The organism is Nocardiopsis listeri NBRC 13360 (assembly GCF_001570765.1).
GTDB classification, from domain to species: Bacteria; Actinomycetota; Actinomycetes; order Streptosporangiales; family Streptosporangiaceae; genus Nocardiopsis; species Nocardiopsis listeri.
This window is the reverse complement of record NZ_BCSH01000045.1, coordinates 1-57,671: the sequence shown is the minus strand read 5'-3', so window position 1 is coordinate 57,671 and position 57,671 is coordinate 1. Positions and strand designations below refer to the sequence as shown.

Sequence of the window (57,671 nt, the reverse complement as noted above, 5' to 3'; positions counted from 1 at the left end):
GACGTCGAGGAGTTGACCGAGCACGGTCTGCTCTTCCATCCCGACTTTCCGGCCCTGTCGCGCCTCGACCACCGAAGACTCCTGGAGCCGGGCAGCACGTTGTTGATGTTCACCGACGGGCTGGTCGAGCATCGTGGCCTGGAGATGGACGTTTTCATCGCCCGCACCAAACGCGTACTCGCGGCCGGGGGCGACAGCCCGCTGCCGGAACTGTTGCGACGGATCGTGGAGGAGAACGTCGTCGGGACCGGTGAGGACGACATCGCGTTGCTGGCGGTACGGCTGGCGGGGCCGGGTGCCCCTGAGGGCTGACTCCTGCCATGGAACGACCCGGGAACACGGGGCCGCTCTCGGGTGGGACGCCGAGGCCCTGAGGTTGATCGATGCTCTTCCCGGCACGGCCGCGCCGGTACGACGGGTGGAGGTCGAAGCGCGGGTCGGGCCTTGAGCCCCTTCCCGGGGTGGGGAGATGGCGCCCCTTCTCCCGACCTGCCCGGAGACCCCGGACAAGCCTCAAGGCGGTCCCGGACACGTCCGGGACCGCCTTGAGGCTTGTCCGGGCTGAGCGAGAGGACGGAGCCTCAGCCGTTCTCCTTCTGGATCCGAGCCATGAGCATCTGCTTGCCCTGGTCACCGGCCTTCTGGTTGTTCTCCTGGATTCGACGGAACCAGCGGACGAGCTCCTCGTCACCTTGGCTCTCCGCGTCCTTGATGTATCCCTCCAGACGCCAGACGTTCTCCAGCGACTGGTGAAGGGCCCAGATGAGGTTGTAGTTCTTGTCCTTGAGCGGGCTCGACGGCTCGGCCACCATGACCTCCTCGTTGGGGCGTTCTCCCTTGCAGGCACCCGACTGCCCGAACTCGTCGGTCGGTATACATCATCTGGTCGACGAATCTCGACCCTTGTCCGCGCTTGGTGTGATCACTGGTCACGGTTGACGTGGTGTGTCGACAAGGGACGCGCAGGTGAAGTGCTTCGGCGGAAACCGGACTCGCTCGTTCGGGTTTTCATGCTGTTCCGAAACGATCGTGGCCGGGTGTCGGGCCGGCGTGGTGTGGGCTGCGACCTGCGGGTGGTCGGCTTTCGGTTCGAAGAGAATCAGTGTTCAGTGGTCGCCGAATAAGGCCTATCAGAGTCTGTTCGGTTTTCTGGTGGTGGTAATTATGGTTTAGGTCGGTATTTATATATCCGGGGTTTGTGGGTGGCTGTGCGGATTTGGTAACTTCCTTGTTGTTGGAACGGGGTGAAAAACCCCGCTCTGATTCTTTTTCGGACATAAATGGAATGTGTAGGCACCGCCCGTAATGCGTCGTTCCCTGGCCCGTGCGACGGCGGCTTGTGCGGCCCATGCCCTGGCCTTGGTGTTGGGGACGTCGGTCGCTCCGGCCACAGTCGACGAGAAGCCCCCCGCCGAAGCCGGTGACACGGCGTCGGTCGGCGCGGGATCCGGTCGGGTCGAACCCGATGACGTGTTCGCCGCCGCGCATTCCGGCACCGGTCGGGTCGAGGTCGAGAGCGCCTCGTGGACCTACGTGGATCGTGCCTTCCCCGACCGGGCCTACGACGGTGCCCGGACCCGAAGCGTGGGCATCGGGCACCTCGAATGGGACCGTGCCTACACCCGCAGGGTCCTGTTCCGATTCCCGGTCGAGTCCGCGCCCGGCAGCGTCGTGGAGTCCGCCGTGCTGCGCGCCGAAGTGGTGTGGTCCTACGACTGCGTCGGAGATTCCCTCCTACAGGCGCATAGCGTCGACCCCTTCCACACCGGGTCCACCTGGAACGACCAGCCGACGGCCCGCGCCCTTCTCGACACCCGAAGTGTCACGGGCGGGCAGGCCTCCTGCCCGGTGAACGGCGGCGTGGAGTTCGACGTGACCGAGGCCTACCGGTGGGCCGTGCGGCGGGGCGAATCCCACGTCCACCTGCTGCTTCGTGAGCGCGACGAGTCCCAGAGCGCGGCCTGGCGTCGTCTCGACGTCCAGGACGCTCCGCCGGTACTGATGGTCGACCACGGCGAGCCGCGGGCTCGGGCCAAGGCCGTCGCCCATGACGGGCGTGCCTTGGAGCCGGTGCCCTCCCGAACCACGGAAGGCCTCGCGCCTTCCGACGACCTCTCCCCACGGGCGGGGGAGAGCGATGAAGTCCGTGTCCACGAACCGCCCCTGGGCGGTCCACGCTGGAGCGGCGGTGAGCCGGCCCGTTTCCGTCGGGGGGAACGCGCCGGGCGGCCGGCCGCTTCGGGGGATCGCGGCGGGCAGGTCGAGGACACGATCCCCACGGCCCGGGGACCGCCGAGGAGCACCCCGAAAGAAGACGACGGCTTCTCTCCCGACGTGGCGCCCATTGGGGCGGAAGGGACACGTCGGTGGCGGTCCGAGGGAGCAGGACGGACCGTTCCCGGAGCCCCGCGGTGGGGCGGGATCCGGTGGTGGTCAAGGAAGTCGTGCCATCGTCGCGCAGGTCACGGAGCAGGGTGGCCGATCGTGGCGGGGGCGCGCTCCACGCCGATGAGAGGAGCGTTCGTCCCGAGATCGGACGTGTCCGAGGCAGAGTCTGGCGGGGCTCTGCGTCGGGAGGTCGAGGCGGCTCGGAACCGCCTGTGCGCGTGGGCACCGCACGGGAGGGTTCCGGGCCGCCGTCGGTGTGCCGGGAGCCTCGGCCCCGAGGGCCCGCCCGTCCCCCGCCCCACATCGTGCGCTGACCGGCCGGTCAGCCCGCCCAGGTTTCAGTGGGCGTTGCCGGCGACGGCCGGGGTCGGAGCCACCACCCGGCCGTCCACCCGACTCAGCAGGTTCCGATCTCCTGCCAGGGACCCCACTCGGAACTCTCCGACGGTGAGACGTGGCCGGTCCACCAGATCGCCTCGTACTCGCGTCCCTCGTGGATGACCCGAGACCCCTCGGAGTAGTCGCCGCCCTCCGACCAGGGCTCGGAGGTGCACGTCGTGGGCTCGGGCGGGTCCGTCTCGGTCGGCTCTTCCCCCGGTTCCCGGTGGTCCCGGTCCGGGCCGTCGTCGCCACGGTCGTGTCGCTCGTTCTCCCGTTCCGAGGAGTCGTCCTGTGGTTGCTCGTCCAGGGTCTGGGCCTCGTCGTCCTCCGGGCCGGGCGAGACCGTCAGGACCACGGTGGAGGCGGGCTCGACGATCGCTCCGGCGGTCGGGGACTGGGAGACGACCTCTCCTTCGGGGCTCTCCGACTCCTCGGACACCACCACCTCCGCGGTCAGGCCCAGGGATCCGAGGGCCGCGAGGGCCTCCTCTTCGCTGCTTTCGACCAGGTCGGGCAGGGTGACGCCCTCGCTGACGGTGAGGGTCACGGGTGTGTCGTAGGCCACCGTCTCCTCCGCCTCGGGGTCGGTCTCCAGCACGGTTCCCGAGGGCACGGAGTCGGAGGCCTCTTGAGTGACCGTCACGTCCGTGAACCCGAGGTCGGCCAAGGTCTGACGGGCTTCCGCTTCGTGCTCGTCCACCAGATCGGGCATGGGCAGGCGCTCGGGGCCGATCGCCACCACGATGGTCACCGGGTCGTTGTCGGCGAGGGAGGCGCCTGGTTCGGGGATGGTGGCGGCGACCAGACCCGCGTTCACCTCGTCGTCGTGGATCTGGTCGTAGGAGACTTCGGGGGAGACGGCGAGTCCGTCGATGTGTTCGGTGGCGTCCTCGGGGCTGATACCGACCAGGTCGGGCATGGTGGCCACGACCGGGGCGGCTTCGGTTCCCCCGCCCGAGGAGGTGAGGTTCCAGGTCAACAGCGCGGCCACGAGGAGGAACAGGGCGACGCATGCGGCCGCGACGAAGAGGGATCGGCGGTGCTTCGCCTTCCGGGGGGTCGGGCCGTGCGCGGAACCGTTCGGCTCGTCGAAGGAGTCCGTGGGGTTGTCTGTGGCGGGGGCCGACGACGCGCCGGACGCGCCGGACACGACCGACGCGGCGTGTCGGCCGGGGGCGGCAGGGAGGCGTTCCCGCACTCGGCGAACCAGGGCCCGGTAGCGGCCCGCGTCGCGTGGCCGGTGGTCGGGATCGGCCGCGGTGGCCTTGTCCACCAGGAGGGCGAACTCGTCACCGGCCTCGGAGATCGCTCCGTCGACCTCCAGGGTGCCCAGACCGGCGATCATGACGCGCAGCAGCTCTCCCACGGCTCGGACGTCCTCGCCGGGGTCCGTCACCGTCCGGGCGGGAGTGGTCACCAACGGCAGGAGGCGCACCGAACCGTCGTCGGCCAGGAACACGGTGTGGGGACCGACCGCGCCGTGCACCAGCCCCTGGTCGTGGAACTCCTCCAACAGCGACAGGAGGGTGTCGATCACGTCCAGAGCCTCGCGCCTGGAGACGCGTTCGCCGAACCGGCCGCCGACGATGTCCTTGAGCGGCTCGCCCGCGGGTACGTCGCAGACCACCCACGCCCGGCCCGCTTCGACTCCGTGGTCGCGGATCCTCGGCAGGACGGGATGGTCGATCCCGCGCAATCGTCCCCAACGCGCGGCGGGCTCGTCCGAGTGCTCGGTCTCGGTCTCGTCGAGCAGGACGAGGACCGGCGTGTTCGCCACGATGTCCCGAGCCTCGAACAGCAGCGTGTGGTCGTCCACGCGGATGCCGACGGCGCACCGGTAGCGGCCGGCCAGGGGCGTCGGGGGGACCGAGGGAGGGTACGCCGAGGAAGCGTGGGCGGAGGTCTCCATGAGGGGAATTCTATGGAGTCTGAAAGGTCTGATCTCCCACCTTTAGGGTGGAAACAGGTGATTCGGCGGACGGGCCCGCATGGTGGCAGGTGGCGGCCGTGCCGTGGCCGAAAATCCTTCGACAACGCGGGTCGCTCTTGCCAGGCTTGCCGGCATGGGAGATTTCGGTAGGGCCGAACTACGGCTGATGCAGGATCTGTCCCAGCGGGTGTCGGCGCGGAGACCGGAACTGGTCAACGGCGACGCGACCGTGGGTGAACTGGCCTGGGTCTGGGGCATGGCCCAGGACACCTTCGGGTCGTACTGGCGTCGTCGACTGTGGTTCGACGATGACCGGCCGGTCGCCTGGGGGTGGGCGCGCCTGCCGTACCGGATCCAGCGCGACGACGGGACGTTTCGCCAGACGAAGTCGGCCGAGCTGGTCTGGCAGACGGATCCGGACCGGCCGGAGCTGATCGACGAGGTCCTGGACTGGTACGACGAGGTGGCCGGCGACGTCGACCGGACGGTGACCGTGCAGATCGCCGATGCCCGGGCACGTGGGCGGGTCGAGGCGCACGGGTTCGTGTTCGACGTCGAGGACGGGGGCGATGACGGGCACTGGATCCAGACCAACGAACGCGACCTGGTCGATGTGCCGGAACCGGTGCTGCCCGAGGGGTTCCGGTTCGTGACGGCCGAGGAGGTGTCGCCGGCCGGGGCGGTGAAGGCGCATCGGGACGCCTGGCCGAACTCCCGGTTCACCGAGGCGGGGCTGGAGCGGGTCCGGGGCACCTGGCCCTACCGGGGCGACCTGCACGTGCTGGTGGAGGCGCCGGGCGGGACGCTCGCCGCGTCCGCGATCATCTGGCTGGACGAGGTCACGCGTTCCGCGGAGTTCGAGCCGGTCGGCACCCACGTCGACTTCCGACGCCGGGGACTGGGTTCGGCGTTGCAGTTGCACGGTATGCACCGGGCCAGGGCGGCGGGGGCGGAGCGCATGGTGGTCGCCTGCCTGGGCGCACCGGCGCACCCGTCCGCGCGGGGGTTGTACTACGGCGTGGGCTTTCGGGAGTTCACCCGTGACGTGCCCTACGTCAAGACCGTGGGGTGAGACGGGGTGCCGGGCCGTGGAAGTGTGCTCCGGGCCGGTGCGCCGTCGTTTCCCCTGGATGGGCTCGGGGTAGGGGCGCGAACACATAGTTCGCAAAAGGTGCAAATCAGACTTTCGGTTTGATTTCCGGTGCCTGGCGTCGGTCATGTCGACGCGCACCCACCCCACCGCTCGGAAGGGGGCGGAGGAAATGCAGCAGGATGATCACGGAACCGGTGGTTCCACGCGTCGTCGTACCCGCCACGGGGGCCGCAAGAGGCACAAGGGGCCCGGGCTGCGGCCCGAACGAGAGCTTGAAGCGCAGGTCGCGGAAGCGGAGGCCGAAGGAACGAGGACCCGCCCCGTGGAGCGACCCGGCACGGAAGGTGCGGGGAGGAAGGTGCCGCGGTCACGTGAGGAACGATCCGCCCGCGCCTCCACCACGAACGATCCCGACGTGTACCTCGACATCCCGGTCGTGAAGGTCGACGAGATCGAACTCGACGTCGAGGACCTCGCGGCGTCCGTCTCCTTGGAGGCCGACGTGCTGGACCTGCTCAGACTGAAGGTGGGAGTGGACGTCGAACTCGGCCATGTCGGACTCACCATCAAGGGGGTCGAGGCACAGGCGCTGCTCAAGGTCCAGCTCGACAACGTGCGAGAGATCATCGCCCGGGTCCTCAAGACCATCGACTCCAATCCACAGATCATCGAACACGTGGTCCGGGGGGTGGGCAGGTCGCTCGAAGAGGTGTCGGAGGGCACCGGCGAGGCCGTCGCGGGCGCCGGTCGGGGAGCCGGTGAAGCCGTCGCCGAGGCAGGGCAGGGCGCCGGAAGGGCACTGGAGGAGACGGCGGGCGCCGTCGGCGACGTGGTGGGGGACTTCGACGAGGAGGACGACGGATGAGGCGTCGCCGCGAGGACGACGTGGGCGAAGTGGACGACGTGGACGACGTCTACGACGTGGAGATCCGTGCGTCGGCGTCGGCGGAGGAATTGCTCTTCCACGAGGAACCGGACGTCCGGACCCGGGCACGAGGAACCCCCGAACGCGAGAGCCTCTCGGTCCGTGAACGCGACGGACTGCCTTGGCGGGTGCGTGCGGGAGGGGTGTATCGCAACGTCCACGTCGACTACCGGCTCGCCGCTGCCGTGAGGGAGCCCGACCCCGAACCCGAACCCGGGCAGGGGGATGACGGCCGGGGGAGCGGACCACCGGCGAGCGGGTGAAACGACCGACACCGTCCGCGCGCCCCGAGACCGGTCGGGAGTGCGCGCCCCGCGCCCTCCCGACCGGCCGTCCCCTCGGTTCACACCGTCGACGGGGTCTTGGGTTCCTCCGTCTCGGCCGGACTCCGGGACGAACGCACCCGCGCCACCACGACGATGCCCACGGCCGACAGGATGACGGCGTAGATGCCCAGGGTGATGGGACCGGTGAACATGACGCCCACGTCCCCCTGACCGATCGCCAGCCCGCGCCGCAGCTCACTCTCCGCCAAGGGGCCGAGGATGACGGCGATGAGCACCGGCGCCACGGGGATCGCGTAGCGGCGCATCATGAAGCCCAACAGTCCGAGCAGGATGAGCAGCCAGAGGTCGGTGATCGCGTAGGAGGAGGCGTAGACACCGAGCGCCGCGAAACCGGTGATCCCCGCGTACAGGTACCTCTTGGGGATGAGCAGCAGTTTGGCCCACAGCGGTGCGAACGGCAGGTTCAGGATCAGCAGCATCACACTGCCGATGAACAGGCTCGCCAGGAGCGCCCACACGAGGTCGGCGTTCCGTTCGAACAACAACGGTCCGGGCTGCATGCCGTACTGCTGGAAGGCGGCGAGCATGATGGCCGCGGTGGCCGACGTCGGTAGGCCGAGTCCGAGGAGGGCGCCCATGGCCGTGCCCGCGGTCGCGCTGGCGGCCGCTTCCGGTGCCGCCACCCCCTCGATGGCGCCCTTGCCGAATTCGTCGGGGCGCTTGCCCCGGCGGGCCCTGAGCTGGGACAACTTCCTTTCGGTTCCGTAGGCGAGGAACGTCGGGATCTCCGAGCCCCCGGCCGGGATGGTGCCGAAGGGAAGCCCGAAGCCCAGACCACGCAGCCAGGCCGGGATGGCGCGGCGCAGGTCGCCGCGTCCGAGCCAGAGCGTCCCTCCCGTCTTGACCGGTCGGGCGTCGGGCCCCTGCCGGTGGATGCGGGAGGCGACGTGGAGCACCTCTCCCAGGGCGAGCAGGCCGACGGTCACGGTGACGATGCCGATGCCCTCGAAGAGGGAGGGCACGCCCAAAGTGAACCGGGCGGCGCCGCTCTGCGCGTCGATGCCGACCATGGCGATGCCCAATCCCAGGGTCAGCGCGATGAGACCGCGCACCATGGACTGGGCGACGACCGCGGACGTGGCCACGAAGGCGAACACCGCCAGCGCGAAGTACTCGGCCGGACCGAATCGCAGGGCGATGTCGATGATGACGCCGGAGAAGAACGCGACCACCGCAGTGGAGACCACCGCACCGATGAACGCGCCGATCGCCGAGGTGGCCAGGGCCTGGGAGGCCTTGCCGCGCCTGGCCATCTTGTGGCCTTCGATCGCGGTGGCGATGGCCGAGCTGTTGCCCGGGGTGTTCATCAGGATCGACGTGGTGGAGTCACCGAACAGACCGCCGTAGTAGACGGCGGTGAACATGATGAACGCGCCGGTGGGATCGAGTTTGAAGGTGACCGGGAGCAGCAGGGCCACGGCCATGGCCGATCCCAGTCCGGGAAGCACGCCCACCGCGGTGCCGAGCACCACGCCGACGAACGCCCAGAGCAGGTTCTCGGGGGTCAGGGCGGAGGCGAAACCGCCGCCCAGGAGCATGAGGGTGTCCATGTCAGAGAAGCCCTCCCAGGATCCCCGAGGGCAGGTTCAGACCCAGCCCCGCGACGAAGGCGAGTTGGACGACGGCGGAGTAGACCAGGGCGACGGCCGCCTCGAACAGGGGCCGTTTCCCACCGAAGGCCCAACTCACACCGAAGAACAGCAGGGCCCCGGACAGCAACCAGCCCAGGGGTTGCAGCAGCAGCGTGAAGGCGACGACCGCCGCCAGGACCATGCCGACCGTACGCCAGTCGCTGTGGGAACCGGTGTGTTCGGATCCCCCGCGCACCTCGGCGGGGGCGGTCGCGGAGGTGTCTTCGGAGCCTTCGACGGACCCATCGACCACGTCGGCGCTCTCGGATCCTTCCTCCTGCGGCGCCGTCGTCGGTCGACGGACGACCTGGAGCACCAGGAGCGCGCCGAGCACCACCATCAGCCCGGACACCAGCCCGGGGAAGAGCCGGGGGCCGGGGCCGGTGGAGGTGTCGGGAACGTGCATGGTCAGGGTCTGGGAGGCGAGGAAGGCGCCGATGCCGATGACGAGCACACCGACGAAGAGCTCGCTGCGACCCCTCCACCAGGAATCTGGTGTGTGGCCGGTCGCGTCGCCCGACGAAACGGGCGGCGCGGATTCTCTGAGTGGGTTCAAGACAATCCCAGGTCCTCGGTGACGGCGGTGATACGGGTGATCTCTTCGCGCAGGAACGCCTCGAACTCGGGGCCGGACTGGAAGGTGTCGTCCCACTTGTTGCGTTGGAGGGTGTCCCGCCACTCGGGGGTGGCGACCATCTCCTCCACGATGGCCGTGAGCTCCGCGCGTTCGGCGTCGGTGATCCCCGGTGGCGCCATGAAGCCGCGCCAGTTGGGGAGCACGGCCTCCACGCCCTGTTCGGGGAGCGTGGGGTGCTCCTCCAATCCGGTGACCCGCTCGTGCGCGGAGACACCCAGGACACGGAGGGCGCCCGTCTCCACCTGGTCGCTGAACTCGTTGTAGCCGGAGACGCCCACGTCGATGCTGCCCGAGAGCAGTGAGGTGAGGGCCTGGGCTCCACCCGCGAAGGGGATGTAGTTGACGTCCGAGGGGGCGATGTCCTGGGAGCGGGCCGCGAGTCCGGCCAGGAGGTGGTCCGTGCCGCCGAGCGATCCGCCACCGACGGCCACCGCGCCCGGGTCGTCCTTCCAGGCCTCGATCAGGTCGCCCATGTCCTGGAGGGGGGAGTCGTCGCGCACCACGAAGACCTCGTAGTCGTCCGCCACCCGGGCGATGGGGACCACGTCCTCCAGCGTCTGGGCGGAGTCGTTGACGATGATGCCGCCGATCATGACGGTCCCCGTGGTCATCAGTGTCGTGGCGCCGCCCTCCCGCCGCACGGTCTGGGCGAGACCGATCGTGCCCCCTGCTCCGGGCAGGTTGAGGACCTGGGTGTTGGCCACGATGTCGTTCAGCCGCATCGAGTGCTGCGCCTCTCGCGCGACCAGGTCCCAACCGCCGCCCGGGTCGGCGGGCACCACGATGTCCACTCTCGCCCGGGCCTGGGACTCGTGCGTCTGCGAGAGCGCGGCGTTCACCCCGGCGGCACCCACGACGAGCGCCGCGCACACGGCCCCCACCGCACGCAGGGTCCGCTGCTTGTCCATCTTCACTCCCTCTCGACCTCCTGGTCCACTAGGTGGACCGAATAGGCCGCTGATTGGTTCAGAGAATGATGCAAATCACTCGGTGTGGTGTCAATGCGTCCCGAGGATCTTTCCCTAACGAAGTCGTCACGCCGTTCGGCCCACCTCCTCTTCTGGGTGGGGCGTGGGGGGAGGGCCAGGTGGCCCACGGCCACTGGTGGATGGCGCTCCCTTGGGTTAACCTGTCTCGTATCGAACCATCTAGCAGTCCAATGGGTCCGTCAGGTGGACCAGGGTGGGAGGGTGATGGCCGGGGAAGCCGAAGGGGGAGTGCGCAGTGTGGTGCGCGCCCTCGACCTGCTGGACCTCTACGACGAGAGGAACCAGCGCTACACCACGCGAGAACTGGTGGGACTGACCGGACTGGCCAAGACCACCGTCCTGCGTCTGGTCGGGACCCTCGAACAGCGCGGCCTGTTGTGGACGGGACCGGACGGTCGCGTCGGAGCCGGCCCGGGGCTACTGCGCTGGGCGCGTCTGGCCCACGCGATCTGGCAGGTACCGGAGACCATTCGCGCGATCATGCGAGAACTCACGGTCGAGACGTCCGAGACGGTCAACCTGTACGTACGAGCGGACACCGTTCGCGTCTGCGTCGCCCAGGAAGAGGGGCCCCAACGCCTCCGCCACGTCGTCAACACCGGTGAGGAGATGCCGCTCTGGGGCGGCGCCGCCAGCAAGGTCCTCCTGGTCGGGGCCCCCACGTCGGTGGTACGGCGGGTCGCCGCCGCGTCTCCCCAGGGGCCGAGGTACGCCGACCGGCTGCTCACCGAGATCGCCGATGCCCGGACCCGGGGCTTCGCGGTCAGCCATGGTGAGCGCGAACACGGTGCCTCCGGTGTGGCCGCACCCGTGTACGGAGCCCAAGGAGGGCCCACCCCCGTTGCCGCGCTCGCCGTCGGCGGGCCCACCGCCCGTTTCACCGAGGCCGCGGTCCGCGTCTTCGGCGGCGCCGTGAGCGAGGCCGCAGAGCGCATCGGTCGGATCGGATTCGACCCGGCCTCGGGGAACACGGACTCCCACGAGAAGGAGAAGAGATGAGCGCCTCGACGGCGGCCAAGGACGACCTCCCCCTGGCGGGGATCCGGGTCCTGGACCTGACCAACGTCCTGGCCGGACCCTTCGCGGGATACCAACTCGCGCTGATGGGGGCGGACGTGGTCAAGGTGGAGGTCCCTGGGGCGGGTGACCTCGCACGACAACTCGGGGCCTCGCCGGAACTGAACCGGGAACGCCTGGGCGCCTCCTTCCTCGCCCAGAACGCGGGCAAGAGGTCACTGACCCTGAACCTGAAGTCCGCCGAGGGACGGCAGGTGATGAAACGCCTGATCGGCGACGCGGACGTGCTGGTGGAGAACTTCCGTCCAGGGGTCATGGACCGCCTGGGGTTCGGCTGGGACGAACTACGCGACACCAATCCGGGGCTGGTGTACTGCGCCGTCTCCGGTTTCGGGGCCGACGGTCCGCTGAGCGACCGACCCGCCTACGACCAGATCATCCAAGGGCTATCCGGCATGATGGACGCCACCGGAACCCAGGAGAGCGGCCCCCTGCGCGCGGGCTTCCCCATCGCCGACGTCATGGGCGGAGTCGCCGCGGCGTTCGCCATCGGCAGCGCCCTCGTCCGACGCGAGCGCACCGGTCGGGGCTCCCACCTCGACGTCTCCATGCTGGAGACCGCCATCACCGCTCTGGGTTGGGGTGCCTCCAACCACCTCTCGGCCGGCGTGGAACCCACCAGGATCGGAAACGAGAACGCCACCGCGGCGCCCTCCGGCACCTTCTCCACCGCCCAGGGCATGCTCAACATCGCGGCCAACAAACAGGAACAGTACGAGATCCTGTGCCACCGGATCGGCTCCCCCGAACTCCTCGACGACCCCCGCTTCGCCACACGTGAGAGCCGCAAGGCCAACCGCGTCGAGTTGCGCGAGGTGATCGAGGAACACCTGGCGAAGCGGACCGCGGCCGACTGGGAGGAGACCCTCTCCGCGGCCGGGGTCCCCGCGGCCCGGGTCCTCAGCGTTCGCGACGCCCTCGAACTCGAACAGATCGACCACCGTGGCCTCGTGCGCACGCTCCCCTTCCCCGGGGACGAGGCCCGCGAACTGCGCGTTCTCGGGACCGGTGTACACGTGGACGGAGCGTCCCTGGGCCCGGACCGGTCACCGCCCCTGCTGGGCGAACACACCGACCAGATCCTCCAAGAGGCCGGATTCGAACAGGCCGACATCGACGCGCTCAGAGAGGCCGGTGCGCTGTGACCGCTCCGAACGAGCAGGTGATGACCCACCAGGAGATCGGAGACTGGTGGTCGAACTCCCTGACGCGGATCGCGCCGGGTGAGATCGAACTGCGCGGCTACCCGGTACAGGACGTCATCGGCCGCTACGGGTTCGTCCAGGTGGTCTGGCTCATGCTCCGGGGGGAACTTCCCGAGCCGGCCCAGGCCCGCATGCTGGAGTCGGCGATGGTGGCCGGCGTCGACCACGGCCCACAGGCGCCCTCCATCGCCGCCGCCCGCATGGCCGCCACGTGCGGACTGGGGCTCAACAACGCGGTCGCCACGGGCGTCAACCTCCTGGGCGACGTGCACGGAGGTGCCGGCCAGCAGTGCGTCGCGCTCCTGAACCGGATGGTGGACCAGCGCTCCGACGGCACCGACGCGGACGAGGTCGCCGAGGCGATCGTCGACGAGTACCGGGAGAAGGGTGCCTACATGCCCGGCTTCGGGCACCGCTTCCACCCACGGGACCCCCGTCGGGATCCGCTCCTGGCCATGGTGGAGGAGGCGGTCGAGGACGGGACCGTCGACGCCGGGCCCCTCGAATCCGCGCTGGCCCTGGAACGGGCCTTGGCGCAGCGCAGGGGGCGACCCGTCCCCATGAACATCGACGGAGCCACGGCCACCGTCTACGCCTCCCTGGGCTTGGACGCGGAACTGGCCAGGGGGCTCTTCGTGCTCTCCCGTTCGGTCGGCATCCTCGCGCACGCCTGGGAGGAGAGCAACAGCGGGGCCCGGATCAAGGGACCCCTCCCGCGCTCGGTGCTCGCCGGTTACACGGGACCCGAGACCCGTGTGCCGGGCGAGCGGAGCGATGACTGATCCTCGCTGAGGGCCATGGGTCCTCCACCGAGTCCGTGATCCGTTTCCGGGCCGGTCGGATCCATCGAACAGGACACTGTCCGTCGTCACCGAGATCGGTGGCGGCGGGCACGTCGACGCATCCGGTGCGGCCACCGCGACCGAGAGGGCGGGTGTCCTTCCGATCAGCCCGTCCGGTCAGCCCAGGGCGACGAACATGACGACGTTCGCCGCCACGTAGAGCACGGTCGCGACCACCAGGCCGAGGAGCATCACCCGGACCGCGGGCCTTTTCTTGACCAGGCGCACGATCGCCCAGACGGTGACGACCAGCCAGATCACCCACGGCGAGAAGATCATCAGTGGCAGGGCCACCTCGACTGCGGCGCCGCAGTCGCTCCCGCAGCTCGCGGTCGCCATGACCGAGAAGAAGCCCCAAAGACTCGCCAGGAGACAGACCGGCGGCGCCAGACAGATGAGGACGAGCGTGATCACCCTGTCCGCGGTCGACCCCTGCCCGTGTCGAGACACGGTGCTCGGTGGATGACCGGGCCGGTGGGTGTTCGGGGGGACCCCGAAAGGGGACGTCGGATGCATGAGCGCCATCCTGACACGCGCACGGGTCGCCGGCCAGAGTGATCCCCTTCCGGTTTCACCGCCGTTCAACTCCGTCGGGGGAGCGGTGAGGAGGAGGCCGATATCCCGGCCGCGCGGCGACACCCTTTGGAGGCGGCCCCGCCGGCACCAGAACCTCCCCCGGGAAAGGTACGTGTTTCGAGCAGGCGCTGGAACCGGTGATCGAACTCGATGATCCGGTCCAGGCGGGGGCCCTTGCAGCGGGCCGAAGCACCGGTCCTCCTGGCGGCGGCCCACCGACGGACCGGTGAACCGCCCGATGCCGGATGGCCGAGCCCGCCGAAGGAACGTCCGGCTACTGCTGGTGGGGATTCTGGTCCCAGGGACCATGCCGCGGAGGCTGGGGATGCCGGCCGTGGTCCTGGGGCGGGTGCTGCTGAGGGTACTGCCGGGTCGGGTAGGGGCCCGGGTACCGCTGCCGGGGGTGGTGGCTCGCCTCGTGCTGCCGCAGATACTCCAGGTTGGCGGCCCGGTTGTGGACCGCGAAGAACCACTTGGACATGGGGTGGTGCAGTTGGACCAGCGCGGTGATGGCCGCCGGGAGCAGGAAGAGCGCCCAGAGGAAACCGGTTCCACTGATCAACATCAGCGACTGTAGAACGATCTGAATGATCAGGACCACCTTGGCCATGGTGCGTGCCCAAGAACGGCCACGGACCAGGGGGATCGCGGTCAAGGCCAGAAGGGTTGCCATGAAGGTCCACGGCAGGGAGTAGCCGAACGCGTAGCCGGGCTCCACTCCGGCAAAGGGCACGGTGGCCATGTTGAGGGCGAAGATGACCAACGCGAGGGCCACGGTGAGCCAGATCATCACGGCCACGGTCTTCACCTGGCCGGGAACGGGCACCTGCTCCGGGGAGGGGAGCGGGCCGGGGTATGGATGCCGGGGGTACATGGGGGGCCTTCGTCATGAGGAGGATGGTGGGGCGCCGCAGGTGGCTTCTACCGTGACCGGTAGGCGGAACCCCGAGGGGAGAGAACCGTCGAAGCGGAACCAGTGCATAGTTTAGTGGTCGTTTCGACACGTTTCGTGGCGGGGCGTTCGGACGGATCCAGACCTCACGTTTTCGCTGTACCGAGCGACTTCCCCCTGTAGGAAGGGAGCCGGCACGACCACCGCACACCGGCTCCCCGGATACACGGACTCTCACCTCCGCAGCCCGTGTGATGCCCTCGACGGCCGAAGTGAGTGGAGCGGGTCACTGTGTGATGGCGCCGGTGGACGCGGAGTGGACGAGTTTCGCGTACTTGCCGAGGACGCCTTCCGGGAACCTGTTGGGCAGAGGCCGCCAGTGTTCTCGGCGCGCCCGGAGTTCTTCCGGGTCGACGTGGAGAGCGATGGTGCGCTCGGCGATGTCGACGGTGACGCGGTCCCCCTCGTGGATGAGCGCGATGGGTCCGCCCTCGACCGCCTCCGGGGCGATGTGACCCACGCACAGGCCCGTGGTGCCGCCGGAGAAACGTCCGTCGGTCAGTAGCAGGACGTCGCGGCCCAGCCCCGCGCCCTTGATGGCGGCGGTGATGGCCAGCATCTCCCGCATCCCGGGACCGCCCTTGGGGCCCTCGTAGCGGATCACCACGACGTCCCCCTCGCGGAGCTCACCGGCGCTCAACGCCTCCAACGCCGCCTGCTCGCGTTCGAACACCCGCGCGGGGCCGGTGAAGACCGCGGTGTCGAAACCCGCGGTCTTCACGACCGCCCCCTGCGGTGCGAGCGATCCGCGCAGGACCGTGATGCCACCGGTGGGGTGGAGGGGATCGTCGAGGTGGCGAAGGACGGTTCCGTCGATCGGGTCCGGTGCGAGTTCCTGGAGGTTCTCCGCGACGGTCCCGCCCGTGACGGTGAGTGCGTCACCGTGCAGCAGCCCCGCGTCCAGGAGCGACTTCATCAGAACGGGGATGCCGCCGACACGGTCGACGTCGTTCATGACGTACCTGCCGAACGGCTTGAGATCGCCGATGTGGGGGACGCGGTCGCAGATCCGGTTGAAGTCGTCGAGTTCGAGATCGACCTTCGCCTCGTGGGCGATGGCGAGCAGGTGCAGGACGGCGTTGGTGGATCCGCCGAGCGCCATGACCACGGTGATGGCGTTCTCGAACGCCTGCTTCGTCATGATGTCGCGCGCGGTGATCCCCTGTTCGAGCATGGCGACCACCGCCTCACCGGACCGGTGCGCGTGATGGTCGCGGCGTCGGTCGGCGGACGGGGGAGCGGTGGAACCGGGCAGGCTCATACCCATCGCCTCGGCGATCGCCGCCATGGTGTTGGCCGTGAACATGCCACCGCAGGCGCCCTCGCCGGGGCAGATGGCGCGTTCGATCCGGTCGAGGTCATCGACGCCCATCCGCCCGGCCTTGCAGGCTCCGACGCCTTCGAAGGCGTCGATGAGCGTCACGTCCTTCTCGGTGCCGTCGGCCAGCTTCACCCATCCGGGCGCGATGGTGCCCGCGTACATGAAGACGGAGGCCAGGTCCAGGCGCGCGGCCGCCATGAGCATGCCGGGCAGTGACTTGTCGCAGCCCGCCAGCAGGACCGATCCGTCCAGGCGCTCCGCCTGCATGACCGTCTCGACCGAGTCGGCGATCACCTCACGTGAGACGAGGGAGAAGTGCATGCCCTCGTGGCCCATGGAGATGCCGTCGGAGACGGAGATCGTGCCGAATTCCAGGGGGTAGCCGCCACCGGCGTGTACGCCACCCTTCGCGGCGCGCGCGAGACGGTCCAGGGAGAGGTTGCAGGGGGTGATCTCGTTCCACGAGCCGGCGACGCCGATGAGCGGTTTGTCCCAGTCGCCGTCGCCCATACCGAGTGCCCGGAGCATGCCACGGCTGGGGGCGGCCTCGATGCCGTCGGTGACGGTGCGGCTGCGCGGTTTCGGATCGATGCCCATATCGGTTCCTCGCACGGAGTCGTCAGTGGACCGGTCCACGGATTCCCTCCCCGTGGACCCGGTGTGCTCCGTGCCTTTCCTGTTCGGGGGCCTGTCAACCCTGTCGGGGCGGTACCGGAGAACGGAATTCGCCAGGGCGGGGCCGGGTGGTGTTCGCCCTCGACCAGGGCGAGCCGGCGGGGTACGGGTTCCATGAGGTGGCCGCGGTCGGGACGGTAACGATCCCCCGGCTCGCTCGAAGGATCGCTCAAGGGGACCGTGCACGTCGTGAGGGGGCCACGCTCTACCTGGAGAACGGCGAGGTCGTCGCGTAACGGGTTATCGGTGGCTGTGCAGGGTGGTCTCGACGAAGGCGTTCCACTCCGCGCGGGTGGAGGTCAGGTGGCCCGGCCCTCTGTTCTGGGTGTCTCGCACGTCGGCCCCGGCCTGGTGCTCGTACAGGGCGTCGGCCCCGTGGGTGCGCTCGGCGATCTCGTGCAGCCAGGCGCGGCGGCCGGATCCGGTGAGTTCCTCCCAGAGACGTTCCAGTCGTCCGCCGCCTTGCAGGATCTCGTCGAAGGCCCGGCGCAGCCACGGCCGTGGCCCGGCCTTGCCCTTCTCGACGTCGGACACATGAGAGTTGCTGATCGCGGTGCCGCGCCGGCTGATCCGGCGCGCGACGGCCTCCTACGTCAGTTCGGCTTCGGTTCGTAGCCGGAGTTCGATGACCTGGCCGCCGCGGTACGCACCTGGTCGGGTCCGGCGACCTGAACCGGCCCTGGGAACGACGAAGGGCCCCGATCTTTCCAGATCGGGGCCCTTCGCCTCTGGGGTGAGTGACGGGACTTGAACCCGCGACTTCTTGGACCACAACCAAGTGCTCTACCGACTGAGCTACACCCACCATGTCCGCCGGGCCTCTCGGCCCTGCGTACGTATGTAATCCTAGCGGACTCCGGGGAGTGCTTCGATCACTTTTCGGGGGAGGGTTGGGCGAGAGCCGCGTCACGCGCCTTGAAGCCCGTGCCGCCCTCGACGGTCTCGGTGGCGATGGCGCGGGCCGTCGCGGAGTCCGGGCCGGGGTCGGCGACGAAGGCGGCGGCGCGGAAGTAGCGCAGCTCCCTGATGCTCTCGGTGATGTCGGCCAGCGCCCGGTGGCCGCCGTTCTTCTCCGGGCTCGCGTAGTACACGCGCGGGTACCAGCGGCGCAGCAGCTCCTTGATGGAGGACACGTCGACCATCCGGTAGTGCAGGAACTCGTCGATGCGCTTCATGTCGCGGGCCAGGAAGGTGCGGTCGGTGGCGATGGAGTTGCCGCACAGGGGCGCCTTTCCCGGCTCGGACACGTACCGGCGGATGTGCTCCAGGACGCGGTCCTCGGCCTCCTTCAGCGTCACGCCCTTGTCGAGCTCCTCCAGCAGGCCCGAGGTGGTGTGCATGTTCCGGACGAAGTCGCCCATCCGGTCCAGCGTCGACTGCGGGGGTTTGATGACGATGTCGACACCCTCGTCGAGGATGTTGAGTTCGCTGTCGGTGATGAGACAGGCCACCTCGATCAACGCGTCGTTCTCGAAGTCGAGGCCGGTCATCTCGCAGTCGATCCACACCAAGCTGTCGTTCATACCGGTCAGCTTAGGGGTTTCGGGCCGTGAATCGGACGACGGGCGGGGTGCCGGGTCCCGTGACCCGACACCCCGCGCACGTTTCATCCAAAGCCGTTCGCTCCGGTCAGTCCCAGACGAACGGGTCGGACATCCCCGGAGGGTTGCCGAGGTCGAAGATGGCGTACATCCAGTCCCACACGTCCCAGAACTGCAGGTAGCCCAGAACCACGACGACCAGGATGATCAGTGCCAGGAAGAAGCAGCCGCACCCGCAGCAGCTCTTCTTCTTTTTCTGCTGCGGCGGTCGGCCGTACGGGTTGCCGTGCGGACCGGGCGGAGGGTTGTGACCCCACTGCGGACCACTCGGGGGAGGCCCACCGTGGCCGGGAGGCCGCCCCGGGCCACCTGGGGCGCCGCCCATCGGGGGCTGACCGGGAGGCGGACCGTAACCTTGTGGGGGACGACCGTGCTGTGGCATCGGGGGCTGTCCGGGAGGCGGACCGAAATGCTGGGGCGGCCGGCCGTACTGCTGGTGAGGGGGCGGTCCCTGGGGCGGATATCCCGGAGGCGGGAAACCTGGAGGGGGGTTGTTGGGTCCCGACGGGGGGCGGTGGGGGATCTGCTGAGCACCCGAGGGGGCCTGCTGGGCGCCGGACGGCGGCTGCTGACCGGGGAAGACGCCGGGTGGCGGGGCGGCGGGGGCGTGTCCCGGCTGGGGTCCCGAAGGCGGCTGTTGGGCGCCGGGCCGGGGCTGACCCGGGTTCTGTGGGGTCCACTCCGCGGGCGGAGTCCCCGCGGGCGCGCCCGGGGTTCCGGGAGTTCCGGGGTGGCCGGGGGTTTCGGCCTCACCAGGGGCGCCGGGGGTGCCGGGCGGTGTGCCCGGGGGAACGGGGGGAGCGTTCTTGGCGGCCTCTTCGGCGCGCTCACGCTCCTCCTCGGCCCGCTGTCGAGCCTCCTCGGCCTGCTTCTGGGCCTCGGCCTCCTTGCGGACCCGCTCCTCCTCGCGCTTCTTGGCGGCCTCTTCCTCGGCCTGGCGGCGCTGTTCCTTGCGCTCCTCGGAAAGGTCGGCCCAGCCTTCCTTGAGGTTGCCGAGGAACTTGTTGAACTTGCCGCCCTTGTCGTCCTCGGATTCGCCGGAACCCTGTTCGACGCCGCCGGAGAACATCGGGTCGTTGGGGTCGAAGACGGCGGTACCGCCGGGGGCAGGCGCTCCGGCCCCGGGGTCGAACACCGCGGTGCGCGGTGCCTCGCCGGCCTCGTCCGGGTTGAAGACGGCCGTGCGGGGAGCGTCGCCGGCCCCGCCGGTGCCGATCTCGTCGGGGTCGAACACGGCGGTGCGCGGTGCCTCGCCGACGCCACCACCGCTCCCGAGGTCGGCCGTGGGCGTCTCGTCGCCGGTCAGGTCCGCGGTGGGAAGCCCGTCCTCACCGGTTCGGGGCAGGTCGGAAGGGTCGACCCGGATGGTCGCGCCGGTGTCACCACCCGGGGCGTCGACCGGTGCGCCGTCTCTGAGGTCTCGGGCGGCGCCACCGAGGTCCGCGGTGGCCTCGTCGTCCTCGTCCCGACTCCAGGACGGGTCGATCCGCATGGTGCTCGGTTCGTCACCGACGGTCGGGGGCGGCGTGGGGGTGGCGGCCGACTCCTGCCAGGAGGGGTCGATCCGGACGGTGCCCTGGTCGTCGTCGGACCCGGCGGGGGGCCCGGGTGTGGGGGAGGCCTGCCGAGCCCATGAGGGATCGATCCGCATGGTGCTCGGTTCGTCTTCGATCGGAGCGGGCGACGGCGCCGGCGAACCCAGCCGGACCGTGCCCGCCTCTTCGTCATCCGTGGGAGCGGTGCCCCCGTCCTGTCCGCCCAGGTAGGTGGTGGCGGGTTCCCCGTCGGAGCCATCGGCGCCGCCCTGGAGCTCACTCAGTGAACGGGTATGCCGCGTCCACCCCTCGCCGTTCCACCATCTGAGTGTCTGTGCGTCACCCTGCGGGTCCGCGTACCAACCCGGCTCGATAGATCCACCCATGGGCGACAGACTAAGGGGTTTCGGAGCCGTACTTGACCAGTGGTATCCGTTTCTCCGAGAAGGTGGGGAATCGGGGGTTCGCGGCCTCGCTGAAAGTATCTATATAGTCACCGAGGGTTGTGGCTCCTGGTGCGAGCGAGGCCTCACCGAACCCTTCGGGAACGGGGGCGCCCCCTGCCCGCCGGACGCCCCGGAACCACCACCGGAGAGCAGCCGACCGACGGAGACGGGCCCGGGAGCGTGAGCGACCGAACCCGGTACCTGGTCGTGGCCGAAGTGGCCGCCCCGGGACCAACACCGCACCGCCGCCTCGACCGTGGCCCCGCCCCCGACGCCCGTGCGTCCGGGAGGTCCGGCCGGCCAGGTCCGGGACACGCCCCAGGAGTCCAGCCACTCCAGGAGCGTGGACAGGCCCGTCATGGGACCGTCGGTGAAGGGCCGCTCCCTCGTGCCCACCACCGCCACCACGAGGCACACGCGCCCCTCGTCTCCGTGGTCCAGGTGGCGGCCGAAGATCGCGGTGCCGCCCAGCGCCATCCCCGCCCGGCGGGTGGCGGCGAGCAGCTGGACGACCCGCCCGCTCACCGGGTTCCACACCAGGTGCGTGGTCCGGCCCTCCTGGATCAGTCGCCGTGCCTCCTCGGCCGCCGACCACACGCCCGGATCGCTGCCGGTCACCGTCCAGACCGCTCGCGGGGCCCCGGCCCCCTTCACCGTGTGGGCGGGCCCGCCGTCGATCCTCTCGGCACCGGGCATCCACGCCTTCGCCATGGCACTCCCATTCGGTCGTACTGCTCGTCGTGCCTGGGGATCCGGGGCGAGAGGGCCTGCGGCGGCCCGGATCCAGGTCTATCCGTGGTACGCCACCGAGGGTGAGAAGTCCATAGCCCTTCGGTGTCCGGTTAGGTTCATGTCACCTTCCGTTCCGAGCACCGAACCCGGGGGACACAGACGTCCGTGCAGAACCCGGAAGTGCTACTGAACACTGGAAAGCCAGGTAAGGGACGGCCTGGAACGGTTGTGGTCGGACCACGACGACCGAGCCCACGTCGGCTCCGCGTCGGGGCCACCACCGGACAAGGCGAAGGGGCCGGGCCGCGGTCTCCACCACGGCCCGGCCCGGACCCCGTTCGCGCCCCGAGGCGCCCGGGTCACTCCGTCCCTTGCTCGCTCTCCTCGGCGATCCGCAGCGAGAACGCCTGTAGGAAGATGTCACCGATCTCCGTCGGGTCCTCGGTCATGTACGCGGCGCCGCCGGTGGCCGCGGCGATCTGTTGCAGCGGCTCCAGGTGCTGGACGTCCGGGCCGAAGGCGATCGTGATGATCGGGATCGGCCGGGAGGGGCTGGACAGCTCGTTGATCTGCTCCAGCAGTTCCTCCAGCTCCATGCCGCCGGGGTTGTCGTTGTCCCCGTCGGTGAGCATCAGGATGACGTTGGTGCTGTTCGGCTGGTAGTTGGTGGACATCTCCTGGTAGGCGGCCAGGTAGGTCTCGTACAGCGCCGTGTCGCCGTCCGGCAGTGGTCGCAGGTTCTGTAGGGAGGAGCCGATCACGTCGCGGTGCGTGTTGCCGCTGTCGTCGGTGGCCTGTAGTTCCCGGACGGGGGCGAGCTCCTGGTAGTGGAGGCCGTCGTTGACGTTGGTGGAGAACTCCCACAGACCCAGCTCGGAGGTCTCGGTGAACATCTGTAGACCCTCGGAGGAGGCCGCGGCGGTCACCTGCATACGGGTCAGTCCGGTCCCGGGCACCTCGGCCAGCATCGAACCGGAGACGTCCACGATGGTGAGGACCCGCGAGTCCATCTTCATCTGGGTCCAGGAGCGGGTCAGGTCGGTGATGGAACCGTCCGAGGGGGCGGCCAGCTCGGCCGGCTCCTCCTCGGCGAACCCGGCGTCGGTGGACAGCACCGAGGGTTCGGCCTGGCCCTCGGCGCCGCGGAACCCCTCGTCGAGCAGGCGCTGCTGGGCCTCGTCGGAGCGCACCGCGGTGCGGAACACCTCGGCGGCGCGGGTGATGTCGGTCTCCTCGCTGCGCACGATGTACGGGAAGTCGAGGAAGTAGGTGCCGTCGTCCAGGTAGCCGGGCTGGGCCGGGTTGTCGCCGTGGGCGGCGTTGTAGCGCCACACCGCCTGCTCCGACATCACCATGACGGGCGGGGAGCTTTCCGTACCGCCGCTCAGCGCGAGGAACGCGGCGTCCTCGTCGGCGGACGCGCCCTGGTGCAGGGACTGTAGGGCCGCGGTCATGTGAGCGTTGAAGGTGTCCGCGTCAGGGCTGGATTCCTCCAGCGCCCCCTGCAACAGGTAGAGGGTGCCCAGGCCGCTGGAGCTGCGGACCGGGTCGACCACGCGGACGGTGCGACCGCTCTCCTCACCGGGTGCGGCGGTGGGGACCACGTCGGACCAGGTGGTGGGCTCTTCGTCGGACTCCGCGAACCGGGCGAGCTCGGCCAGGACCAACGGGGTGCGGGCGACGGAAGTGCCGGTCTCGGTGATGACGGCGTCGCCGGCCTGGCTCTGCACCAGACGGCTCCACAGCGAGGAGTCGGGGATCCACACGTCGGAGTCGGTGTCGCCCATGGTCGCGCCGGAGCCGGTGATGCCGTAGGCGACGTTGGCCGAGTCGACCTGGCGCACCTCGGCGCGCACACAATGGCCGTCGACGTCGTGTTCCTCGGCGTTGAAGTCGCTCGCGACGTCGGTCAGGGCGGGGCCCAGTTCGGGGCTGACCGCGATGTCCAGTTCGATGTCGGAACCGCCGCAGCCGCCCTGCTTGCCGAACATGTACACGCCCGCCACGGCGAGACCGACGACGATCACCATCGCGGCGGCCAGAGCGACGAACGCCCCGCCACGGCCACGACGGCGCCTGCTCCGGCCGGAGGGTTCTTCTGCGTATCTTCCGCGGTGACGTCCCACAGCTTTCCTCACGGGGTGGTGTACGGACGGATCTCGTACAGGGGGATGATCGGGTACGGGGATGGGTGGTACGGGTGAATCCGTAAGTACCGGTTCGACTCGGGGCGAGACGAACGTATGAGTGTTACTGGTGGGAACCGTACTCAAAGCCCCAGACCGAGTGAATGGGGGCCGGCTCCCCGGTAGGGGGACGGGGCATGGCCCCGTGGTGGGAAACCGGGGCGTAGCGGCGGTCACCTTGGGGAATCCGATCGGGTCGGCCCCCGAGGTCACTCGGGAACCGGCCCGACCGAAATGCGATTCCGATATTCAATCGAGACCATCGGTGTCGGCGTGGCCGTTCGACGCGCCGGATGCCCGATCGCCGACCACCAGACCGACCGATCAGTTGTCGCAGTCGGGCACGCACAGGCGGCGCGAGATCGAGCTGAGGAAGAAGTCGCCGATCTCCGCCGGGTCCTCGGTGACGAACGACGAACCGCTCGTGGCCCGCGCGATCTGCGCCAGTTCCTGCTCCTCGGCCTGGTCACCGAAGCCGATGATGAACATCGTGACCGGGCGTTCCGGGTCGAAACGGTCCTGTAGGGCGGCCACCAGCTCGTCGTGGGAGACCTCGCTGGAACCCTCGTCCTGACCGGCGGTCAGCAGGATGACGCTGTTGATCTTGTCCTCGTGGTAGTCGTCCTGCACCTCGTCGTAGGCGGCCAGGATGTTGTCGTACAGGCGCGAGTCACCGCCCTGTGTCTCCAGGTCCTCGGCGACCGCGGTCATCTCCTGGCGGCGCGTCACGTCCCCATCGTCGGCCTGACCCAACGGGTGCAGCTTCGCGGCCTCCTCACGACCGCTCTCGCCGTATCGGTCGGACATCAGCCACAGGCCCATGTCGGTCTCGTCCGGGAACAGCGACAGGCCCAGGAGCGCGGCCTGCTTGGCGACCTCGATCCGCGCGGGGCCGCCGTTGAGGTCCTCGGACATGTTCTGGGAGGCGTCGGCCAGCACCAGCGTGCGGCTGGGCATCGACAGCCGGTTCCAGTCGGTGACCGAGGCCAGTAGGGCGTCGCCGGTCAGCTTCTCGTGCGTGGGCGGGACCGCCGCCTCGATGCCGGGCTGGGCGGCCAGCACCGAGGACGCCTCACCGTTCGGATCACGAAAACCCAGCTCGCGCAGGCGACCGCGATAGGCGTCGGCGCCGACCACCTGGTAGAGGTCGGCGGCGGCAGACTGGAGCGCGGATTCCTCGGTGACGGTCACATAGGGGTAGTCCATGCCGACGGTGCCGTCCTGGACGTAGTGGGCCCGCAACTCGGGCGCGGAGTCGGCGCGGCGCAGGTTGTAGGAGACCACTGCCTGTTCGGGCACCGCGATGATCGGGTCCTGCCGGTCCTGTGCGGCGGCCGAACCGGTGAACACCGTGGTCAGGTCCAGTTCACCGAAGGCCGAGTCCATCTGGACCTCGCGGACGAAGTCGGTCATGGCGGTGTCGGCGTCGTCGCCGGTGCCCAGGTGTTCACGGATCGCGTGCATCACCGTCATGCCGTCGGCGCCGCGGTTGGGGTCGACCATCACCACGGGCCGGTCGGGGTCGCGTTCCCCGGGCAACAGCATGGTCCAGTCGGCCTCGTCCTGGTCGGGCATGCCCTCGGTGTCCGGTGGGGCGGCCAGAACCACGGGGGAATTGGCCAGTGAGGGCGGGTCGGTCTCGATGCCGTGCGCGCCGCCCGCCGACACGCGGGCCAGTTCCACCCAGGCCGAGGACTCGGGGATCCACACATGCGGGGTGATGCTCGATTCGCCCAGTTGGTTGCCGGAAAGGGCGTCCATGATCCGGTGCGGGGCGATCTCGTCGACCTGCGCGTACACGCACACGTCTCCGTAGCGTGGTTCGTCGGAGTTGAACTCCGTGGCGGCCTCGCGCAGCACGGGAGCGACGCTCTGGGTCGTGGACACCCGTAGGTAACGGGTGTCGCCGCAACCGAGGACGTTCATGCCGACCGGGACGGCGATGGCCGCGACGGCGATGGAGGCGACGGTGATCGCGGTGATCCCCATCGGCGACCGCACCGCCTTGCGTGAGGTGGTGACGGCCGGGGAGGGAAGTCGATGGCGTCCAGTGGACACGGGCACTCCGGGGGTGGGACTGGTCGTCCGGCGCCCGGTCGCCCGGGGCCGGCTCGTGTGGCGGTCGCCGGGTGCGGTTCCCGGCACCCGCGGAAGGTTCGTGGGGTGAACCGTTCTCGCGCGGGCTGCGTCCTAATGTGTGCAAGGACGACCGTAGGCCGCGAAACGAACGATCCCTTCCCCGGACCTTACTGGCAGGTAATGCGCGAGTGGAAGGGCGGGGGTGGTGCCGCTCACATCGATACCGGAACATCGTGCTCCTTGACCGCTTCGTTACGGCGCTCCTCCAGATGTACTCCCGACTCCCCGCTACCATTGGCCCCCGGTATTCGCTTGACCGATACTTGACGTCCGATCGGCGCAAGCCCCACCAGGACGGGGCCCGGCCCGCGTGGACGCCCCCGCGACCATTCGACCCCCGAGGGTTTTGGCATGTCCCATTCGCACAGTGACCGACGGAACCGAGGCAACCTCGGCTCCATGATCCTCGCCGGTGCCTGCTGCGCCGGTGCGGTGACCTACGCCGTGTTCGTGGGCCCATCGATGCTGCCGCCCCAGGACGTGGAGGCCACCAACGCGACCAGCCCCGAGGTACTGAGCAGCGTCATCGAGCCGGACACCGAGGAGCCCGTGCTCTCCGGCCCGACCGGAACGTTGCGGATACAGGTCACCGACCGCCACCACGCCTGGGTACAGACGCTGGAGTGCACCGGGGACCTGGCCGAGGACCCGGCGGCCTGCACCGCGATGGCCGAGGTCGCCGCCGGAATGGCCGAGGACCCCACCATCACCGAGTCCCCCGCCGAGGAAGAGGACGCCGAGTCCGAGGGTTCCGAGAAGCCCGTGGGCCATCCGCTCTTCGCCGAGATCAGCGACGGCACCGTGTGCACCGACAAGGTCTACGGCCCCCAGCAGGCCGGTATCGAGGGCGTTTGGGAGGGGCGCGAGATCGACACCTCCCTGACACGCCGCGGCTCCTGCGAGGAGGCCCGCTGGCAGCGCCTGATCCCCCTCACCGAACGGTTCGAGACCGAGCGATAGGCGCGATAATCGGTGACCATGGACGTCATCAGGGTCAGTGACCCCACCGACCCGCGCCTGGCCGACTACACCCGTCTGCGCGACGTCAACCTGCGCCGTCACCTGGAGGCCGAACACGGCCTGTTCATGGCCGAGGGCGACAAGGTGATCCGCCGCGCCGCCACCGCCGGGTACACGCCGCGCAGCTTCCTGCTGACCGAACGACGGGCCGAGGCCCTCGACGACGTCGTGGCCGCGACCGAGGCGCCGCTGTACGTCGTCAGCGAGGAGACCGCCGAACGCCTCGTCGGGTTCGACCTGCACCGCGGCGCCCTGGCCGCCTACCACCGCAAACCCCTGCCGGAGCCGAGCGAGGTGCTCGCCCAGGCGCGCTCCATCGTGGTGTTGGAGGACCTGGTCGACCACACCAACGTCGGCGCGATCTTCCGCAGCGCCGCCGGGCTGGGGGTGGACGCTGTCGTCCTCGCGCCCCGCTGCGCGGACCCGCTGTACCGACGTTCGGTGAAGGTATCCATGGGCGCGGTCTTCACCCTGCCCTACACCCGCATGGACGACTGGCATGGCGGGCTGGACACCCTGCGCGAGTCCGGCTTCGACCTCATGGCGCTCACTCCGGGGGAGGGGTCCCTGCCGATGAGCGAGGCGATGGACCGCCTCGCGCCCGACGCCAAGGTGGGGCTGCTCTTGGGGACCGAGGGCGACGGGTTGTCCTCGCGCTGGTTGGAACGGGCCACCTCACGCGTGCACATCCCGATGACCGACCGTGACGTCGACTCCCTCAACGTCACCGCGGCCGCCGCCATCGCCTGTTACGAGCTCGGACGCACCCGCTGAACCCCTGAGCGTCTAGGGTGGCGCCTGACACGGACGGCCACGGCAGGGAGGACGCACGACATGGGCGGCCGAGCACTGGTGCAGTGGGGGCAGAACCGGGACAACGCGCCCGACGGACTCCACGTCGATCTCTACGCGGGAGGACCGGCACCGGCGGAACTGAACGAGGTCACCTTCTACCAGGTGCCCTACGCCCCTTCCACCCAGGGAGTGGACGAACGGCTGGAGATCATCGGCCGGATGCCGCGGCTGCGCGTCCTACAATTGGTCTCCGCCGGCTACGACCAGGTGCTGGGACTGATTCCCGACCACGTCACCCTGTGCAACGGTCGGGGGCTGCACGACGCCAGCACCGCCGAACACGCGCTCGCGCTCGTCCTCGCCGCCCAGCGCGAACTGCCTCGATGGGCCATCGACCAGCGCGAACACCGGTGGGCTCCCGCGCCCCAACGGTCACTGGCCGACTCCCGGGTGATGATCCTCGGCTACGGCAGCATCGGTAGGGCGATCGAACGACGGCTGCTGCCGTTCGAGACCGAGGTGGTGCGGGTGGCGAGCCGCCCGCGCCCGGAGGAGGACGTCCACGGCGTCGACGAACTGCCCGCGCTCCTGCCGGGGGTCGACATCGTCGTGCTGGTCACCCCGCTCAACGAGGCCACCCGGGGTCTGTTCGGCGCCAGTGAGTTCGCCCTGCTGCGTGACGACGCGCTCGTGGTCAACGTGGGTCGTGGCGCCGTACTCGACACCGATGCCCTGCTCGCCCAGAACGGCCGGGTGCGCGCCGCCCTGGACGTCACCGACCCCGAACCGCCGCCCGTCGACCACCCGCTCTGGGAGGCGCCCGGCGTGTACTTCACCCCGCACGTGGCGGGTGGTTCGACCGCGTTCTACCCGCGGGCACGCGCGTTCATGGACGCCCAACTGGGCCGTTGGGCCGCGGGGGAGCCCCTGGCCAACGTCGTCCGTCCCGGCCGTTAGCGGAGACGGCACCGGACCACGCCCTCCCCGGAAACGGCCACGAACGAACACGCGTGGATCCGTCCGATCGTCATACCCGCGGGGGAGAATGTGGGTATGCGGATCGCGGTGGTCGCAGACGGGGAGGGCGGCGGCCGGTTGAGAGAACTCGACGGCTCCTCACCGGCCGGGCCCGTCCGACGCGTGGCCGACCTCGTCGCCGAGATCCGTGAGATCGAGACGGGTTCCCCGCAACCCCCGCGCTGGGTCTGGGCCCGCACCGAGGACATCTACCCCGAACTGGTCCGGGCCGGGGTACGGGTGCGTCGCTGCCACGACGTCGAACACACCGAGGCACTGCTGCTGGGCCACGCCGCCCGCCACTACGAACCCCACTCGCTGGGGGCCGCCTGGGCGCGATTGCGCGACCTTCCGGTGCCCGACGACCCCGTTCGCCCCCTGGGGGAGGGCGCCGCGGCCCAGCCCGCCCTGTTCGAGGCGGACCGGTCCACCCTGCCGCCGGGCACCGACCGGCTCGACGCCCTCGTGGAGGTCCACCGCGACCAGGGTGAACGCATCGATGCGCTGTTCGCCCCCGATCGCTTCTCCCTTCTGGTGGCGGTGGAGTCGGCCGGGGCCCTGGCCGCGGTGGAGATGAGCCACGACGGACTGCCCTGGCGCCCCGACGAACACGACCGGATCCTCACCGAGGTCCTCGGCCCCCGACCGACCGGCGGAGGGCGTCCGCGTGTCCTGGCCGAGTTGGCCGCACGGATCGGCGAAGTGGTCGGACACGACGTCAACCCCGACTCTCCGGCCCAGGTCACACGGGCCATGGCGTGGATCGGACACCCGGTCGAGTCCACCCGCTCCTGGGTGCTGGAACGCGTCGACCACCCCGTCGTGCCCCTGCTGCTGCGGTACAAGGAACTCGCCCGGCTGTACTCGGCCAACGGGTGGACCTGGCTGGAGACCTGGGTCAGGGAACTCAAGACGGAGGGAGAGGGCCCGCGACCAGGGCGCTTCCAACCCGACTACGTGGTCGGCGGAGTCGTCTCCGGCCGGTGGGCCACCAGGGGCGGCGGCGCCCTTCAGATCCCCAAGGCGGTCCGTGGCGCGGTGCGTTCCGACCCCGGTTGGGTGCTGGTGCGCGCCGACGCGGGCCAACTGGAACCACGTGTCCTGGCCGCGCTCTCCCACGACGACGCCCTCGCGGAGGCCGCGGCCGAGGAGGACCTGTACGCGGGCCTGGCCGACCAGGTGGGCGGCGACCGAGAACGAGCCAAGATCGGCCTGCTCGCCGCCATGTACGGGCAGACCTCCGGCGACGCCGCGCCCCTGCTCGCCACGATGCGCCGCCTCTACCCCCGGGCCTTGGACCACGTCGACGCCGCGGCGCGCACCGGCGAGGGCGGCGGCATCGTCCGTTCCTGGTTGGGGCGCACCTCCCCGCCACCGCGCGGTTGGGCGGCCACGGTCGCCGCGCCGGACGGCGACCGTCGAAGGCGCGCCCACGGCCGCTTCACCCGCAACTTCGTCGTGCAGGCCACCGCCGCAGAATGGGCGTTGGTCCTGTTGGCGGCGCTGCGCCAAGAGCTACGAGACCATCTTCCGGACATGCCGGAGGGCGGCGGGATCGTCTTCTTCGTGCATGACGAAGTGGTCCTGCACGTGCCCGATGACCTGGCCGAAGAGACCGTCCGGGCCGTCCGTAGGGCCGAGACCCGCACCCGAGAAGTCCTCTTCGGTGATTCCCCGGTCCGTTTCCCGCTCGACCTGTCCGTGACGGATCGATACGACCGACCCTGACCAGAAGCGAAGGCGACACTCGTTCAGGAAACGGTCATTCGGCGGAAAGGTAGCCGTCCGATATCGGACGGCGTGGACTTCTTGCAAACAAACCCCTGTGCGCCCATTCTTGGATCGGTACACGCAACCAAAGGCCGTGCGCCGCAGCGGTCACCCCCCGCCGCGGTCACAGAAAGGGTGATGACCCCCCGTGCGGAAACGGCTCAGAACATGTGCGGGAACAACGGCCGCTTTCGCGGTCGCCTTCACCGCCTTCGGGGCGACCCCCGCGATGGCCGAACCCGTGGTCGAGGAACGTCCCTCCCTCGCCGACCAGTCGGCCCACGACGTGGCACCCCCCACCGACGCGGAGCCCAGTGGGTCCCGCCCCCGAGCCCAACAGGACGGTTCGCGCGGCGACGACACCACGTCGGCGGCCTCCCCCGACATCGCGGACGTCGACGAACTCCGCCGCGACACCTACGTCGCTCCCTTCCGTGAAGCGCGTTCGGTCGAGTACCTCGCCGTCGCCCCTGAGACGCTGTCCTCCGAGGTCGTCGACGAGGTCCGTGGCATCGACGGTGTCGACCACGTCCTGACCGTCGACGCCGCGCGCGTGGAGGTCGACGGCGAGGCCACGTCGATGATGGGCGTGCAGCCCTCCACCTTCCGCAACCACGCCCCCGAACCCTCCGCCGAGTCCGACGAGATCTGGCAGGGCATCGCGGAGGGCCACATCGCTCTGTCCAACGACGTGGGCAAGGAACGCGAACTCGAGGTCGGTGGCGAGGTCACCGTCGCCGGAGGCAACGGTGAGGTCCCCATGGAGGTGTGGACGCACGCCACCTCCGGTATCGCCGGGATCGACGCCCTCGTCTCCCGTGACCAGGCCCGGGAACTCGGCATGCCCGAGGGCAACGCCCTGGTGATCTCGGCGGCCGACGCCGACCTGTGGGAGTTGCACGAGGCCCTGGAAGAGGCCCTCGGCGAGGACGCCCAGCTCCAGCTGATCGCCGACGTCCCCGAACCCCTCGACGACGGCGAGGCCGTGCCGACCACGGTCGTCGAACAGGTCATCGCCAACGCCGAGACGCAGTTGGGCGTTCCCTACGTCTGGGGCGGCACCACCCCCGACGTCGGCTTCGACTGCTCCGGTCTGCTCCAGTGGGCCTTCCAGGAGGCGGGGGTGTCGATCCCCCGGGTCACCCACGACCAGTGGAACGCCGGCAGCAAGGTGGAGTGGGACGACCTCGAACGCGGCGACCTGCTGTTCTGGCGTTCGGACCCGACCGCTCCCGACTACATTTCGCACGTGGCCATCTACCTGGGCGACGGACAGATGTTGGAGGCTCCGCGCACAGGCCTGAACGTGCGCGTCACGTCGGTCCGGACCAACGACTACGCGGGCGCGGTGCGAGTCCACGCCTGAGTCCGCGCCCTTTGGCGGTGGGAGGAGTGAACGCCGACCCGGTCGGGCCCGAGCCCGGCCGGGTCTTCGCTGCCTGAAACCGATTCGACCGCACCGATGGCGAGAATGACGGTGGGCCGTGGTGCCACCGAACCGGTGACAGCACGGCCCATCGCTCTCCGAGTCCGAAGAACCGCCGGGAGGGGAAGGCAGATCTCGGTCTGGAGGGGGAACAGGGCCGTCGCTGAGGGAGGGGGAGACAGCGAAACCGACCCTGTCGGGTGGTATGGAGTTGTCGTGGCGCACTCGACCGATCGTCCGGGAGCGCGCCCCGCACATGGTCTAGATAAGCAGTGACCGGTCGATTTGGCAAGAGGCCGGATCAAGGCGCGCATGGTGGTGCAACGGTGCCCTAAGTCCCATCCCGTCCAATCATGTACGAATTCCGTGCGCTTTCGTCTGCCTTCGATGCCAGGGGTGACCTCCGGGTCCGGGCGAAGCCGCCCCGACCACCTCCGATCAGGCGATCAACGTCCTGCGGCGTATCCCTGGCCCCCTCGGGCGTCGGCGGCGGCGCGCAGTTCACCGGTCTCCGGGTCGCGGGCCACGGCCGCGAGTCGACCCAGCGACCACGGCTCCACGACCCGCACCGTGTGACCGCGTCGACGCAGCTCCGCGATGGTCTCCTCGCCCACACCCGGCTCGACCACCAGGTCGCCGGGCAGCGTCTCCCTCGGGTGGAAGGAGCTGGGGAAGGCGTTGGTGTGGAACATCGGAGTGTCCAGGGCCTCCTGAAGGTCGGTGGCCCCGTTGAGGATCCGCATCAGCGCGGTGGTCGTCCACTGGTCCTGCTGGTCGCCGCCGGGAGTGCCGATGGCCAGGACCGCTTGCCCATCGTCCCTGGTGACCAGGGTGGGCGACAGGGTGGTGCGGGGGCGCCTGCGCGGGGCCGCCGCGTTGGGCGAGGCCGGGTCGAGCCAGAACATCTGCGCGCGGGTACCCAAGGGGAAGCCGAGGTCGGGGATGACGGGAGAGCTGCTCAGCCATCCGCCGCTCGGCGTCGCCGAGACCATGTTCCCCTCGGCGTCCACCACGTCGAGGTGGCAGGTGTCCCCGCGCTGGTCGGAGGGGGCGATACCGGGGGTGTCGCGCACGGTCGGCTCACCGGTGGTGCGGTCCCCGGGGGTGTCGTCGATCAGGAACAGAGGCGGGACGAAGGGGGAACGACCACCGGGCGCGCCGGGGCGCAGATCCATGGCGACACGGGCGTCGTCGACGATCCGGGCGCGTTCGGCGGCGTAGGCCGGGCTCAGGAGTTCCTTGAGGGGCACGTCGATGTGGTCGGGATCGCCGTACCAGGCCTCACGGTCGGCGAAGGTGAGCTTGGCGCTCTCGGTGACCCGGTGCACGAAGTCGGCGTCGACACCGGCGTCCGCGCCGAAGACCCCGTCCCGGCGCAGGTCGGCGTCCACGCCGAGCGCCTCGGCCAGTCGGAGTTGCTGCAACATGGCGGGCCCCTGACCCCAGGGGCCGGTCTTGTGCACCGTGTGGGTGCCGTGGGTGACGGTGGCGGTGTCCTCGTAGTGGGCGCTCCAGTCGGCCATGTCGGCGGCGGTCAGCAGCCCCTGCTCGGGCTCTCCGCGGCCATTGGGGACGGGCGAGGCGAGGAAGGCGCCCACGGCCTCGGCGACGAAACCCTGGGCCCAGGAGCGGCGGGCCGTCTCGATCTGCGCCTCGCGGTCACCGCCTCCCCGCTCGGCGTCCTCGACGATCCGCCGGTAGGTGGCGGCCAGGGCCGGGTTGCGCAGCCGGGAACCGGCGGCGGGGGCGACGCCGTACGGCAGGTACACGCCGGCCGAACCCGCCCAGTGCTCGGCGAAGACCGGACTCAGGTTCTCGATCACGGACGCGATGCGGGGCAGGACGGGGTAGCCGCGCTCGGCCAGGCCGACGGCGTGTTCGAGGACCTGGCGGACCGACATGGTGCCGTGGTCGCGCAGCAGCAGCATCCAGGCGTCGAAGGCCCCGGGGACGGTGGCGGCCAGGACTCCGCTGCCGGGGATGCGATCCATTCCGGCGAACGCCTCGATGCTCGCGGCGGCGGGGGACACGCCTTGACCGCACAGCACCCGCGGCGCGCTGCCCACGGCCTGGAAGATCACCGGAACCTCGCCGCCCGGACCGTTCAGGTGGGGCTCGACGACCTGCAGGGTGAAGCCGGTGGCCACCGCCGCGTCGAAGGCGTTGCCACCGCGTTCGAGGACGGACATGCCGGCGGCGCTGGCCAGCCAGTGCGTGGAGGCGACCATGCCGAAGTCGCCGCGCAGCTGAGGTCGTGTGGTGAATCCGGGCATGCGTTCGTCCTCCTGCGGAAGGGAAGGCGGGGTGGGTCCGGGCCGGGAGGGGCACGGCGGGGGTGCACACCGCGACGGGGGTCGTGCCATCGAGTGGAGACGTCGGTCGAACGTGGGTGACGGTACAGCATGGCAGGCCACGAATGTCGGGAGTTCGGGTGATTCGGGGCCAAGGGCCTCGATTTCGGGTTTCTTTTCCTTCGTTGCCGAGAGTCGGCGAGGAAGGTGGCCCCAGGGTGATCGGTGCGCCACACACGGTGCCGGCGTGGGTTCGGGGTGCTCACACGCGGGATCTGCGGGGTGTGAACCGGCGGGTCGGGTCACGAGGGGTGGCGGGAAAGGGGCTACCCGGATTTCGTTCCAAGGTCATCCGGGATGTGTGCGGGCCGAAAAAACCCGGGGCCGGTGGACGCGGGCACCGACCCCGGGTCGTATCCGTGGCTGCGAGCCTCGGCTACGCGCGCCGCGCGTCGCCCCGCTCAAGGGGCGCGCTCCGTCAGGAGTCCTCGGCGGGGATGCTCCACGGCAGGGAGTCCCACAGCTCCTCCCACTCCTGGGCGTCGACGGGGTCCTCGACGTCGGCGGAGGCGGCCTTCTCGACCTCGTCGACCGCTCCGGTCATGGCCTCGTTGGCCTCCGCGACCAGCTCGCCGATCAGGCCCGAGACCTCGGAGAGACCGTCCTCGACCTCGTCGCGTCCCATGCCGAGGTTCTCGGCGCAGGCGTCGGTCGCGGCGACCTTGTCGGCCTCGTCGCCGTAGTACCAGACCGTGGCCAGCAGGCGGTCGAGTTCGGCGTCGTCGAGGTCGCCCTCGCCCACGGCCCGCTCGACGAACTCCTGGCTGCTCGGGGCCATCTGCTCCTGGTCCAGGACGGTGGAGGCGGACTCGAAGTCCACGAAGTGCTCGACCAGGCAGGTCTTGACCTCACGGGAGGTGGGGGCCGCGGGCAGGTCGGCCTCCTGGGCCTCTTCCGTGTCCTCGGCCGGGGTCTCGTCGGCGACCTCGTCGACCGGGGCCTCTTCGGTGGTTTCCTCCTCCTCGGCGCCCTCTTCGATGACGTCCTCTTCGGTGGCCCCCTCTTCGGGCGCCTCGTCCTCGGGTGTCTCCGGGGCCACGCCGTCCGTGGGGGTCTCCTCCTCGGGAGCGTCCTCCTCGGGAGCGTCCTCTTCCGGAGCCTCGTCCTCGGTGGTTTCATCCGCGGGGGCTTCGTCTTCTGGAGTCTCGTTCTCGGGAGTCTCGTCCTCGGGAACCTCCTCGGCCTCGCCCTCCGCCGGCTCTGGGTCCGTCACCGCGGAGACCGACTCGGCCATCCGGATCAGTTCGTCGCTCTCCCAGCGGTCGGGCTGGAGATGCGTGGTGACCGCGACACCCGGGCTCGCCAGCCAGAACAGGTCGCCGGTCTCCTCGGACAGGTAGGCGCCGTGCTCGAACCCCTCGCTCTCGGGGAGTTCCTCCAGGCTCGAATCCGCGAGGTGGCTGTACCGACTGCCCCTGAGGTCTTCGAGTTCCTGGAGATCCTCCGAACGCAGCACCGAGACCCGGCCGTAGAGCTGGTCGGGCCCCCGGACCCATGAGAGCTGCGAGCGGCTGTTGCCCTGGCGGTCGGTGGTGGAGGCGGCGTTGATCCCGTACCGGTCCAGACCCGGCGGCAGGTAGGCGATCCGGTGTCCGTCGAGGCTGTAGGAGGAGACTCCTTGACTGACCACGGGCCAGCTGAGCGCCTCGGTTTCCTTGTCGTCCGCCGCGGCCGGGCCGGCGAGGCCCACCAGACCCGACGTGGAGATGGCGGCGGCACTGAACAGCGCGACCCACCTCGTGTGGTGCTTGCGCATGGGAGTTCCTTCCCGTCGACTACTACGGGTGATGATTTCAGGACTCTCGGTAGTTATCGAGGGTGTTCGTGGTCAAAAATCGGACATGAAGTAGCCAAATGCATACATAGGGCGAGATTCGTTGGTCCGCTGGTGCAGTCCACCAGAAGATGGGCCACGGATCACCGACTGCTCCGCGTACGGTCACCGACCGGTCACCAAACGCGCTCACTCTGAGGGGGGCAGTCGGCCAATCCACGCGTACATGGGAGGCCCGGTGCACCAGCGCATCGGTTTCGTTGTCGGAGCAGTCACGTTCTCGATGTCCGTCCTCGCGAGCCCGACGCTCGCGGCCCCGTCCACGCTCGTGGGAAGCGATCACGAGCCGATCGAAGTACAGCGCGTCCAGCAGGGCACGGCCACCCCACCACAGCAGACCGCGCCGACGCGCCCGCTCATCGCCGTCGCCCACCGAGGAGCCGCCGGCACCGCGCCGGAGAACACGCTCGCCGCCATCGACGAGGGGCACCGGCTCGGCGCGGAGACCGTGGAGATCGACGTCCAGCTCACCTCCGACGAGGAGATCGTGCTCATGCACGACACCACGTTGGAGCGCACCACCGACGTCACCGAGGTGTTCCCCGACCGGGCGCCCTACGACGTCGGAGACTTCACCCTGGAGGAGATCGAGCGCCTCGACGCCGGTTCCGCCTTCGACCAGGAGTTCGCCGGTGAACCCGTCCCGACCCTGCGCGAGGCCCTCGACCGGCTCCAAGAGCACGAGATGAACCTGCTCCTAGAGGTCAAGGAACCCTCCCTGTACCCGGGGATCGAGCACCAGATCTCCGTCGAACTGGCGCGCAGCCCGTACTGGCTGGTGCCCAACGCGCCCGACGAACCCCATCGACTCGTCGTACAGAGCTTCGACTGGGAGTCCACCGAACACTCCAAGAGCCTGCTGCCGTCCGTGCCGCACGGCCTGCTCGGACAGGTCCCGAAGGATCGAATCGCCGACTACGACTGGGCGCAGATGATCAACCCCGACCACGAGTCCATCGACGCCGACTACGTCGCGGCCGTCCAGAGCGCCGGGTTGGAGATCATGCCGTACACGATCAACGAGGCCGACGGGATGTGGCACGTCCTGGAGATGGGTGTGGACGGTTTCATCACCGACTTCCCCGAGACCGGGCAGCGGGCCATCGCGGAGTTCCTGGAGGGCCGCGCCGACCTGGCCGCCGACGAGGAATCCGAAGGCTCCGAAGAGTCCGTGGAGCTCGCGTCCTGAACCTTCCTGGGAGGGTTCACCGATGGGATGATCGGTGACGAACCCGCCGGTGTCGGACGGTGAGCACCGTCCGACACCGGGCCCGGCCACGGAGCGGAGACCACGTGAGTGAACGGCTGACCATCCCCACCGAATACGTCGACTGGCGCACCAAGGGTCTGTGGTGGCCGGGGGAACCCGTCACCCTCGACGAGTTCGTCGCCCGCAAGGACCATCTCTTCGACGGCCCGTTCACCTGGCCGCTGATGGTGCTGCGCGCCTCGGCCCTGGATCGCAACGTCGCCGCGCTCGCGGACTTCACTCGCGAGCGCGGATTGCTGTTCGCCCCGCACGGCAAGACCGCCATGTCACCCCTGATCACCCGGCGCCAGCTCGACGCGGGCGCTTGGGGGATCACCGCCGCCACCGCGAACCAGGTGCTGGTCTTCCGCCGTTTCGGGGTGCGCCGGATCCTGCTCGCCAACGAACTGCTCGACCCGAAGGTGTTGCGCTGGGCGGCCGCCGAGCTCGACTCCGACCCCGACTTCGAGTTCCTCTTCTACGTCGATTCCCCGGAGGGCGTCGCCGTCGCCTCCCAGGCCATCGCTCCCCACGCCACACCGCGCGAGGGGGCACGACCGATCCGGGTGCTGATCGAGCGCGGTGTGCCGGATGGACGTACCGGATGCCGGACACGAGAGGAGGTGCTGGCCGTCGCCCGCGAGGTGGCGAGCGCCCCGGGGCTGGACGTGGCCGGGATCGCCGGTTACGAAGGGCCGCTGGGCGACGCCGCGGGCGTACGCGGTTTCCTCGACGACCTCCTCGGTGACGCCGCCGCGCTGGCCGATGCGCACGGACCGAGGCGTCCGATGCTCTCGGTGGGCGGCAGCGCCTGGTTCGACCTGGTCGCGGAAACGCTGGGCGGGCGCGAGGACGTGCTGCCGATCCTGCGTAGCGGCGCCTACGCCGCACACGACGACGGCCTGTACCTGCGCACCACGCCCTACAACCGGCTTCCCGAGGGACCCGAGAGCCTCTCGGGCGCCCTCGAACTGTGGGCGCAGGTCACCTCGACCCCGCAGGAGGGACTGGCGATCGCCGGCATGGGCCGCCGGGAGGCCAACCACGACCAGGGGTTCCCGATCCCTCGGACACTGCGCCGCACCGACGGCACCGAGGTCCCGGCCGAGGGGGTGGAGGTGTTCGACCTCAACGACCACCACGCCTACCTGAGCGTTCCGAAGGGGTTGGGGGTGCGCCCGGGTGACCTGTTCTCCTTCGGCGTCTCCCACCCCTGCACGGCCTTCGACCGATGGCAGGTGATCCCGGTGGTCGATGACGACGATCGGGTGGTCGAGGCGACCGCTACGTATTTTTAGGGGCCTCCGCCGGCGCTTCGTCCCACCCGTCGCCCGCCAGCAACCCTCAACGGACGCCTACGGCGCAGCCTTGTCGGGTGTTCGGGGCCTTTGCAGAGGGATTCGGGTTTCAAGCGACACGGCATCGTCGTCCACGCTTGACGCTCGTTCCTCGCTAGCGGCTCGACTCCTCTCGCACTGTGTTGAAACAAACCCGGGCTCTCCGGACCCGAACGGGCGACCCCCGTGGCGCAGCGGCACCGGACGGAGGATCGGTGGCTTGGGGAGCAACGTCCGGGGGCCGGGATAAGGCCCTCGCGCATCCACCGGCGCGAGGGCCCACGGAGGGCTCGTCAGCCCCAGCCCTGGACGCCCGGGCGTCCGTGCCAGGGGCGGGGTCCGTCCATCGGGCGGTACTCCACGCCCGCGGCGTCCAAGCGGCCGAGGTGGTGCAGCAGCCGCGGCTCGAACTCGGCGTAGTCGCGCTCGTTGGTCGACCACACCTTCTCCGCGAACGCCGACAGGCGGGGGAAGACCATGTAGTCCAGACGTCGGGGCGTGTCGATGTGCTCGGTCCACAGGTTCACCTGGGCGCCCAGGACGTGCTCGGCCTCCTTCTCGGTGAGGTCGGCCGGCACGGGGTCGCCCGCGTACACGTCCTCCACCCGTAGCAGGGTGCCCACCGGCACCGGCTCGTCCGGGCTCTCGGACTGCTTGTAGTCCAGGTAGGAGGTGGCGGTGGGGGCCATGATGACGTCGTGTCCGGAGCGGGCGGCTTCGACGCCGCCCTCCTCGCCCCGCCAGGAGAGCACGGTCGCGCCCGGCGCGAGTCCTCCTTCGAGGATCTCGTCCCAGCCCAGCAGACGACGGCCGCGCTCGGTGAGGTGGGCGTCGAGTCGCCGGATGAACCAGCTCTGCAGCTCGTCCTCGTCGGCCAATCCCTCCTCGCGGATGCGTTGTTGGGCGGACTCGCTGTTCTTCCACTGGGTCTTGGGGCACTCGTCCCCGCCCACGTGGATGTAGGGGCTCGGGAACAGTTCGATGAGCTCGTCGAAGACGTTCTCGTAGAACTCGATCACGTGGTCGGTGACGGCCAGGACCTCGTCGAAGATGCCCCATCGGGTCCCCACCGGGATCTCGCCGACCTCGCCCAGCTCGGGGTAGGCGTGGATGGCGGCCTGGGAGTGGCCGGGCACGTCGATCTCCGGGACCACCATGATGTGTCGCGCGGCGGCGTAGGCGACGATCTCGCGGATGTCGTCCTGGGTGAGGAAACCGCCGTGCGGGCGCCCGTCGAACACCGGCGGTCTGGTCATGCCGACCTGGCTCTCGGTGCGCCAGGAACCCTTCTCGGTCAGCTTCGGGTAGCGGCGGATCTCGACCCGCCAGCCCTGGTCGTCGGTCAGGTGCAGATGCAGCACGTTGAGTTTGTGCATCGCGAGGAGGTCGACGAACCGGAGGATCTCGCGTTTGGGCACGAAGTGCCGCGCGATGTCGAGCATGGCCCCGCGCCAGCGGAAGCGGGGGGAGTCGGTGACGCGCACGCAGGGCAGTCTCCACCTACCGGCGGCCTCGCCCACGGGTGCGTCGCGATAGGCGTCGACGGGCAGGAGTTGGCGCAGGGTCTGCGCCCCGTAGAAGACACCGGCGGGGTCGTGGCCGACGACGATGGCGCCCGCGGCGTCCACGATCAACCGGTAGCCCTCCTCGCCCAGACCGGCGGTGGGGTCCACACTCAGTCGGATCCGTGCGTCCTGCTCGTGACCGACGGCCAGGGGGAGACCGGTCGCGGTGCCGAGTTCACGCCGCAGCCAGGCCAAGGTCGGGCCGGCGGCCTGATCCGCGGAGATGTGGGTGTCGGTGTCGAGTACCAGGCCCTCCGGCCCGTCGGTGGTGACCTCGACGGGTCGGGGGATGAGGGAGACGGGGGAGTTGCGGGGGTTGTCGGGCACGAGGCACTGCTCCTATCCGGTCTAGACCACTATCGGACATCCTGTCACGAATCCTCACCGTGCCCCAAGGGTTCGGCGCCGAAAGGTCCCACAAATGATGCGGTGACGGACCACCCCATACCGACTTTTGACCCGTGCGGACTCTTAGGACACCGGTGATTGCGGCAGACGTAGGGACGAGGGGCCGATGAACGCATCGCCGGAACGACAAGGCCCGCGGTCACCGGAAGGTGGGGATCCCACCTGTGGGAAGGGAGGGCCTGCACCACCTCGAAGACGGGGGCCGTCCTTATCGCATGGCCACGCCCCCGTCCGTACCGTCGTGAACGTATCCGGACTCCCGAAGTGGGAACGGAGGGAGGACAACAGTGCCGGAGGAGATGGGCAGGTCGTCGATGACACCAGGGGCGCACGATGACGTCGCGCGCCGACCGGGCCGGAGCCGCTGATGCTCTGGTCCGTGTTGATCGCGGTGACGGGGGCCTTCAGTCTGGCGTTCGGCTCGGCGATGCAGGAGCGCGACGCCGTTCGGGCCCCCGGAGGGAGGGTCGCCCGAGCGGGCTTCCTCCTGCACCTGCTGCGCCAGCCCCGTTGGCTACTGGGCAGCGGGGCGGCCGTGTTGGGTGCGACGCTGCACCTGATCGCCCTCAGCGGGGCGCCCCTGACCATCATCCAGCCCATCGGAGTGACGGGCCTGCTGTTCGCCATCGTGCTGTCGGCGTTGTTCAACCGACAACGGGTGCGACTCTCGCAGATCCTGGCCGGGACCGCCGTCATGGTGGGTCTGGTCGGTGTCCTGTGGCTGTTCCCCCACGGTGGCCAGGCCCCCGTGATGTCGACCGTGACCGCGCTGTGGCTGTCCGGGGTCGTCATCGGGTCGGGCGCCCTGGTGTACGTCACCGCCCAGTGGATGCCCAGCAACGCACGCGCGCTCGCGCTCGCCCTGGCCGGTGGGGCGGCGCTCGGCACCACCTCCGGACTGGCCCGGGTGGTGTCCGCCAACACCATGGCCGACCCGATCCACCTCTTCAGTTGGCTGACGGTGTTGGCCGTCGTCACCGCGGTGTTCGGAGCCCTGCTGTTGCAGAACGCCTATCGCACCGGGCACTTCGCCGCCGCATACGCGACCTTGCTCATCGCCGACCCGGTGGTCGGGGTGGGGATCGGCGTCCTCCTCCTGGAGGAGGGGGTGCCCGACACCCCGCTGACGGCCACCGCGGCCGCGATCTTCGCCGTTCTGGCGGTCCTGGGCACGGTGGTCCTCGCCCGTTCCCGCCACCGGAACCCGGAGGCCGTGCCCAGCGCTCCCAGGCCCACCACCGCCCATGGCAGGTCCCGCTGATGGGTCGACGACCGTCGCGAGCACCGCCACGTCGAACGAAGGAGTTCCCACCATGTCCCACCCCGAGGGTCCACTGAACGTGCTCATCGCGTCGGACACCTACCCGCCGGACGTCAACGGCGCCGGGTACTTCACCCACCGTCTGGCGGAGGGGCTGGCCGAACGGGGCCACCGCGTGCACGTGGTGTGCCCCTCGTCGGAGGGCGAGCCGTACGTGACGGTGAACGGGAAGGTCACGGAGCACAGACTCAGGTCGGCCCCGATTCCCTTCCAACCGGACATGCGGGCGGCACTGCCACTGGGGATGGGAGGACACATCGCCCGGCTCCTGCGACGCCTGGACCCCGACGTCGTCCACGTCCAGAGTCACTTCACGCTGAGCCGTTCGACGCTGCGGCGGGCACGTTCGACGGCCGTGCCGGTGGTGCTCACCAACCACTTCATGCCGGACAACCTGTACGCGCACGCCCGGGTGCCGCGGTCGATGCAGCGGGCCGCCGGCGCCGCCGCCTGGCGGGACATGGTACGGGTGGCGATGGAGGCCGACCACGTGACCACGCCGACCCCGCGGGCGGCGGCGCTGCTGCGGGAGAAGGGTTTCGCCCGCGACATCGAGGCGATCTCCTGCGGGATCGACCTGGAACGTTTCCACCCGTGCCCGGACCGGTCCGTTCCGCGTGCCCGGTTCGGGTTGCCCGACCGCGACACGGTGGTGTTCGTGGGGCGCTTGGACGAGGAGAAGCGGATCGACGAGACGATCCGGGCCCTGGCCAGGATCACGCCGGAGCGGGACGTGCAGTTGGCGCTGGCCGGGACCGGCCAGCGCGAGGGCGAGCTGAGGAAGCTGGCGGTCCGCCTCGGCGTGGCCGACCGAGTGTTCTTCCTGGGATTCGTGCCGGACGAGGACCTGCCGTCGGTGTACGCGGCAGGTGACGCCTTCGCGATCGCCGGCGTGGCCGAGTTGCAGAGCATCGCGACGTTGGAGGCGATGTCGACGGGACTGCCGGTGGTGGCGGCCGACGCGATGGCCCTGCCGCACCTGGTGTCGGAGGGGCACAACGGGTACCTGTTCCCGCCGGGGGACGACGCGGTGCTGGCCGAACGGCTGCTCGCGGTGCTCGGACCGGACCGGCGGAAGCTGGGGGAGGCGAGCCGGGAGGTCGCCCTGGAACACGACCACCACCGGTCGCTGGAGCGCTTCGTGCAGGTGTACGGGAGGCTCCGCGAGTGGGGGACGGCCGTCCTGCCGGGGGAGCGTTCCCTGGTCGCCTGAGTGACCGGTGCCCGTCGAACGGCGGTCAGCAAAAGCGACATAAGCACTTAATGCCACTTTCCGCATTCTTTGCGTAGCCAACGGTGATGGTAGGGCGATACAGGAAACACAAGTGGTTGTGTGGTTCGAAGGCATCAGTGGACAGGCAGGCCTCGGCCGGATCGCCAAGGGCGGTAACACGACCGAGGGTCTCAGCGATCGACTGCTCAGCGCCGAGCGGGAGGCGGGGTTCCATGAGCGTGACATGTCGGCGTTCGAACGTGAACGGATCGACCTGGAGCACCGGGTGAACCGGATGGAGGCGGAGCTGGAGTCCCTGCGCAAGAGAAGGCTGGAAGCCTACGCGCGATGGTGGAACGCTCGCGACGACCGTGACCGGGCCCGACACGTCTGTCGTCGGATCCGACGCAAGATCGACAAGATGCGCCGAAGAGTGGGCGGCGAGTGAGACCACGGAATCCGATACCCGACCCATGAACGCGACACGTCCGCCACGTGTCGCGTTCGACGTGTGGGACCCCTTGGGCCCGCCTTCCCGCCACGGTCGAGCATCACATGGTGGGTTCGTCGTCGGTGGTGAGCGGGTCGATCTCGTCCTCTACACCGCGCGCCGCCTGCCGCAGGGCGTCCAGGGTCACCCGCACCGCGGGCCTGCGCAGCGACGCCGGCCGCAGCACCGCGTACACGTGCCGGACCGGGGGCGAGGGCAGCTTCCGATAGACCAGCCCCGCCGGAGCGCCCACCATCGCCAGCGCCGGGACCGCCGCGATCCCGATCCCCCTCGACACCAGGCTCAAGATCGTTCCCAGACCCTCGAACTCCCAGGTGGCGGCGGGTAGGCCGCCGGCGTCCTCGAAGAGTTCGTCCGTACCGTAACGCGAACGCTCGCCCTCGGGCGCCACGATCCACGACTCGTCGAGCAGCCGGTCCAACACCAGCGGGAACGACGGCTCCGCCAACCGGTGGTCCTCCGGGACCGCCAACACCATCGGGTCCCGCAACAGGTGGACGTGGCGCAGTCCGCTGTCCGCTCCCCGCCCCGGGTGCCTGCCGCTCCAGTCATCGACGATCGCGACGTCGACCTCGCGGGAACGCACCTTCTGTGTTCCGGTGGACAGCAACGTCTGCCGCAACACCAGCTGCATGCCCTGGTGCCGGCGCAACGGCGGCGCCAACTCGGGCGCGAACGCCACCGCGGCGGTCGGGAAGGCCGTGACGGTCACCACGCCCAAGGCCACGTCCGCCTGTTCGGCCAGGACCGACTCGGCCGCCTCGACCATCGCCAGGATCTCCTCGGCCTGGCTCACCAGCAGCCGGCCGGCATCGGTCAGTTCCGCCCCGCGGGGCGAACGATCCAGCAAGGACACGCCCGTCTCCCGTTCGAGCGTGGTCAGTTGCTGGGACACCGCCGAAGGGGTGTAACCGAGCGCGTTCGCGGTGGCGACGATCGTGCCCCGAACGCTGAACTCACGGAGCAACTGAAGGCGATGGAGATCGAGCATAAGGACATCTTAGGCTCAGCATCAAAAAGACGCGCTTGTGCTGATGACGATCGGTGGGCAGGCTGGAAGACAGAAGAGGTCAGACGAAGATCGGAACGCCGGCTCAGGCTCTGACCCCGCGCCTAACGCCATCTCGGAGATGAGTCATCCATGACCGTCACTGTGTCCGCCACTCTCGCCGTCAACGAAGCACTCAACGAGAAGCGTCGCCAAGGGGTGCGTGTGCTTCCACTCGGCTTCGGTGAGGCCGGCCTTCCAGTACACCCCGTCATGCGCGACCACCTCTCCGCGGGAAACGGCGCCAACGCCTACGGGCCGGTCGCCGGATCGGTGGCGCTGCGCGAAGCGGCCGCCGGCTACTGGAACCGTCGAGGACTGGACACCGACCCGGACCTGGTCATCGCGGGCCCCGGCAGCAAGCCCCTGCTCTACAGCCTTCTCCTGGAGATCGGCGGCGACACCGCCATCGCCGCGCCCAGCTGGGTCAGCTACGCCGCGCAGAGCCGCCTGGTCGGCCAGAGCCCGATCATGGTGCCGACCGCCACCGGTCAGGGCGGCGTACCCCAGCCCGACCTGCTGCACGCCGCCGTCACCGACGCCCGCGAGCAGGGCCGCACCGTCAACGCCGTCGTCGTCACCCTCCCGGACAACCCGACCGGGACCGTCGCCGACGTCGAGACCGTTCGACGGCTCGCCGACGTCGCCCGCGAACTCGACCTCATCATCATCTCCGACGAGATCTACCGGGACCTGGTCCACCTCGACTCCGACGGCGATGACCGCGCCGTCGTGCGCAGCCCCGCCGAGTTCGCGCCCGAACGCACCGTCATCTCCACCGGCCTGAGTAAGAACCTGGCCCTGGGCGGCTGGCGGATCGGCGTCCTGCGCCTGCCCGACTCCGAGATCGGTCACCGGCTGCGCGGCGGACTCTTGGGCGTGGCCAGCGAGATCTGGTCCAGCCCGGCCGCACCGGTCCAGCAGGCCGCCTCGCACGCCTTCGCCGAACCCACCGAGCTCGTCGACCACATCGACCGCAGCCGCCGTCTGCACGGCATCGTCGCCCGAGCCGTCACCGACGTCTTCGTCGCCTCCGGGGCGAACGTCGCCGCGCCCAGCGCCGCCTTCTACCTGTACCCGGACTTCGAGCCAGTCCGGGAGCACCTGCGGGCCCTGCACGGGGTGAGGACCGGTCCGGAGCTGACCGGGCTGCTACTGGAGAGGTACGGCATGGGCGTCCTGCCGGCCGTGGAGTTCGGAGAGAGCCCCCACACCCTGCGCATGCGGGTGGCCACCAGCCTGCTCTACGGCGACTCCGAGGAGCGTCGTTACGCGGCCCTTTCCGCCCACGACCCGCTGGCGCTGCCGTGGATCCGCGCCCACCTGGACCGACTCACCGAGGTGCTCGGCGGTCTGCTGGACAAGGGTCCGGCCCACGCCGCCACGGTCGTCCCGGTGCGACGCGAGGTCGCGCGGTCGGTGAGCTGACCCGGCCCTTACAGCTTGTGGCCGCCTCGTTTTAAGGGGGCGCGGCGGACACAACCGACGGGTCCCTCCCCACATCTCTCCCGGGGAGGGGCCCGTTCGTCTTGTTCGGGGTCACGGCCGCTGTGGGTCAGGCACCCTGCGTCCGCGCCGACCGTGCGGCCAGCTCCCGGCTGGGGGCGATCACCGACCGGTAGTGCGCGACGAGGTCGGCGTTGACCGCGGCCCAGGTGCGGTGTTCCACCGAGGGCCGGGCCGCGGCCCGCATCGGCTCGCGTACCCGGTGGTTGTGCGCCAGCCGACCCACCGCCACCTTCAGCTCACGCGAGGAGTCGGGCGCGAACAGCAACCCGTTGTGCTCGTCGGTGACCAGGTCCAGCGGACCGCCCGCGGCGGGGGCCACCACCGGCACCCCGGAGGCCAGCGACTCCTGGACGGTCTGGCAGAAGGTCTCGTCGGCGCCGGTGTGCACGAACACGTCCAGAGCTGCGTACAGCCGGGACAGGTCCTGGCCGGTGCGCTGACCGGTGAAGACCGCGTCGGGCAGCGTCCGGCGCAGCCGGGCCCGGTCGGGGCCGTCGCCGACCACCACGATTCGAATGTTGCGCAGGCGCGCCAGGTGACCCAGCAGCTCCACGCGCTTGTCCTTGGACAACCGGCCCACGTACCCGACGAGCGTCTCGCCGTTCGGGGCCAGACGGCGCCGCAACTCCTCGGAACGGTGATCGGGATGGAAGCGGTCGGTGTCCACCCCGCGCCGCCACAGGGCCAAGCGGGGGAATCCGCGACCCGACAACGCCTCCATCGTGGCGGAGGAGGGCACCAGGGTACGGTCCACGGCGGAGTGGATGCGGTGCAGCAACGACCAGAGCGCCTCGGTCCCGGGAAGTCCGTACCGATCGGCGAAACCGGCCAGGTCGGTCTGGAACACGCCCACGGTCGGCAACGCCCAACGTCGCGCCACGTCCACCGCGGCGGCACCGAAGACGGTCGGAGATGCCAGGTGGACCACGTCGGGGGCGAAGGCGCGCAGTGCGGCGGTCATCGCCCGCCGCAGGGGCAGCCCCACCGCGAAGTCCCGGTACACGGGCAGGGGGAGGGCGGGCAGTCGTACGACGGGGAACCCGGCGTACGAAGTGGGCCCGCGACCGGGCGCCAACACCACGGCCTGGTGGCCCTCGGTGGCCAGGTGCTCCAGCACCCGACACACGGAATTGGTGACTCCGTTGACCTGGGGCAGGAACGACTCGGTCACGAGGGCCACCCGAAGAGGGCGGTCCGCGAAGGTGTTCGGGAAGGTGTCGACGAGCGAGGTCATGGGGGACATGCGAACGGGCTCCCAACGCCGGAATATCGCTGCTCCCGACGCTAGGCTCGGAGTGTGAACCGGGGTCGCAGCCCGGGAGAACCCGCCCCGTCGGAAGGGGGTGGGTTCGAGGAGCGGGCGGTGACGAGGCGTGTACGGTCGTCTGGCCGTCGCGTGACCCCGGGATGGCATGATCGCCGAAAACGTTGCAGGACACACCTTTGAGGAGTCGATCGGTGACCCTGGTGGAATGGTCGAAGCTGGTGTTCGAGGAGCTCGAACTGTCCGGGAGCGAGCCGCTCCAAAAGGCCGACGTCGACAGGATCCTCGACCTGGCCCGAGACGCCGCGCACTCCGTGGCCCGCCCCGCGGCACCGCTCACCACCTATCTATTGGGTGTGGCGGTCGGTAGGGGAGCGGACCCGGAGGAGGCCGCGGCCGCGCTCAGCAGGCTCGCGCTGGCCCACGCCGAGGACGACGACAAGACGGGCTGAGGGTGTGTCCCGTTGCGCCCGAGGTGACACCGGCGCGGCGCAACGCTCATGTCGAACACATGTGATTCGTTCGTTATGCGTCAGTGTCATTCTTTGCCGATATCGAAATGCACCCATCTGTGCCGATGTGACTCCGCGAACAACGGTCCCTCTGTTCCACCCCCGGATCTCTCGGCCCCACGCACTCACCGAAAGGGAGATCCCCTGTGGACCAACTCCTTGAGATGGCCGGCATCATCAGCGACGTCATCTGGGGACCCTTCGTCCTCATCCCGTTGCTGCTGGGCGTCGGTGTCTTCCTCACCATCCGGCTGCGCCTTCTCCAGCTGCTCAGACTTCCCCACGCGCTTTGGCTCGCCCTTGTTCGCCGCAAAGAGGACGCCTCCGTCGAGGGCGACATCTCCCACTACCAGGCACTGAGCACCGCGCTCGCCGCCACCGTCGGTGTCGGCAACATCGCCGGCGCCGCGCTGGCCATCGGCGTCGGTGGCCCGGGCGCGCTGTTCTGGATGTGGTTCATCGGCATCTTCGGTATGGCCACCAAGTACAGTGAGGCCCTCCTGGGGGTGAAGTACCGCCGCACCGACGCCAAGGGTGAACAGAGCGGCGGTCCGATGTACTACCTCAAGTACGGGATCAAGGGCGGGCTCGGCACCTTCCTCGGTGTCGCCTTCGCGGTCTTCGGCGCCCTCGCCGCCTTCGGCATCGGTAACGGCACTCAGGCCAACACCGTGGCCCAGCAGGTCAGCAGCGTCACCCCGCTTCAGCCGTGGGTCATCGGCCTCGCCCTGATGATCCTCTCCGGCGGGGTCATCCTCGGTGGCATCAAGAGCATCGGTCGTGTCGCCTCCGGCCTCGTGCCGATCATGATCATCGGCTACGTCGGTATCTGCCTCGTCGTGCTCATCGCCAACTGGCGGTCGCTCCTGCCCGCGTTCCAGCTGGTGTTCACCGACGCCTTCACCGGAACCTCCGCCGTCGGCGGTTTCGCGGGCGCCGGTGTCATGCTCGCCATCCAGATGGGCTTCGCCCGAGGCATCTTCTCCAACGAGTCCGGCCTGGGCACCGGTGGCATCGCCGCCGCCGCGGCCAAGACCAAGGAACCGGTCCGTCAGGCCATGGTCTCCATGACCCAGACCTTCATCGACACCATCATCGTGGTGAGCATGACCTGCCTGGTCATCATCGTGACCGGTGTGTGGCAGGGAGACGAGGCCGAGGACGGTTCGCTGCTGACCTCGCAGGCCATGACCGAGGGCCTGAGCACCATCAGCCCCGCCTTCGGTACCGCGGGCGCCTACGTCGTCGCGGCCTCCGTGGCCGTCTTCGCCTTCAGCACCCTGCTCGGCTGGGCCTACTACGGCGAGCGGTGCGTGGAGTTCCTGGGCGGACGCAAGCTGGTCCTGCCCTACCGACTCATCTTCATCGTCATCATCTTCATCGGTTCGGTCGCCAGCCTCGACTCCGTCTGGCTGTTCAGCGACATCGCCAACGGCCTGATGGCGTTGCCGAACCTGGTGGGGCTGCTCCTGCTGTCCCCGGTCATCGTGGCCGAGAGCAAGAGGTTCTTCGGCCACCCCGACTGGCGTAACCCGGACGCGGTCATGGACGACGTTCGGCGTTAGGCGACGCACACTCCCCACGGGGAGGGCGTGAAGGGGGCCGGTCCGATCGGACCGGCCCCCTTCGTCTGGTCACCACCAGGCATGGAAATGGTGCACGGGGCCTTGGCCGCCGCCGGCGTCGATCTCGTCGGCGTGGCGCAGAGCCTGGGTCAGCCAGGTCTTGGCGTCGGCCACGGCGGTGGCCACGTCCGGGCGTTGGGGGATCAGCGCGGCGATCGCGGAGGACAGGGTGCAGCCGGTGCCGTGGGTGTTGCGGGTCGCCACGCGCGTGGCGCTCAGCTCGATGGGGGCGGACTCCCCGTCGACCAACAGGTCGACGCTGTCGGTACCCGGCAGGTGACCACCCTTGAGCAGGACCCGACGCGGCCCCAGCTTCAGAAGCCTCTCGGCCTGGGAGCGCATCGTGGCCAGGTCCGTGGCCTCCTCCTCGCCGAGCAGGTCGGCGGCCTCCGGCAGATTCGGTGTGAGCAGGTCGGCGCGCGGCAGCAGTTCTCCGCGCAGCGCCTCCATCGCCGAACGCTCCAACAACCGGTCGCCGCTCTTGGCGACCATCACCGGGTCCACCACCACGTTCGGCAGCCCGTGTCGGTCGATCGCGGCGGCCACGGCCTCGGTGACCTCGGCGGTGCCCAGCATCCCCACCTTGACCGCGTGGACCGTGGCGTCCCCGAACAGTGTCTCCATCTGGTCGACGACGAACGAAGCGGGGACACCGTGAACCCCGGTGACCCCGCGCGTGGACTGGGCGGTCAACGCCGTCACCACGCTCATCCCGAAGACCCCGTGGGCGGAGAACGACTTCAGGTCCGCCTGGACGCCGGCGCCCCCACTGGGGTCGCTTCCGGCGATGGACACGACGTTGTGCACGCTCATGGGCGTTCCTTCGCTAGTACGAACTAGGGCAGGTTCGACGGGTGTGCTCTCAGCCGGGTCGTTTCCCCGGCACCCCGCGCCGTCGGGGTCGAAGCGCCGTGAAGCGCTCGCTCGACCCCGACTCGGTATGTGGTTGTGGGTACGACTCTAAGGGTCAGACGGAGACGCTCTGGTGACCGGCCTCGTGCTCGCGCTGGGCGCGGGTGCGGTGCTCCCACACGATCGAAGCGACCACGATTACGAAGCCGAGCGCGGTGAAGGCCAGCGTCACGGGCACGTCGGTCATCGGCAGGATCTCTCGCTCCTCGGACTGCCAAGGCCACAGGGCGCGCAGCGAACCGGCCATGAGACCGGTGAGCACGACCAGGGTGACGTGGTGGTGGTTCTCCAGCAGGAACTGCAGGACCTTCACGAACAGGGCGAGACCGGTGATCATGCCGAGCACGAAGACCGCGATGTAGGGGATGTCGACCGAGCGCAGGGCGGCCATGGTGGGCTCGTACAGACCCAGGGCCAGCAGGATGAAGGATCCGGACAGACCTGGAAGGACCAGGGCGCAGATCGCGACCGCGGCGGCGATGAACACCACCACGGGATGGGTGGGCAGGTTGGCACCCGGCAACCCGGTGAGGAAGAAGGAGAGCGCGGCGAAGACCAGGGCCAGGAGGTAGTGCCAGGCCTTCCAGGTCTTGCCCGCGCCGGTGTAGGGGATCCACAGGCAGGCCAGTACCAGTCCGAAGAAGAGGGCGTAGGCGTACTGGGTGTGGCTCTCGACCAGGGGCGCCAGGAAGACCGCGGCGAGGATGAGCGCGAAGGCCATACCGATCAGGGCGGGGATCAGGACGCCCCAGTCCACCTGGCGGAACTGCTCCCGGGCACGGTCCTTGCCGCGTCCTCGGGGCACGTCGGTGACGTAGCGCTTGATCCCGCTGACCACGTGGCCCGCGCCACCGATCAGCTTGTCGTAGAGACCGACCATCAGGGCGACGGTGCCGCCGCTGATACCGGGCAGTGCTTCGGAGGTGCCCACGGCCCCGCCGCGCACCGCGTTGAAGATGTAGGAGCCTACTGAGTTGGCCATGAATGCTCGGGCGCTTCTTCCGGGGAGCCGGGAAGGGGACGCCGTCCTCCGTCCTGATGGTGTCGCCGGTCCCGTATCCACGGTGGACCGGACGATCAAAGGGGTGTTTGGGTCGGCGCGGACCTCGATGAATCCGCCGATGGTACGATCCCGGGCCCAACGCCGAGGTTCGTCACTCCGGCCACACGATGGGGGAAGGGGACCGCGGCCCCCGGGCCGGGTGTGGCCATTCTAGCGTCGTCGATGAGGGCGGAAAGCGTCCCGGAACTGTCCTGGAGACATTGAGAGGGCGCCGAAACCGCGTTTCGGCTGCTTAATGGTGTACTGACTCGGAGACCGAAATGAGGGGTACCACAGAGGGAGGTCGAGGGGACCCCTCGGAGACCTCCACGGGTCACCGTGATCGGGGACTGTGGGCACCCTCATCGGCCACCGAAGTGGCCCAACGGTAGTCCTGTTTGCCCACGGCGGTGCGCCGGACCCGGTCCACGAAGTGCACCGTCCGGGGCACCTTGAACCCGGCCAACCGAACCCGGCAGTGGGCGCGCAACGCCTTCTCGTCCGGGTCGCTTCCGGGGGCCAACGAGACCAGGGCCGTGACCCGCTGGCCGAGGTTCTCGTCCGGGGCGGGCACCACGATCACGTCGTCCACCGACGGGTGGGCCTTGAGCACGGCCTCCACCTCCTCGGGATACACCTTCTCCCCGGCGGTGTTGATGACCACGCTGCCCCGGCCCAACAGGACGATCGAACCGTCCGTGGCCCGGGTCCCGTAGTCTCCCGACAACGCCCAACGTCGCCCCTCGGCGTCGGTGGGAAAGGTACGAGCGGTGGCGATGGGGTCGTTGTAGTAGCCCAAGGGGATCCGGCCGGTCCGCGCGATCCGTCCGACCTGTGGCGACCCGGGCCGCAACGGACGCAACGCGTCATCCAGCACCGAGATGCTGCCGCCCATGGTGAAGCTGCGACGGTCGGTGGCGTCGGCGACCGTGGCCGCCTCGTCGGGGGCGGTCGCCGAACCGCACACACCCGTCTCCGAACCCCCGTAGGAGTCGGCCAGGGTCACGTCCCCGCGCCAGGCCTTCCACAGGTTGCGCACCGCCGGGGTCAACGGGGTACCACCGGAACGCACCGAGGTCAGGTCGGGGCACAGTTCGGGCTCGGTGAGCAGGTGCCGCGCCAGGGGACGCGCCATCGCGTCGCCCACCAGCTGGAGCGCGTGCACGCCCTCGCGGTGCGCCAGTTCCAGCACACGGTCCGGCCGGAAGCTGCGGTCGGTGGACAGCACCACGCGCTTGCCGCACAGCAGCATGCTCAACGCGTGCCACTGCCCGGCCGCGTGCATGACCGGACCCAGGACCAGCATGCGCTGCGGGAAACAGCGAACGGCGCGTTCGGCCACCTCATCGGGGGTGCGAGCGCGCGGCGTGCCGGGGGACCGGCGCTCCACGGCGGCGCGAAAGACGTCGGCCTGGCGCCACAGCACACCCTTGGGGTAACCCGTGGTGCCGCCGGTGTAGAGCAGGTAGTGGTCGTCGCCGCTCGTGGTGGGAAGCGCGCTCCGGGGGGTTCCGGTGTCCTCGCCCTGCGCGGCCAGAGCGGACTCGTAGTCCGTCCCCTCGGCGGTTCGCTCGGTGCCGTCGGACAACAGCAGCACGTGCCGCAGTCGTGGCAGATCCGGCAGGACGGCCGTGACCGTCGTGGCCAGGGAGTCCTCCGCGATCAACGCCGCCGCGTGCGAGTCGGAGAGCACGTGGCGCAGTTCGCCGGCCACGTACCTGTAGTTGACGTTGACCGGTACCGCTCCGGCGCGCAGCACACCGAGGAACGACTCCATCCACTCGGCCCGGTTGAACGACAGGATCGCCACGTTCTCACCAGGGCGCACACCCGCGCCGACCAGGTGCCGGGCCAGTCGAGTGGCCCGTTCGTCCAAGGCGCGGTAGGTGAGCCGACGCGGGCCCGCGATGAGGGCGATCCGCTCGGGTACGGCCTCGGCCACCGCCGCCATCAGCACGGGGAGGGAGAAAGGGGTATCCGAAGACGCGTGTGGCACGACTGATCCTCCCTGACGTTCGTGTGACGGCCGTCCCCGGCGAAGGTGCTCGCGGCGGCTGTGACTGTACGGCGACCGTACCCGTCAGGAACCGGGCTGATCGTGGTGAGGGCTGTGTACCGCGTCACCTGCGCGAGCGTGCCCGTGACCCCCTTGTGGCCGACGTTCGGAAGAGCCCCGCTCAGGCGGCGTACCGGCACGGAGCGCATGTGGGTTTCGGGCGTCGGTCGCACGCGGTGATGTCGGCCACCTCTTGTGTGCTCACCGGATGATCTGCTCAACTCTTGGGGATCCCGCCGCGAAGGCTCTACCCGGCCCCACGGTGGGTATCTACTGTCTGACATCGGTCAATGGTGATCGGAGCGGCTAGATGACCACCCAGAACCTGGGACAGCAGGACTCCGCCGGAAACCCCGCCGGACACGCACTTTCCAGCTCGGACCACATCGAACTCGCGCAGGCCAGATCGGCGCACAACTACTCCCCCCTTCCCGTCGTGATCTCCGAGGGCCGTGGCGCCTGGGTGACGGACGTCGAGGGAAAGCGGTACCTCGACTGCCTGGCCGGATACTCGGCCATGAACTTCGGCCACCACAACCCCGACCTCCTGGCGGCGGCACACGCCCAGCTCGACCGGGTGACGTTGACCAGCCGGGCCTTCTACAACGACCGGTTCGGGCCGTGGGTGAGCGCCCTGGCCGACATGGTCGGCAAGCAGAAGGTCCTGCCGATGAACACCGGCGCCGAAGCGGTGGAGACCGGGATCAAGGTGGCCCGTAAATGGGGCTACGAGGTCAAGGGCGTTCCCGAGAACCAGGCGACCATCGTCGTGGCGGGCGCCAACTTCCACGGACGCACCACCACCATCATCTCCTTCTCCTCGGATCCGGAGGCGAAGACGGGTTTCGGCCCCTACACACCGGGCTTCCGCTCCGTGGCCTACGGGGACGCCAAGGCCATCGAGGACGCCATCGACGACACCACGGTCGCGGTGCTCATCGAACCGGTACAGGGCGAGGCGGGCGTGGTCGTGCCGCCCGCGGACTACCTGCCCCGGGTCCGGGAGATCTGCGACGACAATCGCGTGCTGTTCATCGCCGACGAGGTGCAGGCCGGACTGGGCCGTACCGGCACCATCCGGGCCTGTGAGCACAGCGGAGTGGTCCCGGACGCCTACCTGTTCGGCAAGGCGCTGGGCGGCGGCATCCTGCCGGTTTCGGCCATGGTCGCCGACGAGGACGTGCTGGGGGTCATCCAGCCCGGCCAGCACGGGAGCACCTTCGGTGGCAACCCGCTCGCCGGGGCCGTCGGGGAGACGGTCGTGCGCATGCTGAGCGAGGGCCCCTACCTGGAGAACGCCCGCAAGCTGGGCGAGGTCCTCAAACGCCGACTGGACGAGTTCGTCGGCAACGGCGTGGTCGCGGCGCGCAGCATCGGCCTGTGGGCCGGCGTGGACGTCGATCCCGAGCTGGCCTCCGGCAAGGAGCTGTGCAAGCGGCTCGCCGAGCACGGGGTCCTGGTCAAGGACACCCACGGTTCGACCGTGCGGATGTCGCCGCCCCTGGTGATCACCGAAGAGGACCTCAACTGGGGTCTGGACCGCTTCGCCGAGGTCATCGCCGAACTCAAGGCGGAGAAGAAGTAGCGACGGGGGTGCGGGGGCCGTTCGCGGCCCCCGCACCCTCCGGCCGTCCGAGCGTCGATCGAGAGCCGGGTCAGGAGTCGGGGTCGGAGTCCGCCTCGGCGGCCTCCTCCGCGCCTTCGTCGGTGGCGGGTTCGTCCTCGGACTCGCCGTTCACCGGGTCCAGCGGACCACCGAGTTCACGAGACAACTTCTCCGGGGACACGCTCTCCAACCGGTCGCGGGACTGGTACAGCACCCGTTCGGGACCCTCCAAGACCTGCAAGCGCACCCGCTCGGCGACCGACCGCTGCCCCTCGGCGGTCGGATGGAAGCTCGCGCGGTCCACCTTCAACCCCTCGCCCAGTTCGCCCAGCACGATGCCGTTGAGCCAGGGATCGTCCGCGCTGACCTCGTGGCCGGTCAACGAACTGAACACGTTCACGTACTCCACGCTGCCGACCTGGCGCGAACCGTAGACCTCGCCGTCCACCCGGTAGGCGGTGTCGCGGATGCGATCGTTGAACCGCTGGGCGACGGTGTTCAGCCAGAGCTGGTCACCGTTGGAGAGCGTGTAGTACATGCCGGGCGGCTCTTCCGGGAAGAGCCTCGGGTAGCCCAGGACCAGGACACGGGCGTCGGGGGCGCGATCACGGATCTCACCGAGCACCTCGGTGAGGGTCTCCTCGAACGCGTCCATCTTCTCCTCGACCTCGGTCTCCTGATCGGTGCAACCGGTCCGCTCCAGGAGGGGCACGCGCACGATGCAGGTGCGCAGAACCGAGATGAACCCGAGGTCGTTGCCGCCGATGCCCACGGTCACCAGCGAGGTGTTCTCGGTGACGCGTTCGAGCTGGGACTCGGAGGTGCCGACCTGTTCGAGCATCTGCGAGCCGCGGTGCCCACTGCACGCGTAGAACCCCAGGGCGCCCACGAAGTCGAACTCCTGCTCGATGAGCTTGGGGTAGGCGTTCTCCGAGCGCCAGCACTCGCCGGGTTCGGCGGTCTCGGGGTCGTATTCGCCGGCGCCGTCACCGGAGGAGTAGGAGTCGCCCAGGGAGACGTAGTTGCCCCACAGCGCGGCCTCCTCGGGTTCCACACGCACCCGCCAGTCGATCTCCTCGTCCTCGGTGATCGGTGGCAGTGGTTCGCCGGGGCAGACCCCGCCGGTGACGTCGCACCATAGGGCCAGGATCCCGTCGCGGCTGACGGGGACGGCCATCGCGACGACCATGACCAGGACCAGGGCGGTCGCGACGACCATAGCGACCTTGGAGCGGCGGCGACGCCTGGGAGGTTTGGCGTCCTCGAAGTCGAAGGCGTTCGCGCCGGCGCCCGGCACCTCGGGGAGGTCGTGAACCTCCGAGGGGGCGTTCTCCTCGGTGGCACCGTCATCAGCGGGCCCGGGGGTCCCTTCGGGCACGTCCGGCTCATCCTCACGTGATGACACGGCCGCTAGCCTCCCGTTTTACTCGGGCCTGTGGTCCAGCAGCCAGACTACCCGTGGTGGTTCGTGGGGGTTACGTCCGGAACCGACCGTGCGAGGGGCTCTCCGAGCTGCGGGGCCGCGACCCATGGGCGTGGAGATGACGGGGCGTCCCAGCGGCGGCCAAGCCCGCTGGGACGCCCCGAAACCGTGCCAGGGAGGCGCGCCTACGACTCTGCCCGCATCGCACCCCCGCGGTCACCAGTGGAAGACCACAAAGAATCGGTGCGGATTTCTGGCTCACTCGTACGGACCGAGGCTCCACCTGTGCGCCGAGCCTCGGTTCCCCTGCTGTGGACCGTGCGACCAAAGACGGGGCTGGAATCTTTGTCGGCTTCCACGACTGATCAATCGTGGTTCCACCGATACGTTTCCACTGCAAGTCGCCGAATCGTCAAGGGGACCTCTTGAACCTGCTCATCACCGGTATCACCACCCAGTCCTCCATCGCCTACGCGATCGCGGAGGAGGCCATGAACCAGGGTCACGACGTCATCCTGACGAACCCGCCCGGACGCGCCTTCTCCATCTGCGAGCGCATCGCCAAGCGGCTGCCCAAGGAACCGATCGCGGTGCTGCCGATGGACGTCACCGACCCCGAGCAGATCAAGACCACCGTCGAGGCGATCGGTGAGCACTGGGACCACCTGGACGGGGTGCTGCACGCCATCGCCTACGCCCCCGAGTCCGCACTGGGCGGCAACTTCCTCAACACCGACTGGGAGGACGTCTCCAAGGCGATCCATGTCTCCGGTTACTCCCTGGCCGCCCTGACAGTGGGCATGCGCGACCTGCTCGCCAAGGCCCCCGCGGGTGCCGGAGTGGTGTCGCTGACCTTCGACGCCAGCGTCGCCTGGCCGGTCTACGACTGGATGGGTTCGGCCAAGGCCGTCCTGGAGAACTCCGCCCGCTACCTGGCCCGTGACCTGGGCCCGGACCGCATCCGCGTGAACACGATCTCCGCCGGCCCGATCAAGTCCCTCGCGGGCGGGTCCATCCCCGGTTTCTCCCAGATCGCCGACTCCTGGGGGGACCACTCCCCGCTGGGTTGGGACACCAAGGACACGTCGGTGGTCGCCGGCCCGGCCCTGTTCCTGATGTCGCCCGCCGCCCGCGCCATCACGGGCACGGTCATGCACGTCGATGGCGGCTACCACGCCATGGGTGCCCCCCTCGCGCCCGCCGAGCCCAAGAACGACTAGAGGAGTAATTCCAAGAGGCGGAGGCGTGT

Annotated in this window: 45 protein-coding genes, 1 tRNA gene, 1 pseudogene and 1 riboswitch (1 of these 48 running past the window's edge); of the genes and pseudogenes, 23 read left to right on the top strand and 24 right to left on the bottom strand. The window is 69.6% G+C overall.

Going from position 1 to position 57,671, the window contains the following annotated elements; genetic code table 11:
• Positions 1–312, top strand: partial view of a PP2C family protein-serine/threonine phosphatase gene (locus tag NLI01S_RS15035; protein ID WP_067604828.1) — the 3' end only. 510 nt of this gene lie to the left of the window's left edge; the window shows 312 of its 822 coding nt (coding positions 511–822); its start codon lies beyond the left edge, outside the window; it ends in the stop codon at positions 310–312.
• Between the two features lie 269 nt (positions 313–581).
• Here the strand turns inward: NLI01S_RS15035 and NLI01S_RS15030 are convergent, their stop codons facing one another.
• Positions 582–812, bottom strand: coding sequence for a hypothetical protein (locus NLI01S_RS15030; protein ID WP_067604826.1), 231 nt, complete (start codon positions 810–812; stop codon positions 582–584).
• 493 nt (positions 813–1,305) lie between these two features.
• On the opposite strand from NLI01S_RS15030, the gene NLI01S_RS25750 reads away from it, so the two are divergent.
• A complete protein-coding gene (locus NLI01S_RS25750; protein WP_157091038.1) occupies positions 1,306–2,889 on the top strand; it encodes a DNRLRE domain-containing protein in 1,584 nt (527 codons plus the stop codon).
• Here the strand turns inward: NLI01S_RS25750 and NLI01S_RS15020 are convergent.
• On the bottom strand, positions 2,786–4,678 hold the full coding sequence (locus tag NLI01S_RS15020; RefSeq protein WP_067604822.1) for a PASTA domain-containing protein: 1,893 nt from the start codon (positions 4,676–4,678) through the stop codon (positions 2,786–2,788). The genes NLI01S_RS25750 and NLI01S_RS15020 overlap by 104 nt on opposite strands.
• Before the next feature lie 154 nt (positions 4,679–4,832).
• On the opposite strand from NLI01S_RS15020, the gene NLI01S_RS15015 reads away from it, so the two are divergent.
• The 3 genes from NLI01S_RS15015 (at position 4,833) to NLI01S_RS15005 (ending at position 6,980) form a co-directional block, all read left to right on the top strand.
• The gene (locus NLI01S_RS15015) at positions 4,833–5,771 is read left to right on the top strand and encodes a GNAT family N-acetyltransferase (protein WP_067604820.1); all 939 of its coding nucleotides are present in this window, start codon (positions 4,833–4,835) and stop codon (positions 5,769–5,771) included.
• A 379-nt stretch (positions 5,772–6,150) separates the two neighbouring features.
• The gene (locus tag NLI01S_RS15010) at positions 6,151–6,657 is read left to right on the top strand and encodes a thioesterase (RefSeq protein ID WP_190318475.1); all 507 of its coding nucleotides are present in this window, start codon (positions 6,151–6,153) and stop codon (positions 6,655–6,657) included.
• On the top strand, positions 6,654–6,980 hold the full coding sequence (locus NLI01S_RS15005) for a hypothetical protein (RefSeq protein WP_067604861.1): 327 nt from the start codon (positions 6,654–6,656) through the stop codon (positions 6,978–6,980). Before NLI01S_RS15010 ends, NLI01S_RS15005 begins: the two co-directional genes overlap by 4 nt.
• A gap of 80 nt (positions 6,981–7,060) precedes the next feature.
• Here the strand turns inward: NLI01S_RS15005 and NLI01S_RS15000 are convergent, their stop codons facing one another.
• The 3 genes from NLI01S_RS15000 to NLI01S_RS14990 are packed head-to-tail and all read right to left on the bottom strand — an operon-like array spanning position 7,061 to position 10,240.
• Positions 7,061–8,614 (bottom strand): tripartite tricarboxylate transporter permease, encoded by a 1,554-nt coding sequence (locus NLI01S_RS15000; RefSeq protein ID WP_067604818.1) that lies wholly within the window; start codon positions 8,612–8,614, stop codon positions 7,061–7,063.
• 1 nt (position 8,615) lies between these two features.
• Positions 8,616–9,251: a tripartite tricarboxylate transporter TctB family protein gene (locus NLI01S_RS14995; protein WP_084392608.1), complete on the bottom strand. Its 636-nt coding sequence runs from the start codon at positions 9,249–9,251 to the stop codon at positions 8,616–8,618.
• On the bottom strand, positions 9,248–10,240 hold the full coding sequence (locus tag NLI01S_RS14990; protein ID WP_067604857.1) for a Bug family tripartite tricarboxylate transporter substrate binding protein: 993 nt from the start codon (positions 10,238–10,240) through the stop codon (positions 9,248–9,250). The genes NLI01S_RS14995 and NLI01S_RS14990 overlap by 4 nt, the downstream gene beginning before the upstream one ends.
• 285 nt (positions 10,241–10,525) lie before the next feature.
• Between NLI01S_RS14990 and NLI01S_RS14985 the strand changes: the two genes are divergently transcribed.
• From NLI01S_RS14985 to NLI01S_RS14975, 3 genes are read left to right on the top strand one after another with little or no spacing between them, the layout of a single operon-like run.
• Positions 10,526–11,320 carry an IclR family transcriptional regulator gene (locus NLI01S_RS14985; RefSeq protein ID WP_067604855.1) on the top strand — a complete coding sequence of 265 codons (795 nt, stop codon included), beginning with the start codon at positions 10,526–10,528 and terminating at the stop codon, positions 11,318–11,320.
• A complete protein-coding gene (locus NLI01S_RS14980) occupies positions 11,317–12,543 on the top strand; it encodes a CaiB/BaiF CoA transferase family protein (RefSeq protein WP_067604816.1) in 1,227 nt (408 codons plus the stop codon). Before NLI01S_RS14985 ends, NLI01S_RS14980 begins: the two co-directional genes overlap by 4 nt.
• Positions 12,540–13,385 (top strand): citryl-CoA lyase, encoded by an 846-nt coding sequence (locus NLI01S_RS14975; RefSeq protein WP_223809252.1) that lies wholly within the window; start codon positions 12,540–12,542, stop codon positions 13,383–13,385. Before NLI01S_RS14980 ends, NLI01S_RS14975 begins: the two co-directional genes overlap by 4 nt.
• Before the next feature lie 177 nt (positions 13,386–13,562).
• On the opposite strand, the gene NLI01S_RS14970 is transcribed toward NLI01S_RS14975, so the two are convergent.
• The 10 genes and pseudogenes from NLI01S_RS14970 to NLI01S_RS14920 all read right to left on the bottom strand — a co-directional run bounded on the left by NLI01S_RS14970 (position 13,563) and on the right by NLI01S_RS14920 (position 25,527).
• Positions 13,563–13,859 carry a hypothetical protein gene (locus NLI01S_RS14970; protein WP_067604853.1) on the bottom strand — a complete coding sequence of 99 codons (297 nt, stop codon included), beginning with the start codon at positions 13,857–13,859 and terminating at the stop codon, positions 13,563–13,565.
• 436 nt (positions 13,860–14,295) lie between these two features.
• Entirely contained in the window at positions 14,296–14,811 is a 516-nt protein-coding gene (locus NLI01S_RS14965) for a hypothetical protein (RefSeq protein ID WP_223809254.1), read from the bottom strand.
• Between the two features lie 388 nt (positions 14,812–15,199).
• Complete coding sequence (ilvD, locus tag NLI01S_RS14960; RefSeq protein ID WP_067604811.1) at positions 15,200–16,891, bottom strand: dihydroxy-acid dehydratase; 1,692 nt, start codon at positions 16,889–16,891, stop codon at positions 15,200–15,202.
• A gap of 318 nt (positions 16,892–17,209) precedes the next feature.
• Positions 17,210–17,326: pseudogene (locus tag NLI01S_RS26055) on the bottom strand (DUF397 domain-containing protein); the annotation flags it as partial.
• Between the two features lie 372 nt (positions 17,327–17,698).
• Positions 17,699–17,774, bottom strand: a tRNA-His gene (locus NLI01S_RS14945).
• Between the two features lie 67 nt (positions 17,775–17,841).
• On the bottom strand, positions 17,842–18,492 hold the full coding sequence (gene orn / locus NLI01S_RS14940; RefSeq protein WP_067604807.1) for an oligoribonuclease: 651 nt from the start codon (positions 18,490–18,492) through the stop codon (positions 17,842–17,844).
• Between the two features lie 106 nt (positions 18,493–18,598).
• Positions 18,599–20,491 carry a DUF2510 domain-containing protein gene (locus tag NLI01S_RS25745; RefSeq protein WP_067604806.1) on the bottom strand — a complete coding sequence of 631 codons (1,893 nt, stop codon included), beginning with the start codon at positions 20,489–20,491 and terminating at the stop codon, positions 18,599–18,601.
• A 99-nt stretch (positions 20,492–20,590) separates the two neighbouring features.
• Positions 20,591–21,262, bottom strand: a complete 672-nt coding sequence (locus NLI01S_RS14930; protein ID WP_067604805.1) for a hypothetical protein — start codon at positions 21,260–21,262, stop codon at positions 20,591–20,593.
• A gap of 380 nt (positions 21,263–21,642) precedes the next feature.
• Positions 21,643–23,409 carry a substrate-binding and VWA domain-containing protein gene (locus NLI01S_RS14925; protein ID WP_067604803.1) on the bottom strand — a complete coding sequence of 589 codons (1,767 nt, stop codon included), beginning with the start codon at positions 23,407–23,409 and terminating at the stop codon, positions 21,643–21,645.
• Between the two features lie 384 nt (positions 23,410–23,793).
• On the bottom strand, positions 23,794–25,527 hold the full coding sequence (locus tag NLI01S_RS14920; protein WP_067604801.1) for a substrate-binding domain-containing protein: 1,734 nt from the start codon (positions 25,525–25,527) through the stop codon (positions 23,794–23,796).
• A gap of 432 nt (positions 25,528–25,959) precedes the next feature.
• On the opposite strand from NLI01S_RS14920, the gene NLI01S_RS14915 reads away from it, so the two are divergent.
• The 5 genes from NLI01S_RS14915 to NLI01S_RS14895 all read left to right on the top strand — a co-directional run bounded on the left by NLI01S_RS14915 (position 25,960) and on the right by NLI01S_RS14895 (position 31,576).
• Positions 25,960–26,568, top strand: coding sequence for a hypothetical protein (locus tag NLI01S_RS14915; RefSeq protein WP_067604796.1), 609 nt, complete (start codon positions 25,960–25,962; stop codon positions 26,566–26,568).
• Between the two features lie 18 nt (positions 26,569–26,586).
• Complete coding sequence (locus NLI01S_RS14910; protein WP_067604849.1) at positions 26,587–27,402, top strand: TrmH family RNA methyltransferase; 816 nt, start codon at positions 26,587–26,589, stop codon at positions 27,400–27,402.
• A 60-nt stretch (positions 27,403–27,462) separates the two neighbouring features.
• Positions 27,463–28,380 carry a 2-hydroxyacid dehydrogenase gene (locus NLI01S_RS14905; RefSeq protein WP_067604794.1) on the top strand — a complete coding sequence of 306 codons (918 nt, stop codon included), beginning with the start codon at positions 27,463–27,465 and terminating at the stop codon, positions 28,378–28,380.
• A 96-nt stretch (positions 28,381–28,476) separates the two neighbouring features.
• Positions 28,477–30,168 carry a bifunctional 3'-5' exonuclease/DNA polymerase gene (locus NLI01S_RS14900; RefSeq protein ID WP_067604792.1) on the top strand — a complete coding sequence of 564 codons (1,692 nt, stop codon included), beginning with the start codon at positions 28,477–28,479 and terminating at the stop codon, positions 30,166–30,168.
• Positions 30,169–30,358: 190 nt separating this feature from the next.
• The gene (locus NLI01S_RS14895) at positions 30,359–31,576 is read left to right on the top strand and encodes a C40 family peptidase (protein ID WP_067604790.1); all 1,218 of its coding nucleotides are present in this window, start codon (positions 30,359–30,361) and stop codon (positions 31,574–31,576) included.
• A 506-nt stretch (positions 31,577–32,082) separates the two neighbouring features.
• Here NLI01S_RS14895 and NLI01S_RS14890 read toward each other — a convergent pair.
• Complete coding sequence (locus tag NLI01S_RS14890; protein ID WP_067604787.1) at positions 32,083–33,909, bottom strand: gamma-glutamyltransferase family protein; 1,827 nt, start codon at positions 33,907–33,909, stop codon at positions 32,083–32,085.
• Between the two features lie 496 nt (positions 33,910–34,405).
• Positions 34,406–35,743, bottom strand: a complete 1,338-nt coding sequence (locus NLI01S_RS14885; RefSeq protein WP_067604785.1) for a hypothetical protein — start codon at positions 35,741–35,743, stop codon at positions 34,406–34,408.
• Positions 35,744–36,044: 301 nt separating this feature from the next.
• On the opposite strand from NLI01S_RS14885, the gene NLI01S_RS14880 reads away from it, so the two are divergent.
• Both NLI01S_RS14880 and NLI01S_RS14875 read left to right on the top strand, forming a co-directional pair.
• Positions 36,045–37,010 carry a glycerophosphodiester phosphodiesterase gene (locus tag NLI01S_RS14880; RefSeq protein WP_223809251.1) on the top strand — a complete coding sequence of 322 codons (966 nt, stop codon included), beginning with the start codon at positions 36,045–36,047 and terminating at the stop codon, positions 37,008–37,010.
• Positions 37,011–37,114: 104 nt separating this feature from the next.
• Complete coding sequence (locus NLI01S_RS14875) at positions 37,115–38,368, top strand: alanine racemase (RefSeq protein ID WP_067604781.1); 1,254 nt, start codon at positions 37,115–37,117, stop codon at positions 38,366–38,368.
• Positions 38,369–38,700: 332 nt separating this feature from the next.
• On the opposite strand, the gene NLI01S_RS14870 is transcribed toward NLI01S_RS14875, so the two are convergent.
• The gene (locus NLI01S_RS14870) at positions 38,701–40,299 is read right to left on the bottom strand and encodes a beta-N-acetylhexosaminidase (RefSeq protein ID WP_067604779.1); all 1,599 of its coding nucleotides are present in this window, start codon (positions 40,297–40,299) and stop codon (positions 38,701–38,703) included.
• A gap of 448 nt (positions 40,300–40,747) precedes the next feature.
• Here NLI01S_RS14870 and NLI01S_RS14865 point away from each other — a divergent pair, with 448 nt between their 5' ends.
• The 3 genes from NLI01S_RS14865 (at position 40,748) to NLI01S_RS14855 (ending at position 43,362) form a co-directional block, all read left to right on the top strand.
• Positions 40,748–41,641, top strand: a complete 894-nt coding sequence (locus tag NLI01S_RS14865; protein WP_067604777.1) for a DMT family transporter — start codon at positions 40,748–40,750, stop codon at positions 41,639–41,641.
• A 52-nt stretch (positions 41,642–41,693) separates the two neighbouring features.
• Positions 41,694–42,914, top strand: a complete 1,221-nt coding sequence (locus tag NLI01S_RS14860; RefSeq protein WP_067604774.1) for a glycosyltransferase — start codon at positions 41,694–41,696, stop codon at positions 42,912–42,914.
• Positions 42,915–43,032: 118 nt separating this feature from the next.
• The gene (locus NLI01S_RS14855) at positions 43,033–43,362 is read left to right on the top strand and encodes a hypothetical protein (protein ID WP_067604773.1); all 330 of its coding nucleotides are present in this window, start codon (positions 43,033–43,035) and stop codon (positions 43,360–43,362) included.
• 103 nt (positions 43,363–43,465) lie between these two features.
• Here NLI01S_RS14855 and NLI01S_RS14850 read toward each other — a convergent pair whose 3' ends face one another.
• A complete protein-coding gene (locus NLI01S_RS14850; RefSeq protein ID WP_067604771.1) occupies positions 43,466–44,416 on the bottom strand; it encodes a LysR family transcriptional regulator in 951 nt (316 codons plus the stop codon).
• Between the two features lie 150 nt (positions 44,417–44,566).
• Between NLI01S_RS14850 and NLI01S_RS14845 the strand changes: the two genes are divergently transcribed.
• On the top strand, positions 44,567–45,901 hold the full coding sequence (locus NLI01S_RS14845) for a pyridoxal phosphate-dependent aminotransferase (protein WP_067604769.1): 1,335 nt from the start codon (positions 44,567–44,569) through the stop codon (positions 45,899–45,901).
• Positions 45,902–46,028: 127 nt separating this feature from the next.
• Here NLI01S_RS14845 and NLI01S_RS14840 read toward each other — a convergent pair whose 3' ends face one another.
• Complete coding sequence (locus NLI01S_RS14840; RefSeq protein ID WP_157091036.1) at positions 46,029–47,216, bottom strand: glycosyltransferase family 4 protein; 1,188 nt, start codon at positions 47,214–47,216, stop codon at positions 46,029–46,031.
• A 224-nt stretch (positions 47,217–47,440) separates the two neighbouring features.
• On the opposite strand from NLI01S_RS14840, the gene NLI01S_RS14835 reads away from it, so the two are divergent.
• Together NLI01S_RS14835 and NLI01S_RS14830 are read left to right on the top strand one after the other, a co-directional pair.
• The gene (locus NLI01S_RS14835; RefSeq protein WP_067604766.1) at positions 47,441–47,698 is read left to right on the top strand and encodes a DUF6457 domain-containing protein; all 258 of its coding nucleotides are present in this window, start codon (positions 47,441–47,443) and stop codon (positions 47,696–47,698) included.
• Positions 47,699–47,904: 206 nt separating this feature from the next.
• On the top strand, positions 47,905–49,323 hold the full coding sequence (locus NLI01S_RS14830) for an alanine/glycine:cation symporter family protein (protein WP_067604765.1): 1,419 nt from the start codon (positions 47,905–47,907) through the stop codon (positions 49,321–49,323).
• Between the two features lie 69 nt (positions 49,324–49,392).
• Here NLI01S_RS14830 and thiD read toward each other — a convergent pair whose 3' ends face one another.
• The 3 genes from thiD to NLI01S_RS14815 all read right to left on the bottom strand — a co-directional run bounded on the left by thiD (position 49,393) and on the right by NLI01S_RS14815 (position 53,333).
• On the bottom strand, positions 49,393–50,196 hold the full coding sequence (thiD, locus tag NLI01S_RS14825; RefSeq protein ID WP_067604763.1) for a bifunctional hydroxymethylpyrimidine kinase/phosphomethylpyrimidine kinase: 804 nt from the start codon (positions 50,194–50,196) through the stop codon (positions 49,393–49,395).
• A riboswitch (TPP riboswitch) is annotated at positions 50,185–50,283 on the bottom strand. (Overlaps the previous gene by 12 nt.)
• Positions 50,284–50,350: 67 nt before the next feature.
• Entirely contained in the window at positions 50,351–51,277 is a 927-nt protein-coding gene (locus tag NLI01S_RS14820) for a DUF368 domain-containing protein (RefSeq protein WP_067604762.1), read from the bottom strand.
• A 394-nt stretch (positions 51,278–51,671) separates the two neighbouring features.
• A complete protein-coding gene (locus tag NLI01S_RS14815; protein WP_067604760.1) occupies positions 51,672–53,333 on the bottom strand; it encodes an acyl-CoA synthetase in 1,662 nt (553 codons plus the stop codon).
• 370 nt (positions 53,334–53,703) lie between these two features.
• On the opposite strand from NLI01S_RS14815, the gene rocD reads away from it, so the two are divergent.
• Positions 53,704–54,978, top strand: a complete 1,275-nt coding sequence (rocD, locus tag NLI01S_RS14810) for an ornithine--oxo-acid transaminase (protein WP_067604758.1) — start codon at positions 53,704–53,706, stop codon at positions 54,976–54,978.
• 70 nt (positions 54,979–55,048) lie between these two features.
• Here rocD and NLI01S_RS14805 read toward each other — a convergent pair whose 3' ends face one another.
• Positions 55,049–56,404 carry an SGNH/GDSL hydrolase family protein gene (locus NLI01S_RS14805; RefSeq protein ID WP_067604756.1) on the bottom strand — a complete coding sequence of 452 codons (1,356 nt, stop codon included), beginning with the start codon at positions 56,402–56,404 and terminating at the stop codon, positions 55,049–55,051.
• Positions 56,405–56,847: 443 nt separating this feature from the next.
• Here NLI01S_RS14805 and fabI point away from each other — a divergent pair, with 443 nt between their 5' ends.
• Complete coding sequence (gene fabI / locus NLI01S_RS14800) at positions 56,848–57,642, top strand: enoyl-ACP reductase FabI (protein WP_067604754.1); 795 nt, start codon at positions 56,848–56,850, stop codon at positions 57,640–57,642.
• Positions 57,643–57,671 lie beyond the last annotated feature (29 nt).

Bases quoted from the DNA above. Each gene is read 5' to 3' on its own strand.
- NLI01S_RS15030 (WP_067604826.1), bottom strand. From the start codon at position 812: ATGGTGGCCGAGCCGTCGAGCCCGCTCAAGGACAAGAACTACAACCTC.
- NLI01S_RS25750 (WP_157091038.1), top strand. From the start codon at position 1,306: ATGCGTCGTTCCCTGGCCCGTGCGACGGCGGCTTGTGCGGCCCATGCC.
- NLI01S_RS15020 (WP_067604822.1), bottom strand. From the start codon at position 4,678: ATGGAGACCTCCGCCCACGCTTCCTCGGCGTACCCTCCCTCGGTCCCC.
- NLI01S_RS15015 (WP_067604820.1), top strand. From the start codon at position 4,833: ATGGGAGATTTCGGTAGGGCCGAACTACGGCTGATGCAGGATCTGTCC.
- NLI01S_RS15005 (WP_067604861.1), top strand. From the start codon at position 6,654: ATGAGGCGTCGCCGCGAGGACGACGTGGGCGAAGTGGACGACGTGGAC.
- NLI01S_RS15000 (WP_067604818.1), bottom strand. From the start codon at position 8,614: ATGGACACCCTCATGCTCCTGGGCGGCGGTTTCGCCTCCGCCCTGACC.
- NLI01S_RS14990 (WP_067604857.1), bottom strand. From the start codon at position 10,240: ATGGACAAGCAGCGGACCCTGCGTGCGGTGGGGGCCGTGTGCGCGGCG.
- NLI01S_RS14985 (WP_067604855.1), top strand. From the start codon at position 10,526: ATGGCCGGGGAAGCCGAAGGGGGAGTGCGCAGTGTGGTGCGCGCCCTC.
- NLI01S_RS14980 (WP_067604816.1), top strand. From the start codon at position 11,317: ATGAGCGCCTCGACGGCGGCCAAGGACGACCTCCCCCTGGCGGGGATC.
- NLI01S_RS14965 (WP_223809254.1), bottom strand. From the start codon at position 14,811: ATGATCTGGCTCACCGTGGCCCTCGCGTTGGTCATCTTCGCCCTCAAC.
- ilvD (WP_067604811.1), bottom strand. From the start codon at position 16,891: ATGGGCATCGATCCGAAACCGCGCAGCCGCACCGTCACCGACGGCATC.
- orn (WP_067604807.1), bottom strand. From the start codon at position 18,492: ATGAACGACAGCTTGGTGTGGATCGACTGCGAGATGACCGGCCTCGAC.
- NLI01S_RS25745 (WP_067604806.1), bottom strand. From the start codon at position 20,491: ATGGGTGGATCTATCGAGCCGGGTTGGTACGCGGACCCGCAGGGTGAC.
- NLI01S_RS14930 (WP_067604805.1), bottom strand. From the start codon at position 21,262: ATGGCGAAGGCGTGGATGCCCGGTGCCGAGAGGATCGACGGCGGGCCC.
- NLI01S_RS14915 (WP_067604796.1), top strand. From the start codon at position 25,960: ATGTCCCATTCGCACAGTGACCGACGGAACCGAGGCAACCTCGGCTCC.
- NLI01S_RS14910 (WP_067604849.1), top strand. From the start codon at position 26,587: ATGGACGTCATCAGGGTCAGTGACCCCACCGACCCGCGCCTGGCCGAC.
- NLI01S_RS14905 (WP_067604794.1), top strand. From the start codon at position 27,463: ATGGGCGGCCGAGCACTGGTGCAGTGGGGGCAGAACCGGGACAACGCG.
- NLI01S_RS14900 (WP_067604792.1), top strand. From the start codon at position 28,477: ATGCGGATCGCGGTGGTCGCAGACGGGGAGGGCGGCGGCCGGTTGAGA.
- NLI01S_RS14890 (WP_067604787.1), bottom strand. From the start codon at position 33,909: ATGCCCGGATTCACCACACGACCTCAGCTGCGCGGCGACTTCGGCATG.
- NLI01S_RS14885 (WP_067604785.1), bottom strand. From the start codon at position 35,743: ATGCGCAAGCACCACACGAGGTGGGTCGCGCTGTTCAGTGCCGCCGCC.
- NLI01S_RS14880 (WP_223809251.1), top strand. From the start codon at position 36,045: ATGTCCGTCCTCGCGAGCCCGACGCTCGCGGCCCCGTCCACGCTCGTG.
- NLI01S_RS14865 (WP_067604777.1), top strand. From the start codon at position 40,748: ATGCTCTGGTCCGTGTTGATCGCGGTGACGGGGGCCTTCAGTCTGGCG.
- NLI01S_RS14860 (WP_067604774.1), top strand. From the start codon at position 41,694: ATGTCCCACCCCGAGGGTCCACTGAACGTGCTCATCGCGTCGGACACC.
- NLI01S_RS14850 (WP_067604771.1), bottom strand. From the start codon at position 44,416: ATGCTCGATCTCCATCGCCTTCAGTTGCTCCGTGAGTTCAGCGTTCGG.
- NLI01S_RS14845 (WP_067604769.1), top strand. From the start codon at position 44,567: ATGACCGTCACTGTGTCCGCCACTCTCGCCGTCAACGAAGCACTCAAC.
- NLI01S_RS14840 (WP_157091036.1), bottom strand. From the start codon at position 47,216: ATGACCTCGCTCGTCGACACCTTCCCGAACACCTTCGCGGACCGCCCT.
- thiD (WP_067604763.1), bottom strand. From the start codon at position 50,196: ATGAGCGTGCACAACGTCGTGTCCATCGCCGGAAGCGACCCCAGTGGG.
- NLI01S_RS14820 (WP_067604762.1), bottom strand. From the start codon at position 51,277: ATGGCCAACTCAGTAGGCTCCTACATCTTCAACGCGGTGCGCGGCGGG.
- rocD (WP_067604758.1), top strand. From the start codon at position 53,704: ATGACCACCCAGAACCTGGGACAGCAGGACTCCGCCGGAAACCCCGCC.